General features: G+C 62.6%; 44 protein-coding genes, 1 tRNA gene and 1 pseudogene. 28 read left to right on the forward strand and 18 right to left on the reverse strand.

All coding sequences use genetic code 11. The annotated features are described in order from the left end of the window. Positions 1–50: 50 nt before the first annotated feature. Positions 51–127 (forward strand) — tRNA-Met (locus FOY91_RS05610). Here the strand turns inward: FOY91_RS05610 and FOY91_RS22780 are convergent. Both FOY91_RS22780 and FOY91_RS05625 read right to left on the reverse strand, forming a co-directional pair. Continuing rightward, positions 84–1,754, reverse strand: coding sequence for a recombinase family protein (locus tag FOY91_RS22780; RefSeq protein ID WP_420822860.1), 1,671 nt, complete (start codon positions 1,752–1,754; stop codon positions 84–86). The genes FOY91_RS05610 and FOY91_RS22780 overlap by 44 nt on opposite strands. 362 nt (positions 1,755–2,116) lie before the next feature. Then, positions 2,117–2,914 (reverse strand): hypothetical protein, encoded by a 798-nt coding sequence (locus FOY91_RS05625; RefSeq protein WP_145148996.1) that lies wholly within the window; start codon positions 2,912–2,914, stop codon positions 2,117–2,119. A 120-nt stretch (positions 2,915–3,034) separates the two neighbouring features. Between FOY91_RS05625 and FOY91_RS05630 the strand changes: the two genes are divergently transcribed. The 7 genes from FOY91_RS05630 (at position 3,035) to FOY91_RS05660 (ending at position 7,796) form a co-directional block, all read left to right on the forward strand. Continuing rightward, complete coding sequence (locus FOY91_RS05630; RefSeq protein WP_145148998.1) at positions 3,035–3,736, forward strand: hypothetical protein; 702 nt, start codon at positions 3,035–3,037, stop codon at positions 3,734–3,736. Between the two features lies 1 nt (position 3,737). Further along, complete coding sequence (locus tag FOY91_RS05635) at positions 3,738–4,556, forward strand: DUF5677 domain-containing protein (RefSeq protein ID WP_145149000.1); 819 nt, start codon at positions 3,738–3,740, stop codon at positions 4,554–4,556. 178 nt (positions 4,557–4,734) lie between these two features. Continuing rightward, complete coding sequence (locus FOY91_RS05640; protein ID WP_145149002.1) at positions 4,735–5,091, forward strand: hypothetical protein; 357 nt, start codon at positions 4,735–4,737, stop codon at positions 5,089–5,091. 133 nt (positions 5,092–5,224) lie between these two features. Next, positions 5,225–5,905 carry a MerR family transcriptional regulator gene (locus FOY91_RS05645; RefSeq protein ID WP_145149004.1) on the forward strand — a complete coding sequence of 227 codons (681 nt, stop codon included), beginning with the start codon at positions 5,225–5,227 and terminating at the stop codon, positions 5,903–5,905. Then, positions 5,898–6,287 (forward strand): hypothetical protein, encoded by a 390-nt coding sequence (locus tag FOY91_RS05650; protein ID WP_145149006.1) that lies wholly within the window; start codon positions 5,898–5,900, stop codon positions 6,285–6,287. The genes FOY91_RS05645 and FOY91_RS05650 overlap by 8 nt, the downstream gene beginning before the upstream one ends. A 4-nt stretch (positions 6,288–6,291) precedes the next feature. Continuing rightward, complete coding sequence (locus FOY91_RS05655; RefSeq protein WP_145149008.1) at positions 6,292–7,299, forward strand: restriction endonuclease; 1,008 nt, start codon at positions 6,292–6,294, stop codon at positions 7,297–7,299. A gap of 29 nt (positions 7,300–7,328) precedes the next feature. After that, positions 7,329–7,796: a hypothetical protein gene (locus FOY91_RS05660; RefSeq protein WP_145149010.1), complete on the forward strand. Its 468-nt coding sequence runs from the start codon at positions 7,329–7,331 to the stop codon at positions 7,794–7,796. 63 nt (positions 7,797–7,859) lie between these two features. On the opposite strand, the gene FOY91_RS05665 is transcribed toward FOY91_RS05660, so the two are convergent. The 3 genes from FOY91_RS05665 to FOY91_RS05675 form a co-directional block, all read right to left on the reverse strand. Beyond that, positions 7,860–9,518 (reverse strand): VRR-NUC domain-containing protein, encoded by a 1,659-nt coding sequence (locus FOY91_RS05665; RefSeq protein ID WP_145149011.1) that lies wholly within the window; start codon positions 9,516–9,518, stop codon positions 7,860–7,862. A 135-nt stretch (positions 9,519–9,653) separates the two neighbouring features. Further along, entirely contained in the window at positions 9,654–13,565 is a 3,912-nt protein-coding gene (locus FOY91_RS05670) for an ATP-binding protein (protein WP_145149013.1), read from the reverse strand. A 366-nt stretch (positions 13,566–13,931) separates the two neighbouring features. Then, positions 13,932–14,168: a hypothetical protein gene (locus FOY91_RS05675; protein ID WP_145149015.1), complete on the reverse strand. Its 237-nt coding sequence runs from the start codon at positions 14,166–14,168 to the stop codon at positions 13,932–13,934. A 277-nt stretch (positions 14,169–14,445) separates the two neighbouring features. Between FOY91_RS05675 and FOY91_RS05680 the strand changes: the two genes are divergently transcribed. The 5 genes from FOY91_RS05680 to FOY91_RS05700 all read left to right on the forward strand — a co-directional run bounded on the left by FOY91_RS05680 (position 14,446) and on the right by FOY91_RS05700 (position 23,505). Continuing rightward, entirely contained in the window at positions 14,446–18,087 is a 3,642-nt protein-coding gene (locus FOY91_RS05680; protein ID WP_145149017.1) for a DEAD/DEAH box helicase family protein, read from the forward strand. A gap of 131 nt (positions 18,088–18,218) precedes the next feature. Beyond that, positions 18,219–18,800 (forward strand): hypothetical protein, encoded by a 582-nt coding sequence (locus FOY91_RS05685; RefSeq protein ID WP_145149019.1) that lies wholly within the window; start codon positions 18,219–18,221, stop codon positions 18,798–18,800. A 307-nt stretch (positions 18,801–19,107) separates the two neighbouring features. Then, entirely contained in the window at positions 19,108–19,620 is a 513-nt protein-coding gene (locus FOY91_RS05690) for a hypothetical protein (protein ID WP_203234500.1), read from the forward strand. Beyond that, complete coding sequence (locus FOY91_RS05695) at positions 19,617–21,605, forward strand: ATP-binding protein (protein WP_145149021.1); 1,989 nt, start codon at positions 19,617–19,619, stop codon at positions 21,603–21,605. Before FOY91_RS05690 ends, FOY91_RS05695 begins: the two co-directional genes overlap by 4 nt. An 88-nt stretch (positions 21,606–21,693) precedes the next feature. Next, positions 21,694–23,505, forward strand: a complete 1,812-nt coding sequence (locus FOY91_RS05700) for a hypothetical protein (protein ID WP_203234501.1) — start codon at positions 21,694–21,696, stop codon at positions 23,503–23,505. A gap of 247 nt (positions 23,506–23,752) precedes the next feature. On the opposite strand, the gene FOY91_RS05705 is transcribed toward FOY91_RS05700, so the two are convergent. The 8 genes from FOY91_RS05705 to FOY91_RS05740 form a co-directional block, all read right to left on the reverse strand. Continuing rightward, positions 23,753–24,217 carry a VOC family protein gene (locus FOY91_RS05705; protein ID WP_145149023.1) on the reverse strand — a complete coding sequence of 155 codons (465 nt, stop codon included), beginning with the start codon at positions 24,215–24,217 and terminating at the stop codon, positions 23,753–23,755. 10 nt (positions 24,218–24,227) lie between these two features. Then, a complete protein-coding gene (locus FOY91_RS05710; RefSeq protein WP_145149025.1) occupies positions 24,228–25,295 on the reverse strand; it encodes an MBL fold metallo-hydrolase in 1,068 nt (355 codons plus the stop codon). Between the two features lie 255 nt (positions 25,296–25,550). Further along, positions 25,551–26,384 (reverse strand): SDR family NAD(P)-dependent oxidoreductase, encoded by an 834-nt coding sequence (locus FOY91_RS05715; protein WP_145149027.1) that lies wholly within the window; start codon positions 26,382–26,384, stop codon positions 25,551–25,553. Beyond that, positions 26,381–27,367, reverse strand: a complete 987-nt coding sequence (locus FOY91_RS05720) for an aldo/keto reductase (RefSeq protein WP_145149029.1) — start codon at positions 27,365–27,367, stop codon at positions 26,381–26,383. Before FOY91_RS05720 ends, FOY91_RS05715 begins: the two co-directional genes overlap by 4 nt. 76 nt (positions 27,368–27,443) lie before the next feature. Then, complete coding sequence (locus FOY91_RS05725) at positions 27,444–28,424, reverse strand: aldo/keto reductase (protein WP_145149031.1); 981 nt, start codon at positions 28,422–28,424, stop codon at positions 27,444–27,446. A gap of 108 nt (positions 28,425–28,532) precedes the next feature. Beyond that, on the reverse strand, positions 28,533–28,928 hold the full coding sequence (locus tag FOY91_RS05730; RefSeq protein WP_203234502.1) for a catalase family protein: 396 nt from the start codon (positions 28,926–28,928) through the stop codon (positions 28,533–28,535). A 5-nt stretch (positions 28,929–28,933) separates the two neighbouring features. After that, positions 28,934–30,958, reverse strand: a complete 2,025-nt coding sequence (locus tag FOY91_RS05735) for an L-dopachrome tautomerase-related protein (protein WP_145149033.1) — start codon at positions 30,956–30,958, stop codon at positions 28,934–28,936. 524 nt (positions 30,959–31,482) lie between these two features. Further along, the gene (locus FOY91_RS05740) at positions 31,483–32,055 is read right to left on the reverse strand and encodes a TetR/AcrR family transcriptional regulator (RefSeq protein WP_203234503.1); all 573 of its coding nucleotides are present in this window, start codon (positions 32,053–32,055) and stop codon (positions 31,483–31,485) included. A 70-nt stretch (positions 32,056–32,125) separates the two neighbouring features. Between FOY91_RS05740 and FOY91_RS05745 the strand changes: the two genes are divergently transcribed. The 3 genes and pseudogenes from FOY91_RS05745 to FOY91_RS05755 form a co-directional block, all read left to right on the forward strand. Further along, positions 32,126–34,723 (forward strand): NAD(P)/FAD-dependent oxidoreductase, encoded by a 2,598-nt coding sequence (locus FOY91_RS05745; protein WP_145149037.1) that lies wholly within the window; start codon positions 32,126–32,128, stop codon positions 34,721–34,723. 72 nt (positions 34,724–34,795) lie between these two features. After that, complete coding sequence (locus FOY91_RS05750; protein WP_203234504.1) at positions 34,796–35,230, forward strand: cupin domain-containing protein; 435 nt, start codon at positions 34,796–34,798, stop codon at positions 35,228–35,230. A 124-nt stretch (positions 35,231–35,354) separates the two neighbouring features. Then, a pseudogene (locus FOY91_RS05755) lies at positions 35,355–35,788 on the forward strand (transposase); the annotation flags it as partial. 10 nt (positions 35,789–35,798) lie between these two features. Here FOY91_RS05755 and FOY91_RS05760 read toward each other — a convergent pair. The 4 genes from FOY91_RS05760 to FOY91_RS05775 all read right to left on the reverse strand — a co-directional run bounded on the left by FOY91_RS05760 (position 35,799) and on the right by FOY91_RS05775 (position 41,318). After that, entirely contained in the window at positions 35,799–36,770 is a 972-nt protein-coding gene (locus FOY91_RS05760) for an alpha/beta hydrolase (protein WP_238995270.1), read from the reverse strand. A gap of 81 nt (positions 36,771–36,851) precedes the next feature. Beyond that, complete coding sequence (locus FOY91_RS05765; protein ID WP_162527146.1) at positions 36,852–37,673, reverse strand: SDR family NAD(P)-dependent oxidoreductase; 822 nt, start codon at positions 37,671–37,673, stop codon at positions 36,852–36,854. Between the two features lie 7 nt (positions 37,674–37,680). After that, on the reverse strand, positions 37,681–38,568 hold the full coding sequence (locus FOY91_RS05770) for an SGNH/GDSL hydrolase family protein (protein WP_145149043.1): 888 nt from the start codon (positions 38,566–38,568) through the stop codon (positions 37,681–37,683). Between the two features lie 155 nt (positions 38,569–38,723). Then, the gene (locus FOY91_RS05775) at positions 38,724–41,318 is read right to left on the reverse strand and encodes a TonB-dependent receptor (RefSeq protein ID WP_145149045.1); all 2,595 of its coding nucleotides are present in this window, start codon (positions 41,316–41,318) and stop codon (positions 38,724–38,726) included. A 354-nt stretch (positions 41,319–41,672) separates the two neighbouring features. Between FOY91_RS05775 and FOY91_RS05780 the strand changes: the two genes are divergently transcribed. From FOY91_RS05780 to FOY91_RS05825, 10 genes are all read left to right on the forward strand, one after another. Continuing rightward, positions 41,673–42,362 (forward strand): TetR/AcrR family transcriptional regulator, encoded by a 690-nt coding sequence (locus tag FOY91_RS05780; protein ID WP_145149047.1) that lies wholly within the window; start codon positions 41,673–41,675, stop codon positions 42,360–42,362. A 177-nt stretch (positions 42,363–42,539) separates the two neighbouring features. Continuing rightward, complete coding sequence (locus tag FOY91_RS05785; RefSeq protein ID WP_145149049.1) at positions 42,540–44,267, forward strand: N-acyl-D-amino-acid deacylase family protein; 1,728 nt, start codon at positions 42,540–42,542, stop codon at positions 44,265–44,267. A gap of 37 nt (positions 44,268–44,304) precedes the next feature. Then, positions 44,305–45,000: a TetR/AcrR family transcriptional regulator gene (locus tag FOY91_RS05790; protein WP_145149051.1), complete on the forward strand. Its 696-nt coding sequence runs from the start codon at positions 44,305–44,307 to the stop codon at positions 44,998–45,000. Continuing rightward, positions 44,997–45,767, forward strand: coding sequence for an HpcH/HpaI aldolase family protein (locus tag FOY91_RS05795; protein WP_145149053.1), 771 nt, complete (start codon positions 44,997–44,999; stop codon positions 45,765–45,767). The genes FOY91_RS05790 and FOY91_RS05795 overlap by 4 nt, the downstream gene beginning before the upstream one ends. Positions 45,768–45,978: 211 nt before the next feature. Then, on the forward strand, positions 45,979–46,725 hold the full coding sequence (locus FOY91_RS05800) for a hypothetical protein (RefSeq protein WP_145149056.1): 747 nt from the start codon (positions 45,979–45,981) through the stop codon (positions 46,723–46,725). 101 nt (positions 46,726–46,826) lie between these two features. Then, the gene (locus tag FOY91_RS05805; protein ID WP_145149058.1) at positions 46,827–47,822 is read left to right on the forward strand and encodes a thiamine pyrophosphate-dependent dehydrogenase E1 component subunit alpha; all 996 of its coding nucleotides are present in this window, start codon (positions 46,827–46,829) and stop codon (positions 47,820–47,822) included. Between the two features lie 11 nt (positions 47,823–47,833). After that, complete coding sequence (locus FOY91_RS05810) at positions 47,834–48,838, forward strand: alpha-ketoacid dehydrogenase subunit beta (protein ID WP_145149060.1); 1,005 nt, start codon at positions 47,834–47,836, stop codon at positions 48,836–48,838. Further along, a complete protein-coding gene (locus FOY91_RS05815; RefSeq protein WP_145149062.1) occupies positions 48,838–49,077 on the forward strand; it encodes a biotin/lipoyl-containing protein in 240 nt (79 codons plus the stop codon). The genes FOY91_RS05810 and FOY91_RS05815 overlap by 1 nt, the downstream gene beginning before the upstream one ends. A 173-nt stretch (positions 49,078–49,250) precedes the next feature. Then, positions 49,251–50,135, forward strand: coding sequence for an SMP-30/gluconolactonase/LRE family protein (locus tag FOY91_RS05820; protein WP_145149064.1), 885 nt, complete (start codon positions 49,251–49,253; stop codon positions 50,133–50,135). Positions 50,136–50,235: 100 nt separating this feature from the next. Next, positions 50,236–51,312, forward strand: coding sequence for a Gfo/Idh/MocA family protein (locus FOY91_RS05825; RefSeq protein ID WP_145149066.1), 1,077 nt, complete (start codon positions 50,236–50,238; stop codon positions 51,310–51,312). A 706-nt stretch (positions 51,313–52,018) separates the two neighbouring features. Here FOY91_RS05825 and FOY91_RS05830 read toward each other — a convergent pair. Continuing rightward, positions 52,019–54,370 carry a TonB-dependent receptor gene (locus FOY91_RS05830; protein ID WP_162527147.1) on the reverse strand — a complete coding sequence of 784 codons (2,352 nt, stop codon included), beginning with the start codon at positions 54,368–54,370 and terminating at the stop codon, positions 52,019–52,021. A 278-nt stretch (positions 54,371–54,648) separates the two neighbouring features. On the opposite strand from FOY91_RS05830, the gene FOY91_RS05835 reads away from it, so the two are divergent. Continuing rightward, a complete protein-coding gene (locus tag FOY91_RS05835; RefSeq protein ID WP_145149070.1) occupies positions 54,649–55,878 on the forward strand; it encodes an MFS transporter in 1,230 nt (409 codons plus the stop codon). A gap of 36 nt (positions 55,879–55,914) precedes the next feature. Next, on the forward strand, positions 55,915–57,633 hold the full coding sequence (locus FOY91_RS05840; protein WP_145149072.1) for an N-acyl-D-amino-acid deacylase family protein: 1,719 nt from the start codon (positions 55,915–55,917) through the stop codon (positions 57,631–57,633). Positions 57,634–57,671 lie beyond the last annotated feature (38 nt).

Here is a 57,671-nt window from a genome sequence, read left to right on the forward strand (position 1 = left end):
AGAACCCGTTCACATACCTCACACCGGAAATATCCCGGTCATAACCTCGGCGCGGGGTGGAGCAGCCCGGTAGCTCGTCAGGCTCATAACCTGAAGGTCACAGGTTCAAATCCTGTCCCCGCAACCACCGCCATAGAACAGCCCCCCGCGCCTCCGCGCGGGGGGCTGTTGCCGTTTATGGCGAACGACATCAGCGCACCGATCGAGGCTACCACCTCGGCCTCGGGTCCATCTGGAGCGTTGGGGTAGATCGTGACGCTCTCGATGAGTCGCTCGAGGATCGCAGCGGCTTCCGTCCGGATCGTGTCGTCATCAAGCGTGGCGCGCAGCGCTTCGACCTTCTGATGAAACTGGTCCAGCAGGACCGGGTGGGGGAGAATTTCACCAAGCGGGTTCGCAGCGGCAGCCTGGCTTAAGCGCGCTTCCAGCGTCGCCTTCTCGGCCTCACGATCAAAGATCATCGTCATCATCATCGGGCTGACCTTCCCCTCGACCAGGTTCCTGGCCAGGTTCGCCAGCTCGACCTCGAGCTGCTTCAGGCGAACAGCGCCCGCGACGTCGCGGCGCTCATCCCCTTGGGCGAGACGTGCCGCCTCGCGGCGATATTCCTCGACGAAGAGCTTGGCATGGCTCTCGGTGAGCAACCCCTCCTGAAGGATGGCGAGCGTCGCCGTCTCCAGGGGCGCCTTGCGCACCGACACCTTGTTGCCGCACGTGCCGCGTTCCTTCTCGCCCGCGCAGCGATAATAATCCTTGCCCGAGATCGTATAATTGGACCCGCAGCAGCTGCACTTGATAAGACCTGACAGGAGGTGCTTCTTGCGCGGTGCGCCAGCAGGAGAGGCGGCACCGGGCTTGCGCTGACGCCGTACCATTTCCGCCTGGACCGCCTCCCAAAGCTCATCGTCGATGATGCGCAGATCCGGCACCTCCACCTCGATCCACTCGGAACGATCGCGAAGCCGGTAGCGGCGCTCGCGCTTCTCGCTGTCCGGGTTCTTGCGCCACTGGCGCCGGCCCCATACGAGGCGGCCGACGTATAGCGGGTTGTTGAGGATGCCGACCAGCTTCTTCGGATCGCCGCGGATCGTCGAGGCATTCCACTCACCGCCCCTCGGGCCAGGTATCCGCTCCTCGTTCAGGGCGGTCGCGATGTCGATCGATGAAATGCCGCTCGCGAACTTGCGGTAGATCTCATTGACGACCGGGACGTTGATCGGATCAGGCTCCAGCAGCCCCTTGACCAACTCGCCCTTGGCATCGAGCTGGAATACTTTCTTGTATCCGTAGGCGCGACCGCCGGCGAACTTGCCGGCCAGTACGGACGCCTGCATGCCGCGCAAGGTCTGGTCGACGAGATGCTTCAGAAAGATTGCTCCGAGCAGCCCGGCCACGGCGAACTTGATCTCGTCGACGTGGCCCTCGGAAACGGTGTGGAGCTGCACCCGGTGGTAGGCAAGCTTCTTGCCCAGCCAGGCCACATCTTCCGCATCTCGAGCCAGGCGATCCAGCGCCTCGCAGACGATGATGTCCACCCGCCCGCAGGCGACATCGTCGAGCAGGCGCTTCAGACCGGGGCGGTCGCGGCGGTAGCCGGACACCTCGGGGTCAAGGTAAGTGGCGACCACGGTACCGCCGAGATAGATTACGAGCGGCATGCACGCCGTCGCCTGATCGGCGCTGGAACTGCTGTTCTGCAGCGCGCTGCTATGCCGACCGTAGAGTACGATACGCGGGCTCGTCATCATCGCCATTGTAATTCTCCTGTGAGTTCTGTGCGAACGCTGGTTCTCCACCGCGTCGCGACATTCTCCTCGCCGCGCAGGTCTGCGACATGATTTCCTCCCTGATCACCGCATCGATCCCACCGGAGACGCAGACTGTAGGGTCACTCAATACTCGCACCGCCCGGCGGCCCAAGTCCCGTCCTGGCGCGATGGGCCTCGCTCGCCGCCTGTCTGGCGAGCAAACGCACCATATCCGCCAAGGCGCGCGCGAACACGTCGTCGGCGGGGTCCGGCGCCTGGGCTGGCAGAGGAGTGGCGGGCTTCATCCGCCATGACGTGCCTGCTCTGTTTCATGCGGAATTGGGTATGCTGGAAATTCCAGCGCCGTCTCATGCGAAGATGTCGGCGGGATCGATCATCAGCGCCCTGACGGCCGGGCCGGGGCAGGACACGGCAAACGCATCGAGCGTTCTCTGCACCAACTGAAAACTCGAACGCTTTTCGACATCCAGATCCCCCGCCGTGCGTTCGCTATTATTGTCAGGTTTGCCCATCCGGCGAAGCCCTTCGGTCACCCATTTCGGCGCCATGGGTTTGTAGACGCCGTCGATACTCCTGGCGAAACTTGGCAGTGCGTCGGTAGCCGAGGGAAGCGTCGAACCGGTTTCGACCGCCTGCATGCATGCCTCGATCCGGGTTCGTGCTTCCACCAGCCACACCGCGACGATCACGCTCCCCTGACTGGCGGAGACGCCGATTCGATCCTCTACGAAGCTCCGCCGTCCCAGCCCCTGGGCCGCGAGGTCGGCGTTGCTCGTTGCGGCCAGGGGCTCGAGCCTGGCTGTCAGCCATTGATCGATGGAATATCGCGCCTTGCGCAGCGCCTCGGCGCCGATCATTGGGCCGAACGCCTGATGTGCCGCCGCGCCGGCGACCCTTGAAAGGAAGGCGCTGTTGAGCAACGAGGGTGGCGCGTTCGGTCCCACCCACCGGGCATTGGGATATGCCCCTTCGGGTACGTCGATCTGGAGCAGGGCGATGACGTCTCGTGACGGCATGACGAACTGGTCCATCAGAACTCGTTTCTGATACACGGTTTCCACCTCGAAGTGGAAATGGTCGCCCATCGGCAGGGTACGCCAGCGTCGTATCAGGGCGATCCGCAGGCGCGCGCGCAGCGCGCACATAAGCAGCGCGTGGGTGAGCGACGTATCTCTTATGAAGACGGAACGCCATCGCGGGAGCGAGTTGGCGCCGTTCTTACGGCGCGGATGTCGACCTCGATGAGTGCAGGTAAGCGAACGCCGGTGCTCGGCGATCACAAGCGCGTCAAATCGAAGCTCGTGACGCCGTTGAACGATATGTTCGGACCCATGTACGAGGTGTCGTGGATCAATATGATGATCCCGGAGCTGCTCTGGGTTGCGCTCGTGCAGGACGCTTGGGGTCCGCGTCGAGGCGTCGAGATCATAACCGCCTTCACGCGCGATGTCCGCGCTAGCGAGGCGACGCGCGGCCGTACGATCTGGGCGGCAGCGGGCAAGTTCGGCGCGCTGCCGACCGGTGCTCTGGCAAACATCGTGAAGGATCGGCCCTACCGGAATGATTTGTGCGCTCCCCTGGAGCCGCTCCACGCGCACTATCCCGACCATCCGATGCGCGAGCTGGTCGCCGCCGACGGAACGTCGACGTCTCGGGACTTGGAAGGGCTCAAGGGTATGGTCAGCGATCTCTTCGATCGTGCATCAACCAGCGCGACGTTAACTCAGGCGACTGCGACATGGCTCGCGTTCGATGCTGGCCGACTCAAGGTCTCCACGGGCCTGGCGCTCGCCGACTTTCCGCGAATCGAGGATTATCCCGCCACGGAGCAGTCGCAGCGTATCGCGGCGTCGATCCGGGCGACGCTCAACAAGATGTTCGGTGACGTCGACCTGATGGCGTCTGGAACCGACTGGCCGGTCGCCTTCTGGAACCGGGGACTGCAGCTCGAGCCGTGCGAGGATTGAAGTGACGGAAGAGCTACCGAAGGACGACGACAGCGAGCGCGGCATCGAGCTGTGGCCACTGATCGAGCGCTACTGCACGGACGTGGACCGTGAGCTTGCGGCACGCTTGGAAGCATGGCCGCCCAATTTTGCTGACATTCATGTTCACGAGGTGATCGGCGGTATGCTCGCGCGGCAGGCGACGCTCGCCCAAGATGTCGCGCGCGCACCTGCCCTATGGACCGGACACAGCGCGCCAATTCTGCTGCGCGCGATGGCTGATGCTTACATCAACATCGCATGGCTGCTGCTTGATCCGGTAGAGCGCTGCCGCAAGTTCATTTTGTTCGGGCTGGGCCAGGCTAAGCTCGAGCTCGAGCATCGCCGGGGGCAGATCGGTGCGCGGGAGCCGACGCCGGAGGAGACCGCCATACTCGAGGCGGGGCAGAGATGGATCGACGGCCAGCGCATCGGCTGGCTGCTCGACGTCGATCTCGGCAAATGGTCGAGCCTCTCAGTTCGTCAAATGGCCGAAGAGGCCGGCTGCATCGATTTCTACAATTATGTCTACACCCCGTTCAGCGCCTGTGCGCACTCGATGTGGCACCACGTCGCGCGATACAATCTGGTGAAATGCGGAAACCCGCTGCATCGCCATCACCGCCGACCGGTCAGCAAGGCAGCGACCCCGGACGTCCATTATCTGACCCTCGCGGCTAAATATTGGCGCAAGACGCTCGACACCTTCGATCGAACGTACGCGCTCACGATCTTAGGATCGTCATCTTACGAGACGCTGGTCGATGCCGTCACCGACTGCGTCGATCCCCAGCCGGACTGACGTGCGAGCCCAGCGTCTTTACGGTCCCCCGCGCTCTCCAGAAATCCTGGTCACGATATAGCAGATCGATCTCACCTCTCGCGCCTCCCCAGCCGGAAAGCCGCCAGTCCGCTACCGGTCCAATCTCGGCCGTAGCATCCAGTCTTGAGGAACGTCCGCTTCCGAGAATGCGGCGCAGTTGAGCTTCGTGGTCGTCACCGTCAATAACCGTGTCGTCTCTGCCAAGATCGGCAAGCCGGGCGGCCCGGACATGATTGGTCGCGACTGCGGCTCTACGGTCGGACTCGGCGTGTTGCCGCCAGCTGCGGCCATGTCCAACACGCCCGTTGAAGCAGGTTTGGGGGCGAGGATCGTGGTCTGGGTAATACGCGGACAGCGGTGGTCGCTTGTGACCAGCGTCGCCTTGGATACGCCAACCGAGAAAAGCAGCGCGCTGATCTCCTGGATCACCCCCGTCGCATATCGCCAGTCGATCGTGACCGAACGGCCGCGGCGCCGCAGGCGGCGCGGAACCGAACGAATAGCGGTACGCTGATCGTGGGCGTTGAGCGCCGGTTCCGCGCAGCGGAAGCGGTCAAGCTGCGCGCAAAACCGCTACAAAGTAGCATTGTCACTTTGGTCTTGCGCGAACCAAAGTAGCAATGCTATTTTTAGCTATGGCGTGCGACTTGACAGAACAGAAATACACACAAGGGGACGTCCTCGCCATCACGCGGCTGCGCAAGGATCTGCTGCAAACCTGGATCAACCGAAAGGTCGTGGCGCTCGGCGAACAGCATCCCGGCAGCGGGCGGCGGCGGCTCTATTCCGCGATCGATATCGTCAAGCTTGCGCTGATGCGGCGGATCGCCGATTTCGGGCTCGACCTGTCGATCGGGCGCGATCTCGCCAGCGAAGCCGAGCGGCTGCTGCTCAACGATCGCGGTGTCGAATGGGAACTGCACCTCTCGATCAAGAAGCGCGAAGCGACTCATGAGGAGATCAAGGTCGAAATGATCTCGGCCGGGTATTCCACGCTCTCGCTCCATTATATCGCCACGGTCGGTGACTCCCGCGACATGCGCGTGTCCAACTTCACCGAAACCTTCGAGTCGATGTTCAGCCGCCGAACCAGGGAGTTTCTCGTCGAGGAACGGCCGATCGATCCCGATAAGCGCGACGCACTCGCCCGCGCAGGCGTTCACGCCGAGCCGGCGCTGATCTTCCCGTTCGGCGAGATCGTCAACGGCGCGCTGGTCCAGATCGAAGCGCTCGAACAGGGTCCGCTGCCCGGCGTGATGGATGCGATGATCGAGATCGAGCTCGGCAAACGCACCAAGGCGACACAAGCATCAAGCGATCATGGCTGACGCGCGCGCCCGCGAGCAGCTGCGCCAGGAGCGCGAGGCGTTCGACCGGTCGTGCCGACATAGCGAAGCGTGGTTCAGGTTGCGGCTGGCACTCGGCTATCTGGGGTTCGGCATCATGCTTGCGATCACGGGCACCGCGGCGTGGGTGCTGTTCCACCCGGAGGCCTATGGGCCGCTGCCGGTCGGCGCGTCGGCGATCGCGGTCATGACCCAGACACTCGGACTCGGCTTTGCGATTGTGCGGATGGTCCTCCTCCAGCCGCAGGTCGCGAGCCTTACGCCGGCGACGGTTGCCAGCCGCACGACTCCAACGACGTGCCGCAAGTCCTTCACCGCTGCGATCGCCGCCGCGCCCACGACGATCACGGCTAACGAGGGCTGATCCGATGGGCCATATCATCATGCCGGCCTTCGCGTTTCGTAGTGCGCTCAGCGAGGACAGCGGCGTGCGCTCGGGGTTCGCGCTGAGCGAGGCGGACATGCTCGGGCATCTTCCGGCCGACCATCACCTGCGCGAATGCCTGATCACCGACGAGGTGCTGCGGCTCGGGTCGGAAGACTATGCTGAAGCGGTCGGCGATCTCCTATTTGCGCTGGGGGCGACGGCGGAACCTGGCATGCCGACGCTCGGCATGCGCATGATGGCGCTGCTCCAACGCGACTGGCGCTCGCTGTTCCGGCTCGATGAGATGATGACCGTCGAGGCGGTCGCGAGCCATTATCTGCGCCTGCGCAACCAGAATGATAGCGAGCAGGCGGCGATCTTCGCCGAGCTCAAGGCCATGGTCGATGACAAGCCGGGCGTGCTCGAAGCGCTGGTCGAGGCGATGACCCAGCATTTGGCGTTCAACCCCCATTTCACGCGTGACGTTGCCAAGGCCGATATGGTCGCGCTCAGCGCGCTGTTCGCCAGTGAGCAACTGCCGGCCGACGGCGCGCAGTATTTCGACCAGCGCTTCATCAACTATCTGGGCAGCCAGCCCGAGAAGCTCGGTGATATCCATTGGCGTCAATTCGAGGGGCTGACCGCCGAGTGGTTCCAGCGCAGCGGCTATGATGTTGAGCTGGGTCCAGGCCGGAATGATGGCAGTGTCGATCTGCGGCTGTGGCATCGCGGCGCGCAGCCGGGCGCACCGCCCGCGGTCATCGTCCAGTGCAAGCGGCAGAAGCAGAAGGTCGAACGCGTGGTGGTGAAAGCGCTCTATGCTGACATGCTCGAAGAGCGCGCAACTGCCGGGCTGGTCGTCACGACGAGCGAAATCAGCCCAGGCGCCGCCAAGGATGTCAGTGCGCGCGCCTATCCGATCACTACGGCGAACCGCAAACAGGTGCAGGACTGGATCCAGGCCATGCGCAAACCCCATGCCGGAATCGTCAGCGACCTGACTGGCTAAGCGCCAACGCAAACCAAGGACAGGCTAGGATGCGTCACGACGAAATATCCCAAGAACTGCGCGATCTCGCGTTCGACTTCTTCTACTGGTTTTCGCGCTTCGAGTTCGCGTTGAAGGAGGCGCCCTATCTCGAGGACGATAAGGTCGATGCACGCGCCATGCCCGGCTGGGGGAAGTTTATCGTCGATTGGCAGGACCGATATACGCTGACTCCTGCAGGCCAGAAGCTGATCGACGCGAAACCGCAGCGGCAGATCGTCGGCCAGAATGGCCTCGACTTCGCCGAAGTTCGCTTCGACGACAAACCCAGCGACCTTGTAAAGGTGATCCGGCTCGCCAAGACCGTCCGCAACAACCTGTTCCACGGCGGCAAGCATGGCAGTGCCTATTGGGACGATCCCGACCGGATGCGCGCGCTGATCCCGATCACCAAAGCCGCGCTCGACGATATCGCGCAGCAGACTTGCCTTGGCGCGGACTACAGCCGCTACTACTGACGCAGCCCGCAGAGCGCCGCGCCGACCCAGCACCAAAAATGGCACTCGAATTGCGCGCCGCCGTCAGGCGGGCCGCGCCTCGGCGAGCGTCACTTGATAGCCAAGCGGCTTGAGGATGGTCGCAATCAGCCGCGTCTGGCTGGCGTGCATCGAGTCCGAAGGCGCCTTCACCTCGACGAACCGAACCTCCCTGTCGCGCCAGAGCGTCAGATCAGGCCAGCCGGCGCGCAGATCATAGGGCGCGTCGGCGAAGAGCCGCGCGATCGCTGCCAGCCGCTCGGTGCCGAGCGCGTCGAACAGGCCGCTGACATGATGCCAGCGGACTCGCGGATAGAAGGCGGGGGTCTCGCCTGCGGTGGCGGCGATCAGCGCCCAGTTGCGGTTGATTCGTGCGGTCGTTGCTCGTCCGCAGGCGTCAATCAGCGCGCCGCGGGTGAAGCGATCCTCGTCGAAGGCAACGTTCTGCGCATAGAGCGCTTCGATATAGGTGTCGGCATTGCGCGGCTGGAGCCGCGCGAAGGACGCGGCCTTGATCAGGGTGAGCATCAGCCCGCCTTCGGCCGCCGCACCCGACCAGCCCTGTGCCACATAGTGGGCAAGTGCTGCTTCCTCGACGCTCGCCCATGTGTCCTCGGGACCATGCCGCCATAGTTTGGACTCGCCGCAGCGGAGAGCGATCACCTCATGCGCGATCCCGACGCGACCGGCCTGCCGCTCAAACTTGCTGAGCTTGCGATCCGGCACAGATCCTGGCGACAGTGCCTTGCGCAATTTGTCCGCCCGCCGTGTCACGCCAACCTGTGGGTCGAGCGCGAGCGCCTGGTCGTAGGCGATGAGCGCCGCTGCCCGGTCCCCGGTTTCCTCGAGCAATTCACCGCGAACGCGCAAAGCGCGAGCGCGGACATGGATGTCGTTATCCTGGGCGGCGCGATCGAGCCCCGCGAGGATCCGCGCAACGAAATCGGCAACGCGCACCTGGCTGGCATCCGCGAGCAGCGATCGGATGACGATGAGGTCGCCGGCGGCAACGCGACGTGCCTGCCAGCCTTCGCGGTCGATCATCGTGCCGTCAAAGTGATAGCCCACCCGCTCGACATCGCGTCGGATCAGATAAACCTGCCGCGCAACCGTGTCGAACTCATAGCCATCAGCCCAGCCGGTCTCAGGCTCCCACCGCGCGATTTCGGCCGCGGTCGTCAGGTCGAACAGCATGTAGAGGGAGCTATCCGCGCTGCTAGGCGCGTTCGCGGTTTGGCAGATGGCGAACTGGCCGTCGTTCGACAAGCCATTGCTCATCAGGTTGGCGGCGATGTCGCGCGCCAGGATCGCAGTCCCGTCGCGCCGGAAGGCGACGAACCGCCCCTTGAGTCCTTCGCCCAACATCCAATCGTTGAGGATGAAGGTGCCGTCGTTCGCGACCTTCCCGTCCTGCGGACGCTCCAACCGGCCTTCACAGATCAAGCGGTCGTGTTCGAGCAAGGCCCAGCGCCCATGCCCCTTGGCGCGATAGCCCCCAATGGTCCCTTCCGGATTACGATCGGACCAGATCAGCCGAAATTGGCCGTTCGGTGACTTGGCGAACTGTCCAACGAAGTCGATCGCATCGATCGTGATCAGCCGTTCGGAGAATTCGTGAACCTGAAGGCGCTCCGGCAAGGCCATCGGCTCTGGCGCAACTTCAGCCTTAGGTGCGCCGAACAGCCGGTCGAGCAGGCCCTTCATAAAGCAACTCTCCCGCTTCCATTACATACTCTAGCATTGCACCATGCTGCAGTATCGCCAGCCTTGATGCCTGGTATATTGAGTACCCATTGAGGTGCTGGTTGCCGCGCCGCCGCACGGCCTGCTACGGAGCCCTTACTCGTACAGCACTCCCAACACGCGGCGCGCTGATGCCATGACAGGGGTGCTTGCCACGTCGTCGATTGTCTCGGTCGCGATTACGATCGAAGAACCCAACCCGCCAATAGTTTCGAACTGACGAAGGTGAGCGAGGCCGCCACCAAGGCGGGCACCAACCCGTTTGAATACGCTGGTTCCGTCGCTGAGCGTAACCGCTGCGAGCTTGCCCTCCCAGGCGCTGAGGTCGCTAGGGCTCAGCTCGGCGCCGCCCAGAATGACTTGGCCCGGTAATGCCAGTGGGATCGCGCTGTCTTCGCGGACACGATAGGCGACCTCGATCCGCGTCAACTCGGGCGCGGCATCGACCGGCGTCGCCTCGCCGCCGCCGACCGGCGGGGGCATGTCGGTGAAGATCGCGCCGACGATCCGGTACAGGCGCACTTTGCTCTCGTCATAGGTCATCGTCGGCCGCGGGGTTCGCGGATCGGGCGTCTGCGCCGCGAGCGAGATGCCGAGCGAGCCGGGCGCCTTGACCAGCCGCCGCGCCAACACGTTACCTTGGTGCCGGGCGATCACCAGGTTGCGATCGCGACCGGGATAGGGTTCGGCATCAACAACGGCGATCGCGCCCGACGGGATGGAGAAGCCCAGCGTCTCGCCGCGGACGTAGAACAATGCTTTGCCGTCGAACCAGTCACCATCGAGTTGTTCGCTGGCGGCATCCTGCGAACCGCCCGCCGGCATCGCGCCGGCGAAGGCGGCAATGTCGGGGCAGATTGGCACCGAGAAGCTCGGTCGAGCCATGACCGGCAGCAGCACCACGTTGGTGTCGGCTGGGTCGGTCGCCGCGAGTGGTTCGCGCCAGCGATGGAGGCGGAATTGCTCGTGGACCTTCTCGACGCCGGTGCGCAGACGCACGAACGCCGGCTCGACGTCTTTCACGTCCATATAGGTGATAGACGCCCGGTCCTGATGATGCGCCTTGTTGAGGATACGGCGCGGGGCCGCGCCATCGGCGAGCCCGGGATCGTCGACGAAGCGCTTGAGGACGGGGCTGTTGAACAGCTCGCCGCTGCCGGCGGCGATCAGCGCGCGCAGCCGGTCGAGCAGCGGGAACAGCGTCAGCGCCTGGGTCGAGGTGGCGTGCGCGGGCTCCGCCAGATCGTCGAACAGGTCGCCCAGGCGTCCCTCGACGAACACGCGCAGGTCGGAGGCGTAGTTCTGCGCGTCGACTTCCGAATCGAGATTGGCGACGAATGCCTGCCGACGCCGATCGACTTCCTCGATAGTCGGCGATAGGCTCAGCGTCGGATGCACGAAGTTCACCGCATGGACTGACAGGTGCTGGACCCGCTCGTCGGCGCGGTTCTCGGCGACGAGTGACCGGGCGAACCGGCGATCATGGGTGGTGACTAAGAGCTGCGCGCCCGCCGCGGCGACGGCGGCCAACCCGTGCGCGAGCCGCTGGCGGTTATCGTGATCGAGCAGTTCCTGCGGATCATCGAGCACGAGCAATTCCAGTCCGCCGCGGGTGGCTAGAACGTGCTCGCGGAAGGCGAGAAAGAAGCCAAGCAGCGCGCCGCGCAGCGCCGAAGCGTTGGAGATGTGCTGCGCCGGCGCGGTCACGCCGTCCCGACCGACCTTAAGGTCGAGCACACCGCGCGCATTCATACCAGTGCCCGCCAGGTCGGGCGCGAAGGTCGTGGCGTTGCGATAGATCGCACGGCGCCAGTGCTCGGACCGGTTGTGCAGCTTGCGACGGAGCGTATCGACTTGTTTTTGCGCGAGTCGACCGAGGGGGACGAGCACGTCAAGCGCGGCAGAGGCACGCCCACAGGCCGCGATCCGCTCCTTCTTCGCGGCATGAGCCACGCGCGCAGCTTCTAGTCGCCGCACCTGCTCGATCGCGGAGTTGAGCGGGGCGACGCCCTCGACGATCTGCAGCAGTGACGTCAGCCGCCGTCCGATCGCGCGCGGCGCATTGGCGTCGCCATCATCACCACGCCGGACCGTCTGCAGAAATGCCTTGAGCGGTTCTCTACCTATTTCGCGCCACTCCGCGAACGCCAGCGCGCGGTAGATGCGCTCGATCATCTGCTGAAGGCCGGCGACCGACTTCCCCAGGGCGACAGGCATAGGGCGATCTGCGGGCTCGGTGAATCCGGGCAGGGCGGCGAGCCGTTCGTCGATCAGCTTCTCGGCATCGGGTCGAAGGGCGCCAAGCGGGCCCTGAAACGGTTCGCTGGCGAACAGCTCATCGGCGAGCCCTGTTCGAAGCAGCGCGGCGGGGCCGGCGGGCAGGTCGCCGCGTGCTTCCCTCGCGATTGCCGGCGGCAGCGCCTGCAGCAGATGTCCGACCCAATGCCCCGCCCAGTCAGCGATAGTCCTGGCGATCACCTGACGGTCACGGGCCGCCTCGGTGAGGTGATCGACGACGGGTTCCCCCGTGACCGGATCGCATGCGCCATGCAACTGGCCGACGCAGACCGGACAGGTGCCGTCATCGACATGCGCGTGATCGTGCATCCATGCTGAAACCTTGGCGTATAGCTGAGCACGGCGGGCGCGGTCGGGATTGGTGGCCAACTGCGCGAGTGTAGCGGCCTCCGCCTCCACCTGCGTCAGCAAGGCAACGACGTCGGCCACCTCGGCGGCGTCCACCTTCAGGGCGGACAGGCGAGCAATCGACGGCAGTTCACCCGCCGTCCGCAACCGCTCGATCGCCGGAGCGATGCTGGCCTCGAGGTCGTCGCGCGCTTGCTTGTTCTCGGGATCGAATGCTTCGCCTAGCACGCCCTGTGCCTCGCTCAACGCCGTTGCCTTCATGTCGGCGAAATGGGCGGAGAGCTCGGCAATACTTTCCGCAGCCCTCTCTCCATCGACAGCAGGCACGTCGTCCTTGAACGAGATCGCCGGGGTCTCGACAATGATACCGGCGAGGTCATCGGCCGCCTGCTGATATCGCCCGGCGATCTCAAGCCGCTGCTTCTCGATCTCGGGCGTCGCGGTCTTGGTAATCCGCGTCGACATCTTTTCGGCGTGCCGGGCAAGATCCACCAGGTCGGCAAGTCCCGTCAGCCGTGCAACCGCCTCGCCGAGCTGTGACGCCGAGCCGACCGAGAGGAACGGGAGCAAGGCCGGCATCGTGGTCGCGATCCGCCAAGCGATGGGGTCGATGCCAACTGCTTCGAGGTCTGGCGCGGCCTCGGTGAGCCTCCCGCGCGGAGACCGGCTCTGGCTGCGACGCAGCGGAGGCAGCATCGCGCCGTCCGCGTCAGCAAACGTCAGCTCCACCCAGCTGTCGGCGGGGATCGCCTCGCCATCCGGCGGCAGCTCTGCGGACTTCGGCGGCAAGGGCGTGATCGCCGACATCGGATGGGTAGTGGTCGTGCCGTCGTCGCGTGCGATCTCGCACGCGAAATCCAGCGGTCCTTCCTCAGGTGGACGCTGCGACCGGATCAGGTGACCGGACAGGCACCAGATGATCGCATTGACGATCGAGGTCTTGCCCGAGCCGTTCACACCTTCCAACAGGATGACCGGCTTGCCCGGCTCGAACACGAAGGACGCAGGCGGCGCGCTCGCCCGGCCATAGGCGTGGAGGCCGGCGAAGCGGTGCGCCTCGGCCTTGACCAGCCGCAGCAGCTTGTTCGTTCGCGCGGTGCCATTCTCGGCTTCCGCCTCGGTAGTCGGGGGCGGCGTGCCGATCACGTCGATGATTGCATCCGTGTCGGCCGCAGACAGGTTGGCGGCAGACTTCCCGCGGTTAAGGCGATACCAGTCGAGCACCGCGCGCGCATCGTCGGATGCCAATGCCAACTGCTCGCCGCCGCCGAGCGCCACCGGGCGCCCGCCGATCAGGTCGGCGAGCAAGGCGTCGGTAGTCAGCAGATGGATGTCGCGCGGTGCGCCGGTATCGTCGGCCATGATTCCCCTCAATGCGGAGCATTCTCGACCCTAAATTACCGCCCGTCCAGCAGATCAGACCAGACCGGCTCGCACGTGCTTCTGCCTGAGAGTAGACCTGTGCTTGGGTCGAGCGAAATGGCAGCGAAGTGCCAATCCTAGCGGCCCAGCGCGGTCGTTGGTGCCCCCGGAGACGCTTCCAAACGTAATGTGAACAGACGACCGCTTTCGGAAAACGTGAATTCTGCTGTGAGCGACCGGACGTGGGTCGTCGCTGGTGCAGCGGGAGTCGCCCAGAGCCGGTCATTCAGATCAACCGCCGCGAACGTTTGGTTTGGACAGGAGCTGCCGATGGAACATTCCGAAACAGACTTGCAGGAGAGCGCCCTACTTCGATGGTTCGGCGAATTGAATGAACTTCCCAATAGCTGCCATTGAGAGCAGATTAGAGGTGACGCATGCCGATGGCTCCAGATGGCTGAAGGTTAGACGTGGATGGCAGCTTGCAGATATGGTCGGCAGGATCAGCACGACATTGCCGTTCGGCAGCATGCCTAACATCGTCGGGGTGATCCTCTCGACGGGGACCTCGACGAGCAGTGGATCAGGTTCGGTGGCCAGCATTCGCGTGCGCTGACAGGACAACAGAGCCAGCTCGAAATTGGGTCTTGGCAAGGCCGATCCTGCATGCCCATCCCCCCACGCCGAGCCCGAGGAGATCGAGCGGCCGCGCCCAGGCATCGATCGCGGCCCGAGCATGGGGACGTCCAGCCTACAATTTGCCGTGCTGGGAAACGTAAGGCCTCCAGACTATGCTACGGTAAATTCGATACCGAAATGACTCCCAAATTGGCTAGTCTAAACGCAGCTACGAGGGTGTAAATTCCGAGAAGAGAGGCGCATGGGGGATAAGTCGAAGAAGAGCCCCGCACCGTCGCAGGGTGATGTGTCGAGCGTCGCGTTTTTGCGTTCGACAGATGTCGGCGGCACCGTTTCGGTTGAGGTAGACCAAAGCGCGCTTCCCAACATCGAGACGCTGTACAGCCGCTGGATGAGCGGGCTGGATGCCCTGGAATTCTGGCGCGCCGCGGCCAGCGGCACATATCGACCAGTCAAGGGGCTGTGGCTCCCGCAACGGCGCGCGGTCGCTTTTGCGCACGCCTATCTCGCGGCCTGGGACATTGGCGTTGCCGATGGACAGGCCGCCCTGGTCAAGATGCCGACAGGAACCGGGAAGTCGGCCGTGATCGCGACTTTGGCTTGCGTTTCACCACGGGTGAAGAAGGTTCTCATCCTCACGCCGCGCGAGGGATTGGTCAGCCAGATGCGCTTCGATCTCTCGTTCCGTTTCTGGGGCAAGGCCTTCGGCGCCGTCTATGACGGCGACCGATTACGCGAAGACGTCGATCAGGTTGAGATCGAGCGCATCGAGAAGGCGGTGACCAGCGGCAGGATCGCTCCGGCGCGCACCCTCGAGGCGGCCCAATATGCGAAGATCGTCGATGACGCGGATGCAGGCAAGGACCGGCAAATCCTCGTTGGCACCTTCAACGCACTGCACCGTGTGCTCGGTCTTGAACCCCCGCCGCACCGCGACTTCCAAGGCCGCAACGCCCCCGAACCGGCGGCAAGCCTCAGCAGCCTGCCGGGAGGTGCCGAACGTCTGCGAACGCTGCTGCGCGATGTGGATCTCGTACTTGTTGACGAGGGCCATTATGAGCCGGCCTACGCATGGTCCCAAGCCGTGCGCGCCCTTGGCCGCCCGACAATCATCTTCTCCGCGACGCCCTATCGGAACGACTACAAATATTTCAAAATCGACGGAAGTTTCGTCTTCAATCTGCCGTGGGACGAGGCTGTCGGCCAACGCCTGATCCGCGATGTTCGAGTGGAGCCGCCGCTCGCTGTGACCGGCGCACCGCCAACCAATCCGACACGGGAGGAGCTGTTCGTCCACCAGTTTCGCACGACGTTCGCCGCGCTGCCTGCGGACAAGAAGGTGATCGTGCATGCGGCGACGTTCCGCTCGCTCGCCGCCCTCCAGGCTGCCATTCATGATATGCTGAAGCAGCCGGCGGTGCTGATCCATGATGTCGCCACCAAGGGCGGCAATGCCAAGCTAGGACTCGATGGCCTTTCAGAGACTTCCATCGAGCAGCTCAAATCGCTCCGCTTCGAAAAGGTGCGCGCCGCGGTCAAGGACGACCAGGCCAAGGTTGCTCGGATTTGGCTCCACCAATATAAGCTGCTGGAAGGGATCGACGATCCTAGCGTCGTCGAGATCTGGCTCCTCGATTCTTTCGGATCCGCGCGGCAACTCGTCCAGCAGATCGGTCGCGCCACCCGCTTGCCCGACCTGCACGACGCAGCAGGTCAGCAAGCGACCGTCCGCGGCAGCAGCGGCCGGATCGACCGCTATGTCGGCGCGCCGACTGTGCATGAACAGATCGACGAACGTTGGCAGAATTACCTCGCTTATGAGCGATATGCGGCAAGCGAGGTCGAAATGGCCTTCCGGGCCGAGACCCAGTTGCTGGCAAGTGTCAAGCGCGCGGCACCGGCCGTCCAGTATATTGCGCGCGAGTTCCGGGGCGGGCATTTGCTCGACGAGACCCCAACCATGGCCGCCTTCATCCTGCCGCGTCGTGCGAGTGTGCATGTTCTCGAGGGCTCGCCGAAGAGCGTAAAGACTGAGACGCTGGACGAGCTGGCCAGGGCGTTCTGTGAAGCGATGCTGCTCGAGGAGCGCTTTGATATTTCAGAGGTCTCGCCACCGGCCGGCCTCGAGGGCGACTATGCCGATGTGCGGATGATCCGGTATCTGCTTTGGAGCAATTCGCGCTATCTCGCACACCACCACATTCCCGAATGGCGGCTTGGCGTGGCGGTCATCGCGCGAGCGGGACCCCACATCTTCCTCCTCGATACCGAGGGCGTGCCGATCGACAGATCAAGACTCAAGCTGCTAGCGCCGCCGACCGAGGACCTCCGCCGGCTCTTCCCTGACACCAAGAGTGACGCCGCGCTCCGCACGCGGATCGTGGAGACTGCGGCGGCGGGCCTAGACCTGGGCGAGCGCGGCCTCCGGTCGCTGCGCGTGCGGCGGCATGCGATGGAAACCGGCTATTTCGATCTGGCCGAAGCCAGCCAGGTACCGACGTCGATTAGCGGGATCGCACCGCATGACGGCGGAACCGCGCGCCGGCGCCTATCGCTGGGGACCTCGAGCGTGGCTGACAGCAGCTACGCCTTTCTGGCCGTAGACAAATGGCTCGCATGGGTGCGCCTGATCTCGGCGGCGATGACCGCTGACGCGACGAGGCCGCACCAATATTTCAGCCGTTTTGCGCGCGAGGTGCCGCCGCCGGCATCCGGGAACGGCAAGGCCAAATCGATCTTGCTCGATCTGTGGGGGGTAGTCGACGAGGTGGCCAGCGAAGAGGCTGATGCCAAGGGCTGGGACGAGAGCAAGCTCAAGGCCCTGCTTGATTACGACACCTGCTGCGAGATCAAGGACGCCGTCGATGATGACGGCAAGGTGATCGGGCAGGCCTTTGAATTCGGACCATATCAGCTTTCGATCGAATATATCTACCGCGGCACCACGCCACCGCGGGGCCGCTACAAGATCGAGGGAGAGAAGCTCGACCAAGCGGTGACCGGGGTCGAGGCGGCCGAGAATGCCGGCGTCGAACTGCACGAGTATAATCGCGAGTTCGGACGCAAGCTGCCAAGCTCCCTGATCCGGATCATCAACCAGCAGCAGTCGTTTCGTGTCATCCCGGCGAGCGGTGACTGCGTTTACTCGACAGGTCATTTCTACAAGCCCGAGCTCAACCCCTCGATGCTTGAGATCCTAGAAGGGTCGGCGCACACCAAGGCCGTCCTTAGCGAGAAGGGGGACACGCGCGTCAAGGATGCGGCGAAATGGAATACGCAGACGCTATTCGGCTTGGTTTTTGGGTGGCTCGACGGAAGCCTTCCCAAGCCGAATGAGCAGTTCGGAATCGATCTGATCGCATCGCAGGTGATCATCTGCGACGACAGCACTGTCGAGACTGCCGATTTCTATGCGGTCGACCCGGTCGCCCGGCGCGTGATGCTCATCCATGCCAAAGCGTCGGAAACCCGTAATCCCGAAGCTGCCGCAGGCAAGTTGCAGGATGTCACCCGCCAAGCCCAGGCGAGCCTTGCCTTCGCGGGTTCTGCGGGGGTGGGCCTCGCCAAGCCGCCAGGCTGGGATAACGACTGGTCCGTCAAGTTGAAGGACGCCGCAGGCAAGCCTGTGGTGAAACAATCCCGTCTCCTCATAGGGCCGCCGACGATCGACGAAGCCCATCAGGCACTGGCAGCCGCGCTGGCGGACCCATCCTATCGCAAGGAGGTAGTCATGATGACCAGCGGCCTCCTGAGCTCCGCGGCGGCCAAGAAGGCCTTCACCCGACGGAACACACAAGATCTCCAATTCCTCTATTTCCTAGCCAGTGCCCGGACCGCCTTCGATCGCGCCGGGGTGCGTTATCGCATCATCTGCAATCCCTGAAGAGCGGGTGTCCTGCGGGCAAATTTCGACGTGCGCTCGGGATAGAGATACAGTAACATATGACGGCGTGTCGGTCGAAAGCCGGGACGCAGCGGCCGAAAGCCGCGATGCCTCTTGGCCAGGAGCAAGCCATGACCACGCCACCCTCATATTCGCAAATGTTTGCGTGCCTGTACGATCAGGCCACGCCTGTTGGCGATCTCGGCCGGGGCAGCCACTATTCGGTTTTTCGAAGCGTCCAGTGGCGCGATCTGGACGGAGACTTTCGAGACAGCGGGCGATTGCACGACTTTGCGGTGATTTGGGATGAGGATCACGACACGCGGGTGATCGGCTTCATCGAGCAGTTGCACATGCACGGTCTCCTGTGGCCGGTGGTGTTCGTCGGGGAGCGCAAGGGCATGCTGACCGTGCTGCTTTGGCACGATGTCGATCCGGTCCGCGAACGCTCCGACTGGTACGATGTCGTGAAGGAACTCGCCGAAAACGCCGTCGAATGCGATGTCTGGTCCGCCGATTTCGGGCGCTTCTATCGCGACCCAGCGAATAGCCAAGGTCGCACCAACGCGGAAACGATCATCAACGATAGCGACGATCTGGTGGTCAGCTATCTCCAGTCCATCGACGTACTGTGGCAACTGGGGGAAAAATCTCGATCGGTCTTCAAGCAGATCATGCCGGTGCTGGATCGCAAAGATGAGGCTCGGCAATGATCGCACTTTATCGGTCGTGGCGGGGTGCGGAACTGCGGTGGATAGGCTTGCCACGATCCGATCGTGGCCACTGTGCGCCGTGACGTGATAGGATCCGTGAAGGGCAGGGGGCAGGGCTGATATGGAGCTAGGAGGCGGGGATCATCTAGACGGGGGGAGCGGCGCAATCCCACTAATCGGCCAGCGTGAGCCTGGTTCGCGCTATCGCGACGCGCTGAGACTCCTGTTCATCCTCGCTCAGGGAAGTGAGCCGACCGAAAATCCTGCTGACGACGCGGTCCGCATCTTTAGGGCCGAGAAACGCCTGATGGCGATGGATTTCCTCGTTCGGTATCCTGACTATCTCGCCGATGCACTGCTGGATTTGTACGAGCAAACCGGCGAACAGGAGTTGCTCGGACAAGTTCGGCAAATATTTCTCAAGGAAGAGCCATCCGTCCGACTGGTGCGCATGGTCCGATGGCGACACGGCGCCTATCAAAACGTCGACGATGCGCTGTCGACGTTGAGCTATTACGGCTTGGTCAGACCGATGCAATTATCAGATGGCGACGGAAAGGTCAGGCGGTATGAGTATCTGATTTCCGCCAAGGCGCTCGCGTTTCTGGAGGATACCGTGCGACAGCATCCTGAATTGGCGTGGTACAAGGATCGCTTGGAGCTGGTCATGCGCATCGCGCACGGGAAGAGCGGCTCCGCGCTCAAAGAGTGGCAATACGAACATCCCGAATATGGAAACACGATGCACGGCGACATCATCGCGAGTATCAGCTCGCAGGTCGAGAAGCGGCTCGCCAAGATCGATGAGGCGAACGAATGAAAAAGACAGCCGCCGTTGAAATGACCGAGCTTGGCTGGGTCAAGGCGATAGCTGAGCAGTGCAACTTCGATATCGGCGACGTTCGTCAGGTTCTGCTCAAATATGGCATCCGCGCGCAGACGACCCCACCGCGCTCGAAGAGCCTGCGCTTTGAAAGCATAAAATTCAGCGGGGTGCGGTCTGAATCGACGCCCGCCGGACCGTTCAGCCTCTCATGGCTGGATCTTGATGCCGGCATCTACGCGGTGATGTCCGAGCGTAATCTCCGTGGTAAATCCTCGATCCTGAATATGTTGAACGCCGCAATCCGCGGTGATTTTCCCGGCCGGATCAAGTCCGATATCTGGAAATGGCTGCAAGCGCTCGAGGTGCGGTTTCGCATCGATAACGTGCTCCACCGTCTGGAGCTTGAAAAGGACGCTGGCCAGGAGAAGGCCGCGCAGGGCCGCGCACGCCTCAGCCGCAGCGATGACGGCCATCAATGGGTGACCCTTTACAGCGGTGACGCTGCAGAGGGTTTGAAGGCGCAAACCGAACAGTTGATGATGGAGGAACTCGATTTCCCCGTTATCTATGCCCACAACAAAAATACCGGTGGCCATGCGCATGGATGGCCGCTGATATCGTCCGCCTTCTATCTGTCGAGTTCGGTCGAACCGAAGGCGCTGTTCGGTGATCTGCCGGTCGACGGCATTCCTCTGCGTCTTCTTCAACTCTTCATCGGCCTTCCCTGGGTCTCGACGTACAGCGCAGCGTTGAGCGCGCAAAAGCAGATTGAGCAGGGGATTGCCAACCGCCCGAGCCAGGCCGGGACGGTGACGGTTCTCAAGACCAAGCTGCTCGACGTAGAAGAACAGCTGGCGGAAGCCAAAAAGGCGCGCGGTCCCGACAATCGAAGTGCCTTGAGGCTTCAGCTGGCGCGGCTTGACGAGACCATCGCTGCGGATCGCAGACAGGCCCGTGACGCCAATACCGTGATGGAGGCAGATGAGACCAGCCTCGGTGCCATATCGGAGAGCTTCGAAACCGCCAGGCGGCGGCTCAAGCTACTTGAGGAAGAGCGATCCGCAGGATATTCGTTTCGGCAATTGAGCCCGTCCTGCTGCCCTGCCTGCGAGGGCCGGTTCGAGATTTCATCAACGGCGGAATCCTCGCCGGACGCCAGTTGCGCATTGTGCAAGAACGCGCTTCCCGACGAAGACGCCGAAGCAGATGGTGATCGCATCACCGATGCGACACATCTGGTCGCCGAGCTCAAAGAATCCGTCGAACAGGCGAAAGCCAAGCAGAAGCGATCCGAAACCGATGCGCTCGCAAAGAGCGAGCGGCTTCGTCTCAACATGGCTGAAGCACGTCGGGTGCAGGACGAGTTGTCGGCCTTGCCCGTCGATCCCGACAACCGCGTGATAGAGCTCGAAGCACAGGCCAAACAGTTGCAGGAGCTGCTCACCGCGCTGCAACTGCCGTCGGCCGAAGACGGCGAGGCGCAAGTCGAGCTTCAAATCCTGCGAGCCGCCAGTGAGATTAGCAAATTATCGATGACCGCCATGCAGGAGGACATTCTGGGTGAGATCACAGACGCGGTGATGAGCCTCGCAACAAAGTTCGGGGTGTCGCATCTGACCAGCATGCATCTCGACAATGGCGGCAGATTGAAAGTATGCCAGGGCGGCGCCAATCCGTTTTTCAGCGCCCTGACCATGGGTGAGAGGCTGCGCATCAAGATCGCGATTGCGTTGGCCGCCGTCGAGGTTGCCAGGCGTCGCGGGCATGGGCGTCACCCCGGACTGCTGATCATCGATTCACCGGCTTCAGAAGAGGTGGTGAGCAAGGACTTTGAGCAGATGCTTGATAGTGTCGCGGCGGCAGCGCGAAACATCGGCGGAATTCAGATCATCATCGGCACGATTGCGCGCGAGGCGGTGGAAGCCGTGGTGCCCGACACGCACCGGCTACACGCCAAGGGAGAGGCCTATCTCTTCTGACCCATCGCCCATCGACGACGTCGTCATCCTGCGCACTCCAATTGGAGATCGCATTCTCGATCCAGGCACCACGTCGGAACCGACCCTGTTGCAGGCGATCGATGAGCTGCCCGACAACATAGCGCGCGTCGATGCATTTCTGTGGCTCGCTCGGTGGGTGGACGCATCGTCCGTCCAGGCGGCGCTTGTTCGCCTGCTTGAGCGCGAAGACGATGCGACGTCGCTGGCCGAGATGATCGATGGCCTGGAGAGCCTCGCAGCCATTCCGCCGACATTGGCCCAACCGATATGGGATGCGCTGCGACCGCGCTTCGAGGCACGGTCGGAACATAGCTGGATGCGGTGCCATGCGCTGCGTGGCGGCCTTCTCGTGGTACAGAACAGCCCCAGCCTGATCCGCCGCTTGCAGGCCTATATCCTTGACGTGGATGCGCAGGACGACGGCGCGTACCTGCGCCATGTGGCTAAAGTCGCCGGCGTTATTCTGCGGCGATATCCGGACGACGATTTCAGGGCGGTCCTTCATACTCTGGCGGGCGTCGAGGCCTCGGCGGATGAGGCGGCGCTAGAACTGGGCCTCGACCAGCTCCGGCAGAGCTTGGTGGCGCAGACCCAAACAGGCGTGTCGTTGGCTCTGGCCAGTGCGCGTGAATGGTTCGAACGCTCGCTCACGTCCAGCGAGAACCGGCCGGATGCTCGGCTCTATGAAATCTGTGCGTCTGTTCTTATCGCGACACAGGCTACCGGCTTGGACGGTGCGCTGGATCGGCGATTACCCGAATTGCGCCGATGGGCTTTCGAATTCTCCGCTTACGCTGCGGCGTCGCATTGCGCGACATCCTGGCTCTCGGGGATACCGCAGGAGCGGTTCCACTGGCTATCGATGGCTTCGAAACTGGCGACACTCGGCCGGTCCTTCACGAAGGACATCTGGCTCCATGCCAATTTGGTGATCGAGGAAGAGCTGCTGGCGATCTTCTTTGTTGGCGAGCGCATCTTTGGCCGGTCGGATGCCAGTGGCATGAACCTCCTAGCGCGCAATGCCATTGTCACCGCGTTGCGCCGTCGAAGCTTCTACGTTGAAGCGATTGACCAATGGCTGGTGGAGAATGGCGACAGCACTCTCGCGCCGTCAGTAAGGCAGGTGCGGGACGCGGTCCGTCAGACTGTCGTCGATGGAATCCATCGGCACCCTTTTGACGAAGCGGCAGAAGTCCGCATCGCCGATCTGCTGAGAAAATCCGGAGTCGACGCGGCGACTGCCGCGATGACGGCCGCACAAATCGAAGTAGCGGTCGATCGTAACCAGCCGGTGGCGCCCGTTTGGCAACGGATGATGGACGACTTGTCCGAATGTGCCGACATCGATCGCTGTCCGGCGAAGGCGTTGTTGGAGACGATGTGTACGCTGATGTTGCGTTTCCTCGAGTTCCGCGCCAGCGTCGGCACTGCGACCGACCCATCCAGCGAGTATGTCTTCCGCCGCGGTAGCAATCTGCCGGTCGAGCACGATCTTCATCTGGATTTTCTGAAGTTCCTGTCATCGACCGACACTCCGTCCATACAGGCGGAGGCCCGCGACACAGGTGGCGGGCGATCGGACATCGCCATCGCATTTCGCGGCCTCAAGACGATCGTCGAGGTCAAAAAAGACGACAATGTTCCTGACAACAAGACGCTGGCACAGCGTTATGCAGGACAAGCGACCGGCTATCTCACGACCGGTGTCCGTTTCGGCTTTCTACTCGTCCTCGACCTCACCGATCGTGCGGGACATCAGCCACATATTTCCGAGCAGATCAGCGTCGAGCGCAAGAAGCCCACTGGATCCGACGTAGAATATCATGTGATCACAGCACGGATTCAGGGGAAACGGAAAACGCCACATCAGCTTCGTTAGCGCGCCGTCTGCAGAGGGGATGTGCGAACGACCGCTGCCCCTGGTCGGGTTTATGACGGCAAGAAAAATTCAATCTCGAACGTCGGGTTCTGGCAACGGCTGACGTTCGAGCAACCTCGCCGGAACGTCGGGAATGTCCCACTTCCAGCCCTCGATGCAGCATCTGGAGGCTCGACCATCTCACATTAACGAGCGTCCGAAGCTGGACACCTCACTGAGGCTGCTGAACGGCCGCAATTGGGTCTTCTTACCTCGCCGATCGCGTCGAGTCGTTTATCTCGATGACGTAGCCGTCGGGATCACGCACGAAGATCTGGCGCACGCGATCCGGACGGCTCTGGATCGCGTGGTGGCCCTCCATGTCCGTCCAAGCGATATGTTGCGCGTCGAGGCGTACGACCATCGCGTCGAGGTCCGCGCAGGCCAGTGCGAAATGGTTCCAGCGATTGTGCGTGGCGCCTGGCGTGTCGTGAGCGACGATGTGCAGCATCCGGTCGCCGTCGAGTGCGATCCAGCGGGCGGCGTTGGTCGGGAATGGCGCCGGCACCTCGCGCAGACCTAGCACCCCCGTGTAGAAGGCGACGCTCCGGTCGAGGTCCGCCGCCTGGATGCCGACATGGTCGAGCGATAGCGCCGGTGCCGCCGTAGCCGGTTGAGCGCGGACGGGCGCTCCTGGCGCGGCGAGGAGGAAGGCGGCAAGGGCGTGACGCATCGATCTCTCCTCAGGCGCGGAACAGGTAGCGGGTGCCGACGATCGAGCGGATCACCTTGCCTGGCATCGCCGCCTGCGCCGCCGCAATGAAGGTCTCGCCGGAGCAGTGGCCGGGGATGATGACGTCGGGATCGATCGCCTGCATGAGCGCGACCGTCTCCCTCGCCTGCGCGGCCGTCTGCGGCGGCACGAGGTGAAAGCCGCCGACGATGGCATGCACCTTGTCGATACCCGACACTGCTTGCGCCTGTCGCACGGTGTTGATGATCCCACGATGGCTGCACGAACCGATCACGACCAGCCCTCGACCAGCGACGTTGTATGCCGTGCCGAGTTCGTGGACGGCGTCATCGATCAGGAAGCTCCCTTCACGCTTTGCCGGATCGAGCAGCGCGCGATCGCAACCCTGACCGGGCAGCATCGCGGTCGGCACCCGCGGTCGCTCGGGCGAGACGAATGGGATGCGGCCCGTGGTAAAGCCCTGGCCCGCCACGACCCTTGGCTCGCCCGAGATCACCGGCACCACCCCCGCGCGGAGCAGCGCCGGGCGGTCGATTGCGCCGAAGGGCGGCCCGTCGGGATCGGTGCCGCGGACGCGCGCACAGAACGCTTCCTCGCCGCCCACGAACAGCGGCGTGCCGCGCCGAATACGGCCGGTCGCGAGCAGTCCATCGAGGCCGCCGAAATGATCGTAATGGCCGTGGCTCAGCACCATCGCGTCGACCGTGCCGGAATCGATGCCGAGCAGCGCCATGTTGTTCAGCAGCGCCTCTGGTGTGTAGCCGAAATCGACGAGGGTGGTGCGCGCCGCAGCTCCGATGCTGGAGCGCGCGAGTAGCGAGTAGCCCCACTGACCGGCGAACGCCCGATGGTAGTCACGCGCGATCGGCGGCGGTGTCACCTTGATCAGCGGCGTGTCGGTCGGCGTACCGAAGACCGCCGTCGTGCTGTCGACCAGGACGGTCAGTTCGAGACGATCGACGGCGGGGATGGCCAGTGTTGCTGCCGGGGCCCGGCATGGCCACGCCACCGTCGATGCTGCGGCAAACGCCAGAATGTTTCTGCGGTCGATCTGCACGGCGCGTCCCCTTCGGCCGCTGGCATAGGGCGCCTAATCGGCGCCGCGATCAAGCCGCTGCTAGCATGGGTGGAAGCTGTTTGACGCGCCGGGGATCGCGCACGTGCTTACAGGCTGCCGTGACTGCAGAGTATGAACCGGAAACCGAACCCTGAACCAATGTCCAGAGGTGGGCGGCCGGTTGGCATCCGTGAGCGGCCGTAACTTGGGTCATTTTATCTTTCAAATCCGGCCGACTGCCGTCAGCAGCGGTGATCAGTCCTGCACGAAGCGCGCGAACGCATCCTTCCAGGCAGGATGCCACCTCGACAGGGCCGGGCGGTTCTCGATCAAATCGCCCGCCGCCCAGGCGATGCGCTTCGCGTCCTGTTCGAGCGTCGTCTCATTGTCTGGGCACAGGATGTAGAAGTCGCCGCGGGCAAGACGCTCCATCATCAGCGTCACGACCTGTTCCGGCGTCCACGCGGCGGCGGGCTTCTCGGACAGGCGGGACGCGGTCATGCCGGTCCAAGTGAAACCGGGGACGAGCAGGTGAGCGCTGACCCGATCACCGGTACGTTCGCGCAAGGTGTAGGCGAGCCCTTCGGTTAGCGCCTTCACGCTCGCCTTGCTGACGTTGTAGGCGGTGTTGCCCGGCGGTTGGGTGATACCCTGCTTGGAGCCGGTGTTGATGATCAGCGCCGGCGCATCGGCGTCGATCATCGCGGGAACGAACGCCTGCACGCCGTTGAGCACGCCGAAGAGATTGACGCCGAGCACCTCGTCCCACGCTGCGGCGTCCTCGAAGACGTCCCCGCCTGCACCGATGCCGGCATTGTTCATCAGCACCGATACCGGACCGTGATGCTCCGCCACCGTCCGGGCCAGCGCGTCCATAGTGGCGCGATCGGCGACGTCGGCGGGCAGCGCGGTCGCACCGTGGATCGACGCGATCGCTTCGTCCAGCGCCTCGCCGGGGCGATCGACGAGCACGACACGCATGCCCACCTCGGCGAAGGTGCGCGCCGCCGCCAGCCCGATGCCGCCAGCGGCTCCGGTCACGACCGCGAGCCTGTCAGGCGCGACGGCAGCGAAAGATGCCACGCTCACCGGTTCACACTCGCCATTGAGGCCTGCGGGTAGCGGGTGCCCTCGGCGGCTCCGGGCGGCAGCACCTCGTCGATGCGGGTGAGGTCGGCGTCACTCAGCCGCACGTTGAGCGCGCCTAGATTGTCCTCGAGATACGTCCGCCGCTTGGTGCCGGGGATCGGCACGATGTCCTCGCCTTGATGCAGCACCCAGGCGAGCGCCAGCTGCGCGGGCGTGCAGCACTTGTCACGTGCCATGGCGCCGATCGCGGCGGCCAGGTCGAGGTTTTTGCCGAACGCCTCGCCCTGGAAGCGAGGATGGTTGCGGCGGGTATCGCTTGCGTCGAGATCGTCGAGCGACGTGATCTGGCCGGTCAGAAAACCGCGTCCCAGCGGGCTGTAGGGCACGAAGCCGATGCCGAGTTCCCGGCAGGTCGGCAGGATCTCGGCCTCTACGTCGCGGCTCCATAGCGAATATTCGGTCTGGAGCGCGGTGATCGGGTGCACCGCATGCGCACGGCGGATCGTCTCGGGCGCGGCTTCGGACAGGCCAAGGTACTTCACCTTGCCCGCCGTCACGAGCTCGGCCATCGCGCCCACCGTTTCCTCGATCGCCACCTGCGGGTCGACCCGGTGCTGATAGTAGAGGTCGATGACGTCGAGGCCGGTGCGCCTCAGGCTCGCGTCGCAGGCGGCGCGCACATAGTCGGGGCGGCCATTGACGCCCTTGAAGCTGCCGTCCTCGCCGCGGACGTTGCCGAACTTGGTGGCGACGGCGACCCACTCGCGCCGCTCGCGAACCACGCGGCCGACCAGTTCCTCGTTGGTGCCGACACCGTACATGTCGGCAGTGTCGAGGAAATTCACGCCAAGATCGATCGCGCGGTTGATCGTGGCGATCGACTCCTTCTCGTCGCGGACGCCGTAGAAGTCGGACATGCCCATGCAGCCGAGGCCGAGGGCGGATATATGGAGGCCTTGTTGGCCGAGCGTGCGGGTCTGCATCGGGTTATTCCTTGTCAGCTGGGATAGCGGGATCGGGGTGCGACAATCGCAGCCGCGTAGCCAAGCGCCTCAACCGCTATGAGAAGCCGACGATCGCGTGGGGGACGTAGGGCGCCTCCATGCGTGCGATCTCGCTCTCGCTCAGTCCGAGCTCCAACGCGGCGATCGCATCGTCGAGGTGGGCAGCTTTCGAGGCGCCGATGATGGGTGCCGAGACCTCGGGCTTCGCCAGCACCCAAGCGAGCGCCACCTGCGCGCGCGGGACGCCGCGCTCGGCGGCGATCGCGGCCACCGCCTCCACGACCTTGCGGTCCGCGTCTGCGGTGTGCGCGTATAGCGTGCTGCCAAACTCGTCGGTCTGCGAGCGCTCGGTCGTTTCGTCCCAGTCCCGGGTGAGGCGGCCGCGCGCCAGCGGGCTCCAAGGGATTACGCCGATCCCCTCGGCCGCGCAGAGCGGCAGCATCTCGCGCTCCTCCTCGCGGTAGAGCAGATTGAGATAGTCCTGCATCGTCGCGAAGCGTGTCCAGCCGTTCGCCTCCGACACGTGGAGCATGGTCGCGAACTGCCAGGCGGACATCGACGACGCGCCGATGTAGCGCGCCTTGCCTGCCCTCACGACGTCGTGCAGCGCCTCCAGCGTTTCCTCGACAGGCACCTCATGGTCGAAGCGATGGATCTGGTAAAGATCAACATGATCGGTACCAAGCCGCGCAAGGCTCGCATCGATCTCGGTCATGATCGCCTTACGGCTAAGACCTGCGCCGTTCGGACCGGGCCGCATCCGGCCGTGGACCTTGGTGGCGATCACCACCTCGTCGCGGCGGGTGTATTCCTTAAGCGCGCGGCCGACGATCTCCTCCGACGTGCCATCCGAATAGACATTGGCGGTATCGAAGAAGTTGATGCCGGCTTCCACCGCCTTTCGCAGGATAGGCCGGCTAGCCTCCTCGTCGAGCGTCCAGGCGTGGTTACCGCGGTTGGGCGTACCGTATGTCATGCAGCCGAGGCACAGCCGTGATACGTCGAGGCCAGTGCTGCCGAGCTTGATATAGTCCATCGATGTTCTCGCATTTTGGCTTGCAGGTCAAACGAACGGCTTGGTGCGAAGTCGCCTTAGCACGCCGGGCCTCAGCGCGATCAGTTCACCATTCGGCGCCAATCTTGCCTAGGTACGTTGCATCCATCTCGAGGCGGAGCGCGTCGGCCAGCTGCTCGAGCGGGAGGCGCCGAGCCACGATGGCCGGATGATCGACATGCCACGAAGCGTTGAAACGCGGTCGCCAAGCATTTCTCCAAGTCTTTGCGCCAAGCGAACCGCTACTGGATAGGTGCCGGGACGTGCGAACAATCCTTGCGCGAGTTCGTGCGGCAGGTCGGCCGTGACAGTGATCTCGCCGGTAACGCATGCGCTGCTCTTGGCACGCCTGACGCGTACCACATGATGTTCGCGGTCCTCCACCGTCTTCGACTGCTGCATCATGCCCTCGATGATGCCATCGATCGTCGCCTGTTTATCGGCTTCGGGGATTTCGATGCCGGGGCTGTAGCGGAGATAGGTCATGGCAGTCACCGTGCGGGCGCGAAGGAGAACAGCTGGGTCCGGATCGACGGCGGCGCGCCGGGGGTGAACCAGCTCGTGTCCTGAATGTGGCTTGCGGTGACATACAACCGCCCGTCCGGCCCTTCTGAAAAGGTGTCGGGCCAGCGCAGCCGTCGGTCGGTCAGCACCGTTTCTACCCGCGTGCCGTTGAGCCGCTTGATCGAATAGTCGGTCGGCGAAGTCAGGTAGAGCGTCCCCGCCTTGCTCATCCACAGGCCATCAGCGACGTGGGTCTGGGCGACCACCTTGAGTGCGCGGGCGCGATCTGCCTCGCCGACGTTCTTGCGCAGCTGCGCGGTCGGTATTGCATACAAGGTCCTGCCGGTCAGTGCTTGATAATAGAGCGTCTGCCCATCACCGGAAATCGCGATGCCGTCAGCGGCGAAAGCGGGCTGGCGACCATCGGGGCGGCGCAACGACTTGCCGTCGAGCGTGACGGTCACCGTCTTGTCGACCTGGGTCGACGGGTGTCCGTCGAGCGCCCGCCAGCTCTCGCCGCTGTCGAGGTCGACGACGATGATCGCGCCCCGGGTGCCGCTGTCGGTAATGTAGCCGAGGCGGCCGTCAGGTGAAAAGCGGATGTCATTGAGGTAGGTGCCCTGCAACGCGACATCCCCCGGCACCGCGATCGTTTTGGTCACTCGGTTGGTGGCGAGATTGATCTTGACCAGCTTCGGGGCGCCGGGGAGGATCTTCTCGTTACCCGGCGCGCCGGGATCCAGCACCCATAGATTGCCCTGATGATCGGGGACGATCGACTGCACGCAGACGAAATGCTGCTCGACAGGCAGGTCGTTGGCGCGGGCATTGCGCCAGCTGTTCCATCGCGCATCGGGATAGGGACGGAGCGAGCCGTCCTTCATGACCTCGGCGACCGAGATTGGCGCATCGTCGGTCCAACGGGGAAAGTTGACGAAACGGCGTCCGTCGGCAGTGACAGCGACGCCAGTAACCTGGTGGTCGAACTGGGCCTCCTGCGTCAACGCGCCACCACGCGATCCTTGCGCGAATGCGACGCCACCCATTACCAGTGTGGCGGCGACCGCTGCGACGGCGATGCCCAAACCGATCTTCCTTGCCATTGAAGTTCCTTCCTGTGGTGTCTGGTCAGATGCGGCCGGGTCGCCGCCGAAATGGGTAACGAGTAACTTCGCGACGTCGTCGGGCGCTTCGCGCTGGGGGAAGTGGCCCACGCCAGACAGCAGGACGTACTTGAACGGGCCTTCGAATTTGGCCGGTACCTGTTCCGAGGCGGCGGGTGGATTCACTCCATCGACCTCGCCTTGAATGTAGATCGCGGACAGCGCGAGCGTCTTCGTGGCCTTGACCTTGTCTTCGAGCCAGGCGCTACGTGGATCGGGCGCGGCTTCGTCCCAGCGGGATCGATAGCTGTGAAGTGTCACGTCGACCCAGTCGGGATTGTCCCACGCCATCGCGACGCGTTCGAACGTCGCTTCGTCGTACCAGCCGGGCGGGCTCCAGTTGTCCCAATGCGTGCGCGCAAAGCCGCGGCGGTCATCGCGGATTGCCTGCGCGCCACGACCAGTCGCCATGAACCAGTGATACCACTGGCGTTGTGCATGCCAGAAAGGCGGCGTCTTCATGCCACCGAGGCGCGGCGGGGTGGACAGCATCGCGATCCGTTCGACCCGGTCAGGCCAGCCGACCGCGAGTGCCTCGGCGATGTTCGATCCCCAGTCGTGACCCGCGACCATGAATCGCTCGATGCCGAGCGCGTCCATGAGCGCAATCTGGTCGAGCGCGTGGATCGCGCTGTTGCCCGTCCGGGGCATGTCGTCATGGCGGAACCGCGTCCTGCCGAACCCGCGTAGCGTGGGAACGATCGTCCGCAGACCGGCTGCGCGAAGTTGCGCTGCGACACCGTCCCATGTCGACGCGTCGTCGGGCCAGCCGTGGAGCAGAAGGACGACTGGACCGTCGCCTTCGTCCCGGTAATCTATCGCGAGGTCATTGGTGTCGAGACGCGCCATGGTCGAATAACGGCGCACACGCGGGGTGGTTCATCGTCGCTGGTCAAGTTTTCTGGCTAAACATACACTTAGCCAACGTTGAAAAACGCTCGACCGATGCGATCGGGGGCCATCGGCCACGGTGCGGGCTGGCGGTTGCGGCCGCCTCTATGTCAGAATGGCGACTGTGTGGATCGGCATGCAACGCGGGCCCCTCCCCGATCCACTTAAACGCTGAAAAAACAGAGCGAAAGTCATCTGGGCGTGGGGCTCCCATGCGCTGATTTCTAACGCTAATTCTACACGTTTCCGTTCTGTTACAGGAAGTTAGTCGGTACTTGGAGGGCCCCGCCGTTGAACGCCCGTTAACACGTCGACCATTGCTGCGATGCTTGAAGCAAGCTCGTCGAGCAAACTTGGTGCATCATGTCACTCGGTCTATGCAATTGAACCCACGGGTTCTGACCAGTAAATCGGGTCTAGTCGTGCATCGCGTCGGCGACCGAAACGACCCCATGGCTGTGGCGGTACGGCCGCAAAGATCTTCAATTTTCGTCGGCAATAGCTTGCGTCACACGCTCGAGCCACTGGCGCGTAGACGCAATGCGATCATCGTTCAGCGGTTCGACCGGCAGTAGATACCGGGCGGTGATAAAGCCTGTCCATATTGTGTTCAGGCGCGCGGCTCGGGCGAGGGCGTCATTACCTCCTAGCCATTCGGACATTGGAATTATCACATTGTGATGAAGTAAGTCGATGCACAGCTTGCGCGCAGATGCATCGGACATTGCCAGCGCCATGATCGCAACCGGATTGGGCACTGCACCCGCTGCGAGTAGTATCGAGACGGCGCGTTTACCGAACTGCGTACGATCTCCTGCCGTTATAGCGTCTACCTTTAGCAGATCTTCCAGTGTGGCGCGCAGCAAGCCCTCCTTGGAACCAAAATACCGCTGTATGAGAGCGGAGTTGACGCTTGCCGCCGCCGCGACGTCCCGGATGCCGGTCGTGGGGTATCCCTGCTCTGCAAACAGTTTTTGCCCTGCGCGGAGGATGCTCTCTCTTGTGCGTGCGGCGTCGCGGTATCGCGCCACCGGCGTTTCGGCGTCTTTGCTCATGGGCATTGCACGTAGGAGATTTAGCGTGCTAATGCCAATATGTAATCAGTTGAATACAAAGGAGCGGATAATGAGCGCGGTGCATGTTTCCGTTGAAGCTCTTCAGGCACGATATAATGCGGAGCGCGACAAGCGGCTGCGCGCGGATACGGTTTCACAATATCGGGATCTTGGAGAGGTTTTCGCAGACATCGATCGCGATCCTTATACGCCCCGATCAGAGCGCGACCCGATCAAACAGCAGGTAGAGGTTGCGGTCATCGGCGCCGGGCTTGGCGGTCTCAGCGCGGCCGCAAGGCTCGTCGAACAAGGCATCACCGATATCCGCATCATCGACAAGGCCGGAGATTTCGGGGGGACGTGGTACTGGAACCGTTATCCGGGCGCGGCCTGCGACACCGAGTCTTATATTTACCTGCCGTTGCTGGAAGAGACCGGCTACGTTCCGACCGAGAAATACGCGAAAGCGCCGGAGATATTCGCACACTGCCAGCGTATTGGACGGCATTTCGACCTTTATTCCAAAGCGCTGTTCCAGACCGAGGTCTCTGATCTCTCGTGGTCGGATGCGACGAGCCGCTGGACGGTGACCACGGATCGGGGCGATACTCTGTCTGCGCGTTTTGTTGTCATCGCCGGCGGTATTCTGCATGTCGCGAAACTACCGGGCATTCCCGGTATCGACACGTTCAAGGGGCACGCGTTTCATTCGAGCCGGTGGGACTATACCTACACCGGCGGTAGCCCCACCACGCCGATGGACAAGCTGGCCGGCAAGCGGGTCGCCCTGGTCGGCACAGGCGCCACGTCGATCCAGATCCTGCCCCGATTGGCCGAGGCTGCCGGGGATGTCGTCGTCATCCAGCGGACGCCTTCGGGGGTCGGCGTGCGGGCGAACCGTGCGACCGATCCCGAATGGGCGGGAACGTTGCAACCCGGCTGGCAAAGGGAAAGGATCGAGAATTTCACCCGTGTTGTCTCCAGCAAGCCGGTCGAGCAGGATCTGGTAGCCGACGGCTGGACAGAGATCTTCCTTCGAAACCCCGCGGCGATGAGCGTGATGGACGAGGAGCAGTTACGCCTAGACGCGATCGGCATGGAGGCCATCCGCGATCGAATCGACACTATCATCGGGGACCAGGCGACGGCAGAAGCACTGAAGCCCTGGTATAACCAGTTGTGCAAGCGTCCTTGTTTTCACGACGAGTATCTGGCGGCATACAATCGCCCAAACGTGCACCTTGTCGACACCGCTGGTCGTGGCGTCGATCGCATTACCGAAACGGGTCTGGTGGTGGACGGCGTCGAATATGAGGTCGACTGTATCATTTATGCATCGGGTTTCGAGACCTCATCGACACATCTGCGACAGCTGGGTTTCGAGATTCACGGTCGGAATGGCGTCAGCCTGACCCACGCCTGGGCTGAGGGTGCGGCGACGTTGCACGGCGTCCACGCTCACGGATTTCCAAACCTCTTCCGATTCAGCATGCTGCAGGGTGGGATCGCAATCAATTTCGCGCACATTCTCGGTGAACTCGCCGAGCACGCTGCCTGGATCATCCGGCACTGCCACGACGAGGGGATCGTTGAAATCGAGGCGACGGAGCAGGGGCAGAGTGCCTGGTTCCAAACGTTGCTGGCGAACATGAGTTCGCTTGGCATGTTCTATGCGCAGTGTACGCCGAGCTACATGAATGGCGAAGGCTCGAAGGCAGCCAGTGCTGCAGCAATGCGGTCTATCCCGTTCTTCGGCGGCACCTTGGAGTATATCGAGATCTTGCGCGCCTGGCGCGCGGCGGGCGCGCTCGACGGGCTTGAAGCCAAGCGGGAAACGTCCGCTGGCGGATCCGAGGGGGCGGTCACGCGCGGCGGGTCAGCCGACGTCGGCCGGCCCGATGGGATGTCGACGGTATTCGGAAGCCTCGCCGGACGCGTCGTCGTCGTGACGGGCGCGGCCGGAGGCATCGGTGCCGGAATCGCCAAAGCGATCGCCGAGGCAGGTGGCACGGTCGTCGTGGTCGACATCGATGATGCGGGTGCCGCGCGACACGCTGCCTCGCTGACGGATGCAGGCTATGCGGGCGGCTCGATCCGGATCGATGTCGGCGACGAGGCCTCGATTGTTGAGGGCTGCCGCCGAATCGTGGAAGAGTATGGCGCACCTTGGGCATTGATCAACAACGCAGGGGTGCAGGATCGCCAGCTCCTGTTGGAAGCTGAAGCGGGCGAATGGGATCGCGTGCTTCGTATCAACAGCCGCGGCCCGTTCCTCATGACGCGTGAGATTGCCAAGGCGATGGTGATCAGTCGTATGGGCGGTCGCATCGTCAATATTGCCTCGTCCGGCGTGAAGGGCCAACTCGTGCGCGGTCATGCGGCGTATGCATCTTCCAAGACGGCGCTACTTGGACTGACCCGGGTCAGCGCGATGGAGCTTGCCGAGCATGGCATCACCGTCAACACATTGCTCCCGGGCGGAGTCATCACCACCGGTGCGGTTAGTTCCAAGGGCCCGCCATTCGACGGGCCAGCGCTTCGGCCGCCACCCCTCGGCATGTGCGAGCCGCGCGACATCGCGGCAGCTGCCGTTTTCCTGAGTTCACCGGCGGCGCGATTCATCACGAACCAGACGCTGTCCGTCGATGCTGGCTGGGGGATCAGCTAAAGCATTCGTGTGATCCACGCAGTCCTGCCGGGTCGCGCCAATCGTCCGAAATCCAAGGCCAGAAAGGTTTGAATGATGCCGCATTCCCGACTTGAAGACCTGCCGAACGGCAATCTGCGCTGGCCCGCCATTGGCGATTCCGGGTTCCGGAGCGTACAGTGGGGCGACATGGAGGTGGGTTACACCACCGTTCACGAGCCGCTGGATTGCACGCAGCAATATAAGTGGGGCGGCCTGCCGGGCGGTGTCTGCCCATGCCCGCATTACGGCTATATCTTCGAAGGGCGCATGCGCGCGCAATATCCGGGCTCCGACTGGCCTGAGGAGGTAATCGAGGGCGGGGAAGCCTTCTTCATACCATCGGGCCATGTGCTGATCTACGACGAGCCGACGAAGGTGCTGGAACTGAATCCGGCGCATGCGCTGCAGATGTGCATGGATGCGATCGCGCTTGCGATCGAACGGATGCCGGCGGCGCTCAGCCCGGAGGAACCGAAACCGGAATAGGGCAGACGTTCGTCGGACCCACCCAAGCGCTTTTTGTGTCGTGACGGATATCTACCGCGACGTTGAAAAGGCCAAGCGGCCGTTTCCGTCGCGGCCCCAGCGGCGCCGTTAATAGCTACATGCGCGGTTGCGCTCGGCGATCCCGCACGGTCACTGGAAGACGACTACCTCGTCGGCGCGCTCAGGCTGAGCGCATGACCGCGCCGATGGTGCTCGACGGGCCGATGACCGGCAAGTGGTTCCTCGCCTACACTGAGCAGTTTCTCGTACATACGCTGCGCCGAGGCGACGTCGTGATCCTCGACAACCTGCCCGCCCACAAGGGCGCCGCGGCACGCGAGACCATCGAGGCGGCTGGCGCGCAGCTTCTGTTCCTGCCGCCCTACAGTCCCTACTTCAACCCAATCGAGATCGCCTTCGCCAAGCTCAAGACGCTGCTGCGCAAAGCCGCCGCCCGCACCGTCGATCAGCTGGCGCGTCATGGGTGACAGCATCGACGCCTTCACGTCAACCGAATGCGCAAACTACTTCGCCGCCGCCGGTTATGATGCATACTGATCAAAATGCTCTAGATATCGCCCAGCGCCGCGGCAATGAACCGGTTTATCTCTTTGTCGATCTCGGCGCCCTCCGGGCTTCCTGGGAAGCCGGTGTGCGGGCCGGCCTCGGTCAGGTGCAGTTCGGCGGCGACATTCGCCGCCCGCAGCTTGCGATGCATGCGAACGGTATTGGAGAGATAAAGATCGCGCGTTCCAGTCGTCAGAATCGTCGGGGGAAACCCCGTCACGTCGCCGAACAACGGCGAAAGATAGGGATGCGTCAGATCCGCGCCGTTGGCATATAGAAGATTGACCGGCATCAGGCTGCGCAAGCCGGGATCCACACCGTCGTTCGTGTGAAAGCTGTCACCGGATTCTGTCAGGTCGATCTCGGGTGTACCCAGGATGAGGCCGGCTGGCAGGGGCAGGCCTTCGTCGCGCGCACGCAGCATCAGGGCGGCGGCGAGATTGCCACCGGCCGACCCACCACTGACGATGATCTCCGACGGCCCATGGTCCTCGAGCAAGGCTCGGTATGCAGCGATGCAATCGTCCAGCGCCGCAGGATAAGGATGTTCCGGAGGCATCCGGTAATCGACTGACCATACCCGGCGTCCCGTCCGCGCCGCAGTGCCCATGCCCATGATCCTGCAAAGCTCCCCGCCGCACAGGATCAGCGCGCCCCCATGGATATCGAGGATGATTCCTTTTCTGTCGGCTGCCGCGCCCGCCGGCACGATATCGAAGACCCGAGCGCTTCCGGCGTCGAGTTCCTGCACCGTCGCGTCGAGTTGCGCACTGATCTGATGCATCATCGGCGTGATCGCCGCATCGACGGTGTCAGCATAGGCGCGCCAGCCGGCCGTATCGTCGACCGTGGGATAGGGAAGGGAGAAAGGCTGCGGCTGCAGGTATTTGCGAGCGACGTCGCTCAAATAGGCGGGTATCGGTATCTCCCGGGCAGGAATGTGGGTTCCGGCGCCAATATTATTGTTGCTCACTATTTGCCTCCTTGGTCGTCCGGTCAAACGCGCGATAGCGTGGCAGCTTTCGGCGAGACGCAGCCGCCCCGCTCGCAGCCATCAGATTTTCATCGGTCCGCCCGCCGCATCGATGCCGGCGACGGTTCCTCCGTCCACGAGGATATCCGTGCCGCTGATGTAGCTGGCTGCCGGGGACGCCAGAAAGGCAACTACCGAGGCGATCTCGTCCGCGTGGCCTGATCGGCCGAGCGGCGTCACGTCGATCATCTTCTGCATCTCGGGCCCGGCCTTATACTCAAGGCGCCCCATCTCCGTATCGATGATCCCCGGCGACAGGGATACGATCCGCGCGCCGACGCTGCCGTATGCGGGAGACATTGCCTGAGCATAGAGCTGCACTGCCCGCTTCGAGATCGGGTAGGCGGTGCGCGGGCTCCGTAGCATCAGGCGAACGAGCACCGACTCCTTGCCCCGCAGCAGTTTCCTGATCGCCCGGTCGAACATAGGGCGCGCGATGATCTGGCCAGAGTTGGAGGCGATCAATATCGCGACTCCTTCCTTGGCCATGCTCGGAAGGAGATATTCTACGAGGCGCTTCGTCGCCAGGAAGTTGATCTCGAGGACGCGCCGGCCGTCTGCCATTGACGGCGAGACGCCGGCCGCATGGACCAGGGCATCGATCCGGCGCTCTTTCGCGGCCGTCGCGATGCGTGCGGGAAAGTCGGTCGCCGAGATGTCACCGGCCACTAATTTGACGGGTGCGCTCGCGTCGATTTCCGCCGCCAGGCGATCGAGCGATTCCTGACGAAGGTCGCACAGGATCAGCGACCTACCTTCCCGCGCGAAGGCGAAGGCCGTTGCCCGCCCCATCCCGCCAGCCGCGCCAGTGATCACGGATACCCCGTTTTTCGCCGCATTCATGTTTCGCTCACTTCGATAAAAGATTGGGAGCGTGTGAACGGATCGCCTGCACGACCGCGTCCGCAGTTGCCCGGGTACCAAGGCGAGTGGGATGGAACTGGGCTCCCTGCGCATTGCGCCATCCATTGACCCACGGCTCTTGCGAGCACGCATGATGGTCCGCGCCAAGCTTCTGCATATCGACGAGAACGGCCCCACTTTGCCTTGCCGCCGCGCGCGTCGCCCCGGCAAGTTGCTCCCCGACGAATCGCATCATGTCCGCCTCGTCCTGCGTGATGTTCAGCAAGGGGCATCGGCCCGACGCCGGGAGTATCGTTGGATAGGTGACAAAGATCAGCAGCGCTTTTGGCGAACGCCTGCTCACCTCTCGCGCCACCGAGACGAGGTCGCGCCGAACTGCGGCGTAATCGCGCTGATCCGCGCGGAGAGGCCCACCCCAGAAACGCTTCATCAGCCAGCCGGAAACAGAGGCGGTATTGCGCGCCGCGATAAACGAAAGGTCGCCGACATAGCGGATATCGTTGCCGCCGGTGGTGACCGTCACGAGCTTCGTCTCGGGCTTCAGCGCATTGATCTGAGCCCGCTGAAAATATTGTCCACCACGCAGGATGTGATCCGTCGTGGCAGCCGAACATGTGACGTCCATGATTGGCAGGTTCAATGACCGGGAAATCTGCTGCGGGTAGCTGCCTATCGTGCGCATGCACGCGATCGGACTGCCGGGCGCGCGCTGGCCCAGACCGATGCCCGCCGCAAACGAGCTTCCCATCGCGACATAAGCCGGATCACCGCCGGGTTTCCGCTTGCCCTGATAAAGAACCAGCAGGAACGCCACGACCACCAGTACCGCTGCGGTCCCGACGACGATCAGCGCGCCCATAGCGATTTTCGTCATTCAGCACTCCGGCCTACTTGATTCAGTAACTGGTCTGGCGTGGGCGCAAGCCGAATGCCGCTGATCACGACTAAAGCCGGGAAATGCGGTCGAAGAGACGACGGCTCCATTCGCGTTATCGCGAGCACGCCGTCTCCCACGTCACAAGTCCCGCGCTAGAACTTCACGCCCACGTCCAGCCCATAGGTTCGCGCCTGCTGGAAGTTTGTCGACACGGCATACGTAGCCAGCGCCAGAGGAAACGAAGGGTCCTTATTGTTCGTCAGATTGCGGGTCCAGAATGCGACGGTCAGATGCGCCGGACCCAGATCCTCCAGACCGACACGCGTGTTGACCAGCCAGCGGGCGGGGCCTTTGGCGATCGACTGGAATTCGGCGATCCCCGCGTAGTTCGAGCCGGAGAGGAAGCGTTGGCTCGACCGCCAATCGCCGTCCACGCGAGCAAGGATCTTGGCATCGCCGATGACCGGCTCCGACAAATATTGGGCATAGACCCGCGACGTCCATTTCGGCGAAAGTGTCGGCTTATAGCCTGTGCCGTAAACCGCGAGAGCCACTGCCGACAGCCGGGTGTACTTTGCATCCGTGAAGCCCAGATTGCCTCCGAGCGTAAGATTATCGATCGGCAGGACGGTAACCTCCAGCTCTACGCCCTGTGCACGCTCGTCACCCAGATCAATGATCGCGGTGCCGATTTCCGGTCGACCGATATTGGTGCCGCCCTGTGCCGACTGGATGTTTTTGTACTTTGCATGAAACAGAGCCAGATTGGTGCGAAGGCGCCGATCGAACAGGTCCGCCTTGATGCCTGCCTCGGCGGAGGCGACCGTTTCCGGCTTCCACGCAATGCCTGCAATCGAACCGCCGGAAACGAATCCGGTAGAATATTTGCCATAGAAGAGCAGGTCGTTCGTTGGCTTGTAGTTCACGCCCGCCGAGTATGTGAACTTCGTGCCGCGATAGGTGAACGGCTCGCTCCTGATGCCCGTGAATGTGCCCGCGGTATAATAGGACGGATCGGTGATCGCGACGCCGGCGGGCGGAACATAGGTTCCGCCAAACTGGAAGCTGCCCGATTTCCTATCATGGGTAACCCGTCCGCCGAGGAGGACGTCCAGTTCGGGGGTGACGTGCACTTCGGCTTGCGCATACCCGGCAACCGACGTGCCCTTGTTGAAGGAATTGCTCTGATTGCCCAGCGGAACGCGGCCATTGGCAGGGAAGACGGCAAAAGCAGGCGTGTTGGTGATGCCGAAAGGCCCCCCCGAACGATCCTTTTGGTGGAACCAGAGTCCGCCAACGGTCAGCGTCAGAAGACGGGAGTCGTAATTGGCCTGGAGTTCGTCGCTCCACTGCTTATTCACCGCCTGAGAGTTGTTATCGGTCAGCAGGAAGCGGCTGCCTACACCGGCCGCCTGCGCGGCAACCGCCTGCCGGGCGGCTGCGGGGAGACTGTTGAACGGGACATTGCCGAGACCTGGGATCGGAATTGGCTGGTTGATCGCCGAAAGGAAGGCGGCATAGGGAGCGGCAGCTGCCGCCGGAACGACCAGACCACCCAGTCCGGACAGTTGAGAGGTTGAATTGACATAACCGTAACGATAGGATGCGATGTTCTTGATCGAGATGTCATCGCTGACACGCAGGTTGCTCGTCAGATTGTGGCCGTAGACCTTTTGATAGGCGGGCACGACGTAAGAGTTATTCACTTGCTTGGGACGTCTTGCCGTAGAATCTAAAACGTTGGGGCCAGCGGCCACGATCGAGCTGTAATATGCGGAAAACAGCGGGGCGAGCGGTCCGAGCGCGGGCGTAAGGGTCTGGGTGACACCGCTTGGCCGGAAGGAGACTGCCGCGACACCATCGGCGGTATAGTGATTGTTTCCGTAATCGAACTTGTAGATCGTGCTGAAGTCGTCGCTTGGCGCAAACTTTACGGCAGCAAAAAACTGATCGCTGTTCTTGTCACCAAGATATGACGGCGATCGCTGCACCCCCAGCCGCGTATTCGGGCCTGACCGGTCCCACATGGTGCCGGCTCCAGTGTTGCGAATATCGCCACGACGTTCGTCATGCACATAGCTCACATACGCGCTGAATGCGCCGAACAACGGCAGGTCGACGCTGGTCCGGGTACGGAACTGGTCGTAATTACCCATCGTGAAATCTTGCTGGACCCCAAAGTCTCCGGTGGGATCGCGCGTGACAACGCTTACAGCACCTGTCGTGGAGTTACGCCCGAAGAGCGTTCCCTGCGGGCCGCGCAGGACCTCGAGACGTGCGATATCGGGCAATTCAAACAACGAGCGGGACGCGCCGAGATAGACGCCGTCGAGATAGATCGAAAACTCCTTATCAGACCCCGGCACGACACCGTAGCTTGTGATCCCGCGCGAGGTGAAAGACGGAATTTGCGTCGACCCGCCCGAGGCACGAACGGTTACGTTGGGCGCGAGACCGCTAAGATCGTTCACGCTCGTCACCCGATTGGCCTGCAGGGTCTCCTGAGTGACCGCCGTAATCGCGATCGGCACGTCCTGGAGGCGCTGCTCGCGCCTCTGAGCGGTGACAACGATTTCCTGAAGCCCCTGGGCGCTCGATTGGTCGGCGGGGGGCGTGGCTTGCGCGGCTGATGGCGAGGCGGAGGTCTGCGATTGTGCCATTCCAGCGTTCAGCGCGCATGAGACTACTGCTGTCCCGGAAAGAAAACAGCGATAAAGCGCGCGGTGCTGCCGGGTCCTAATGGTCATGAATATACCCCTCCAGGTTTTCTTTGTATTGTAGGCAAGTATGGCACCCAACCCTGATCACTGGGTGATATTGTTATTCTATAACAAGACGCAAAAACGACCGGCCGAGTTCATCTCGGCGAATCAACCGTATTTATCTTGTGCAGATGCAACACGTTCTATCGAAACTCTAAAATCGCAGTCTCGGCATTAAGCGAGAGGCGATCTGTAATGCACTGATGTGTTTATAGTCAAGGGGATTAAAATGCAGCCCGTAGATGGTGCCGCTGGGACGGTTGGGATATCGGCCGGGGTGCGGCGGGCTTGCAAGCGCCTTGCGGTTTGCTCGCCTCCTTGCAATGAACCAAAATCGGAATGTGGAAGGCGAACGTGGCGAGGCCTAAAAATACCCAAATCGTCGATCGAATGATCGATCTGGCAGAGCAGCTTTTCGGTGAACGAGGCATAGACGCGGTGCCGTTACAGCAAATCAGCTTGCGCGCAGGCAGCCGAAACAGGACCGCGATCCAGTATCACTTCGGCGATGCAGATGGTTTGATTCGGGAGATACTGCAGCGAAGGATGCCGATCATTGACCGGGTTCGTGGACGCCTTCTGGATACGATCGGATCGGGGAAGGAGTTTAGCGCCAGCGCCTTGATGCACGTTCTTTATGTTCCGATGATAGACTTTCTGGACAAGCAAGGGGTCAGAACACATGCTCGCTTCATGCTGGCGCTGCTTAACTCTTCGAGAGCATATCTCTCACATGACTTGTTCCAGAACCTGCAGCCTAATGCGTTCAAAGCCATAACGCTTCTTGTTGAGGCCACTGGAATTCCCGAGCCTCTATTGCTTGAACGTCAGCGTCTCGTAGCAATCATGGTCCTGACAAGCGTGTTCAATCGACTGCCGCATCTGTCATCGACAGAGTGGGATAGTGCCCTGATCGAAAATGCCCTTGCCATGGCGACCGCGGCAATCGGGGCTCCCACCGATCCAGACGTGATCACAAAACTGTCAGTTGATCCACCGGAAACACCGGGGGCCTCCACCCATCAATGACACCGCGATCGGAGGGTCTTGTACGGCGAGCTGGCTAACTCGAGCACGGGCGAAGCAACACCGGCAGGATGCTTGGACACGTCTAATCGCTCGAACGATCACTCCAGCCCCTTGCGCTTCCATTAAACATTCTCCATGAATGTTTCGAGACGCTAAACTGAGCGGCAGGAGAGAGATGTGGCGAAGTTCGATTTGCTGATAAAAGGCGGGACCATCATCGATGGCTTGCAGACGCCGCGTTATCGTAGCGACATCGCCGTCAAGGACGGCATCATCGTCGAGATTGGTGGGAACATCGCAGCGGAGCAGGCCGACGAGGTTGTCGATGGCCATGGCAAGATCGTCGCGCCAGGCGTTGTCGATCTCCACACGCATTATGACAGCCAGTTGTTTTGGGACCCGTGGTGCACAATGTCGGGCTGGCATGGTGTCACCAGCGTTGTCATCGGCAATTGCGGTTTTGGTTTTGCGCCCTGCAAGCCTGAAGATCGCGAGCGGGCGATGCTGTCACTCGTCCGCAACGAGGCTGTGCCGTTGGAGACGATGCGGCAGGGCATGCCATTCGATTGGGTGACCTACCGGGACTATCTGGACAGCGTCGAACGTGCGCCCAAGGGCGTCAACATCATGTCGTTCGTTCCGCTCGCGCCAATCTATGGCTACGTGATTGGCATCGACGAGGCCAAGACGCGTCAGGCGACCGACGATGAACTCCAGCAGATGTGCGATTTGGTGATAGAGGGCATGGAGGCCGGCGGCTGCGGCATCAGCGTCCAGATACTTGGCGAGGAGGGCAATCTCCAGCTCGACCATGACGGCACGCCGATGGTGACCGACCTTATCAGCAAGCGCGATCTGGGTGCTTTTGCGCGCGCGATGGGCAGCACCGGCCGTGGCATCTCCCAAATGACAGGCAAGCTCGAAGATGCCGAATTCATGGCGCGCGAGAGCGGCAGGCCGGCAATCTGGAACGCGCTCCTGGCAGAGGGTGCGCTCAACCAGCATGGCGGCTCGCAGCGCACGCCAGGCGAAGCCATCGCGCATCTGAGAATCCTTAACGAATATGAGGGGGTGCGCGTCTACGCGCAGGCTCAAACCGTAAACTTCGCTTCGCAGTTTACCTTCGAGGACTATAACCTTGCGGACGCGATCCCCGCCTGGAAAGAGATTTGCACCGGCTCCGTTTCCGAGAAGATCGAGAAGTTTAAGGATCCGGAGCGGCGCAGGATCCTGAAGCAGATCCATGAGGAACGTGGCGGCCTGTTTGCGTCCGGTTACATGCTGACCAGGATCAAGGTTGCCTGGATTCCTCTCGACGTGCCGAAGGGCCTCGAACTTCAAGAAAAGTACGAAGGGTTCACGCTCGGCGAGCTGGCCGAACGCGAGAACCGGCATCCGCTCGACATCATGCTAGATCTCTCGGTGTGGGGCGAGCTGAAGAATGGTTTCGAAACCGAGATGATCGTCACGACGCCGGAAAACATGCGCGAGATCATCAAGGCGCCGACGGGGCTTCCCGGCATCAGCGATGGTGGAGCGCACACAAAGTTCGTTACCACCGGGCGCTTCCCGACCGATCTTCTCGGCCTCTGGTCGCGCGATCACGATCTCCTGTCGCTCGAGGAAGCGCATTGGCGCCTGTCGGCTTATCCGGCACAGGCGGCGGGGCTCAGCGGCCGCGGCCATCTGGCGGTGGGAATGGCCGCAGACATCATTGTCTATGACCTGGCGGAACTGGAATCGCTGCCTCAGGAAAGGTTGTGGGACTACCCTGCAGGCGAGTGGCGTCTGGTGCAGAAGGCCAAGGGTTACGATCGCATCATCGTGAACGGCCAGACTACCTTCATCAACGGCGAATGCACCGCCGCGACTCCCGGCAAGTTGCTGCGCCACGGTGCAGCATAGTCCTCCAACTGCCAGCAGATCCCAGCGAGATGCGCCGATGACCGAAACGAAATCATCCGAGCCTGACTTGCTGGAGGCGCCGCTCGCGTCCAGGCGACGCCTCCAGCAGCGATCGACGACGACGCGTGCGAAGCTGCTCGTGGCTGCGCGCGCCGTATTCGTCGAGAGGGGCTATTTCGGGGCGGAGGTTTCGGACATCGTGCTGCGCGTACCAATCACCAAGGGTGCCCTATACCACCATTTCGGCAGCAAGGAGGCGTTGTTCGAAGAAGCGTGCGATCAGATCGCGCGCGAGGTTCACAGGGCGTCGTCCGACGTGGTCCGGCAATATTCCGGCGACGCCTGGAAACAGTTGATCGTCTCGATCCAGGCGCGCTTCGATATCATCGCCTCGAGTCCCGAAGCGCAGAAGATCCTGCTGATAGATGGGCCCGCAGTTCTCGGATGGCGTCGCTGGCGCGAGATTCAGGCGGACGTAGCGCTGGAGCCTCTCCAGCGGACACTGGATATCCTGATTGAGCAAGGAAGAATCCCAGATCAGCCAACCCGACCGTTTGCACAGCTCCTGCTGGCGGCGCTGAACGACGCGGCGCTGGCCGTCGCCAGCTCGGAGAACCCCAAGAGCGAGAGCGTGACGCTTTTCGCCGCGCTCTTGACGATGATCAACGGCCTGCGCGTGCCGGCTGACGAGGTTTCCTGCGCGACCGATCAAACGGAAGAGGCAACTGTATGAACGCGGTATCCAAAGCACTCGAAGGCGGCCGGGTCACCCTCGGCAGCTGGTACGGCATTCGCGATACGTTGATGGCCGAACGCTTCGGCGCGGTCGGTTTCGACTGGGTCATCGTCGACCTTCAGCATGGCACCGCCAGCTGGGATGGTCTCGCCTCCATCCTGCAGGGCTCCCAGCTTGGTGGGACGTATGCCTTGGTCCGCGTAACCGGCCACGATCCGGCGGAAATCGGTCGCGCGCTCGACATCGGTGCGATTGGTGTCGTTGTTCCTCTCGTCTCGACCCCGGAGCAGGCACATCTGGTCGCGAACGCGATGCGCTATCCGCCGAATGGGACGCGGTCGTTCGGGCTCGCGCGGAACACGCTCGGCGCTGCCCCCATGCGGCACGATCCATTCTGTGTCGTCATGATCGAGACGGTCGAGGGCCTGGCCAATCTCGATGCGATCGCAGCGACGCCGGGGGTCGATTGCCTGCTCATGGGCGCAGTCGATCTCGCCATCAGCATGGGGCTGCCCGGAGAAGAGATCTTCGCAGCCAGCCCGCCGCCCCCGATCCTGAAAGCACTCGACGAAATCGTCGCCGCCTGTGCACGACACGGCAAAGTCGCGGGCAACGCGACGATGGACGCCGCCGGTGTGCAGCAACAGATCGAACATGGTGTCCGGTTCATTCCGGTGAGCGCCGCCAACGCGTTCCTGATCGCCGGCGCCAAGAGCATGCTCGCCGAATGTCGAGGCGTCGCAAAAGATCGGAGAGAGGCTTAGTAGCTATCTAAGAAATGATGAAATGCAGTTTGTCGACAGTCTGTTTTAAGCTATCAGACCACCGATCCCAGCAGTCCAATCCCTAGCTTAAGCGAATTTCCGTCATACTGATCCTAGTCCCGACAAGTGAAACCAGAATCTGCGATACAGCGTATCGTATCGCATACTCTGAGTATTTGAGCCGTTTCCTGCCTATACCAAGGAGAGGTAGATGCATCTTGAAGGAACACCATCCGATCAGTTGCCGGGGGTATTGGCGACCGGAACCACGGCCGTTCGTTATGGCTTCTTCTCCTTCTCCGGGCGGGAGCCTGCGGGACGAGACGCGGAGTATATCGCGTGGCACTCGCTAGATCATCGCCCAGAGCAATACCGCCTGGCGGGGCTGCGCGCCTCGTTGAGACTGGTTTCGACTCCCGCATGTCGCGCGGCACGCGCGGCAAACGAGGCACCGTTCGATGCGGTCGATCACATCATGACCTACTTGTTCACCAACGCTGCCGAGCTGTCCGGGTTTTTCGAACTGGGCGACGCGCTCGACCAGGGCGGCCGCATGCCGCTACGGCTGCCTAGCATCGGCTACATGACAGGTGACCTTTCGGGTAAAACTGCGGCCGCAACTGCAGCGGCGGGGGCTGACGTGATCCCCTGGCGGCCCGCGCTGGGCGTCTACGTGATCGTCGAGGAGGGGCAGCTATCGCCTGAGGCGCTGACCAACATTGCCGGAGTGGCCGGCGTGTGGTGGTTCGATGGCGCGGTGACGCCACCGCCGTATGACAACGATTCGTGCGGCAAGCGAATTATCTACTGCTATCTCGAGGGCGATCCGATCGAGACTGCCACGTTGCTTGGCGAGGCCGTACGCAGCCGTTGGGCCTCGACCAAGGTTAAAGGACTTTTGGCGGCGCCCTTCTACTCGATCGTGCCGTTCGAATGGGACCGTCACCTACCGGCGTAACGCCGCGACGACATTTCTCAAGACTGCCGCGCGGCGGCGCTTGCGCAGTGGCAGGCCGTAATGGCGCAATTTCCGCAGCCGCGCATAATCGAGGGTTAGAAATGACTTACCTAGGCAACGACCGCAGTCTTGAGAAATACCGACGGATGGTCCGCATCCGCGAGTTTGAGGCGGTCGCGGAGGCGATCCACGCGGCGGGCGAGGTGCCCGGCTCGCTCCATACCTATACGGGCCAGGAGGCAACGGGCGTGGGCGCTTGCATCGCGTTGCGTAACGACGACTACATGGTGGGCAACCACCGTAGCCACGGCCATCCAATCGCTAAAGGCGCGAAACTCGGGCCGCTTATGGCCGAACTTCTCGGGAAGGTCACTGGGGTGTGCAAGGGGAAGGGTGGCTCGATGCATCTGTCAGACTTCTCCGTGGGCAGCCTTGGCGAAACGAGCATCGTGGGATCGGGTATTCCGGTTGCGGCCGGCGCGGCGCTTGGTGCCAAGCTTCAGGGCACTGATCGCGTTGCGCTCTGCTTTTTTGGCGATGGCGCGACCAATGAGGGGGCGTTTCACGAAGGCTTGAACCTCGCAGCCGTATGGAAATTGCCCGCGATCTTTCTGTGCGAGAATAACGGCTATGCCGTATCGACACCAACCAGCGAGGCCGTGTCGGTGCCGGACATCGCCGATCGGGGCAAGGCCTACGGCATGCCTTCGGCGATAGTCGACGGACAGGACATCGACGCGGTGGAAGCCGCCGTCACCGAAGCCGTCGAGCGTGCCCGTACCGGTGGCGGCCCAACCCTGATTGAGGCAAAGACCTATCGGTTCGCCGAGCATGCCGTGAACATGGGCCGGGTGCTGCGCGATCGAGGCGTTGAGGTCGATACTTGGCGCGAGCGCGATCCTATCCACCTCTACCGCGCGAAACTGATCGGCGACGGCGTCGCGGTCGGGACACTCGATGGCATCGAGCAGGAGGCGAAGGACGCCGTACAGAGCGCTCTGAGTTTCGCCCGCGAGAGCGACTATCCAGAGCAGCTTGCCGCGTTCGACGATGTGTTCGTCGATCGTCTGCCGATCCCCGCCTATCTAACGAACTGAGGAAACCAAGCATGGCCAGGGCCACCTACATCGAGGCGATCCGCCAGGCGCAGATGGAGGAGATGCAGCGCGATGCGCGCGTCTTCATCATGGGTGAGGACATCGTCTGCAACGTCTTTGGAACGACTACCGGCTTCACCGAGATGTTCGGCAAGGAGCGCGTGCGGGATACGCCTATCTCGGAGAACGGCTTCATCGGCGCGTCCGCAGGTGCGGCAATGGTCGGCATGCGGCCTATCGTCGACGTGACCATCTCGTCCTTCCTGTATCCGGCAATGGATCAGATCATGAGCATCATCGCGAAGTCACGCTACATCTACGGCGGGCAGGCGATGCTGCCGCTGGTGATCCGGAGCTGCCTGTTCTACGGCAACTCCAACGCCGCGCAGCACAGTGACCGGCCCTACTCCATGTTCATGAATGTGCCTGGTTTGAAGATCATCGTCCCGTCCGACGCGCGCGACATGAAGGGCCTTCTCAAGGCTGCGATCCGCGACGACGATCCCGTGCTCTGCTTCGAAGACAGCACCTGCTGGTCGAGCAAGGCCGATCTGCCCGATGATCCAGATTTTCTTATTCCGCTCGGCCAAGGTGAGGTGAAGCGAGAGGGCACAGATCTGTCGATCATTGCGGTCGCAGGTGGCGTTCCCATCGCGCTCAAGGCGGCGCAGCGACTAGCCAAGGAGGGCATCTCCGTCGAGGTGATCGATCCGCGCACGCTGGTACCGTTCGATCGAGAGATCATCCTGAAGTCGGTGCGAAAGACGGGGCGTGCCATCACGGTCGATCCCGCCCACGAGTCATGCAGCGTCGCCAGCGAAATCTCCGCTACCATTGTCGAGAATGCCTTCGATGCATTGCGTGGACCGGTACTGCGGGTGACGACGCCCGACACGCACCTGCCCTTCAGCCCCGCAATCGAGAAGGCGCTGTACCCCTCGGTCGAACGGATTGTGGCCGCCGTCTACCGGCTGGTCGGCGCGGATCGTCTCATCGCCGAACAAGGAACGAATTAATGGCCAAGATCAAAGTACTTTTGCCACAGTTCGGCATGGGAATGCAGGATGGCGAGATCGTTCGCTGGGCCAAGGCAGTCGGCGACACGGTGGAAGCCGGCGAGCTCCTCGTCGAGATCGAGGCGGCTAAAAGTGCCGTTGAGGTGCCGTCGCCCGGCAGCGGCACGCTAACCGAGATCCTCGTGGCGGAAGGCGAGACTGCTGACGTACGTAGCCACATCGCCACGATCGAGACCTGATCGGCGTGCTTCCGGGTTTATCCAGCCTCGGCGGCGGCCCTTCGGCGGCTCGATGGTATGACATTTTCGGCGATTGTACCTTCGGAGCGCGACGGCCTAGGCCAAGACAAGTCAATCAACCGCTCGGCGCCGAAGAAGGCCGCCTCGGCTGGCCGATCGGGAGAGGATGAATCATGTCGGATGTGGTGGTGGCGCTTGGCGTGAATAATTACCTTGGTGAGACGCCAATCTGGTCAGCCAGGGAGAAGATGTTGTGGTGGGTCAACTGCGAGCAGCCCTCCGCGCTGCATCGCTGGTCGCCTGCCACCGGGGATCATGACGTTTGGCCGATGCCACAGCGCAGCGGCGGTTTCGTTCCAAAGGCCGGCGGCGGACTGCTGGTGGTGCTCGCCGACGGCCTTTTCGATTTCGATCCCGGCACGGGCTCGCTCGAACTCCGTGTCGCGTCGCCGCTATCGCCTAATGTCAAGCTGCACGAATGCCACTGTGACCGGCAGGGTCGCTTATGGGTAGGCGCTTACGATCACCGCTACCCTGCCGACCGCAGTGCGGCAGGCGGCTGCTTCTACCGCCTCGACGGCGACACCCTCACGCCCGTGATCGATGGATTTGCCATCGCGAACGGGCTTGCGTTCAGCCCGGACGGGCGGACCATCTACGTCACCGGCGCTCCATGGCGAACAGTCGAGGCGTTCGATCTCGATCCCGAAACGGGCGCCGTCTCGCAACGGCGCACCTTCCTCTCCCTTGCGGAAGGCGATCACGGACACATCGACGGGGCTACTGTCGATGCCGAAGGCGGGTACTGGTATGCGGCGGTCGGGGCCGGCGAGCTGCGCCGCCACCGATCCGACGGCAGTTTCGATCGCGCCGTCGCGCTGCCCTTCTCGAACCCGACCAAGGTGGCGTTTGGCGGTGACGATCTCGCCACGCTCTACATCACGTCGACACGCATGAAGATCAATCCCGATCAGGCCGGCTTCAACGCCAATGGCCCGCTCTTCGCGTTCGTGCCGGGTGAGAAGGGCGTGGCGGAGGTGCCGCTGCGTGATGGCTAAGGAAGCTTGGCTGACCTTGTCACATGTTGTGTGCCGCTAGATCGTGTGACACGTCCTACCGTCCTCACTGTATCTATCGGCTCAAACCATTGAGGCCAGAATGACGAACGCACCTCTTCGAATCGGATTTGCCGGTGCGAACGCCGAACGTGGATGGGCACGTGACGCGCATCTTAGAGCCGTGCGCGCGGTTCCGGATCTGACCGTCAAGGCGGTTTCGGCGCGTACGCAGGTGATCGCCGATGCTGCGGCCATATGGTTTGGCGCACAGGTCGCCTATGCCGACAGCCTCGCGATGGTGCGTGACCCGGAAGTCGACATCGTAGCGGTCACCGTGAAGGTTCCTGAACATCGCGGCATCGTGCTTGCCGCGCTGGAGGCAGGCAAGCATGTCTACAGTGAGTGGCCACTTGGACGGGATCTTGCCGAAACTAAAGAACTGGCCGCCGCTGCACAACGCGCCGGTACACATTGTATGGTCGGCACACAGGGGGGATTCGCACCCGCCGTCCGCCATGCCGCCACGCTCGTGCAGGGCGGCTCCTTCGGCAGGCCGCGCAACCTGCGTGTCGTTTCGACAACGCAGGGGTGGGGGAAGCAGGTGCCGCCATTTTACGCCTACCTTCAGGACAAGCGTAACGGCGCCACGCTAGCAACGATTGCGGGTGGGCATACGCTGGCGATGGTAGAGCGCGTAGTCGGCCCTTATGTCGAACTAAGTGCGATGAGCAGCGTCCTCGTCCCCGACGTAGAGATCGTGGAAACCGGCGAGACGATGCGCCGCACTTCTCCCGATCACATGCTTGTGATGGGCCGCCATGCCGGCGGCTGCGTGTCCTTAGTCGAGGTGCTTGGCGGGATTGCGCTGCCCCTCCGTTTCGAGCTGACCTGCACCGGCGGTACGCTTACAATCAACGGCGGGCATGCCGGCGGCTTTCAGGTCGGCGATCTGGTCGTGTCCACCGTGCCGCCTTCCCCCGCCCAGTCCGGCCAAGCGGCACCCGCCGCCACCGGCTCTTCGGCGAATGTGAGCGAACTCTGGGCGGCGTTCGCGCGGGATATCCGCGACGGCACCCGCACAGTGCCCGACTTCGACGATGCGGTGCACCTGACCCTGTTGCTTGATGCGGTTGATGCGGCGTCCGAAGGGGGAGGGCGCGTCACAATCGGCACATAAGCCGGCAGAATGGCCGGTCCGGATTATGGGGACATGAGAATGATGCGTGACCCGGAGATGCCCCGCCCAATCAGGAGAAGTCTGGGAAATGCGCCCGCGCGATGGCCGAGAGGGCGCCGGGCACAGGCGGACCTGCGCGACCACCTGTTCGTCCGCCTTGCCAGCACCGTTCGGGGCATTGCAGCCAACGGCAAGGTGGCGCCGGCGTCGTGGCATCGGGCGTCGCCGAGGTGTGCGATCGTATCTAAATATTGCCTCTCCTCAGCCTCTCTTCAGCCTCGACACGGACGAGTTTCCAGGCTTGAACGCGGCGCTGTTCCGCCAGGTGGGCTTCGGCCGGTGGCAGTCGACCGACACGCTGATCCGGCTCGAAGGTTTTATCAACGGCTGAAACAATGCCGACGGGCAACCGGATGACGACCGGATCATCCGCATGGTGATGGACTCGGCCGTGTCAATGGCCAGATTCGATCTAGCGAACGCCCAGGCAACGACCGGTTCCTGTTCCATATAAACCGTACCTCCCGCCGACAGGGAGTGTTCTGGGCGATCATCGCCATACGCCGAAGGACGCAAGTGCCAATACCGATGACCCGCAGCGCGGCACCGCCGGGTGCCTGCGTGGGTCGGCCATATGGTCGACCACTCCGCGTACCGTAATCGGAGAGCGTGTCGCTCCAAACGCCGCCAAACGTATATAAAACTGCTAGAACTTGTAGCCCGCGCGAACACCATAGGTTACAGGCTCACCATACTGACGGTAGCTGCCGAAGGCGCCGCCCGAACTTACAACCTTGTACTTCGTATTGGTGATATTGTCAGAATATACACCAAAAGAGAGTCCGCTGGCACCGACCCATGTCGCCGACCCGTTCAGTAGGCCATACGCGCCCTGCCTGAAGCGTTGCTTTCCGACCTGCACCGGAGCGGCAAGCGCTCCGAAAAGCGATGGATTGCTGATGACGAACGAACTCGTGTAGGCGGCGTTCGCACTGAACGTCAGACGGCCTTCGGCGACCGGCACCGTATAGTCGCCGCCAAGATTGGCGGTCCACGTCGGCGCGCGGGCCGCCTGCTGGCCGTTCCAGTTCTGTACCTGCCCGGGCACGTTCTGCTGCGTGGTAGCATTCAGCCCCGTCCCCGTCGCGGTGGCGAAATCCGTATAGCGGGCATGGGTATAAGCGACGCTGCCGCGCAAGTTCAGATCCTGCACCGGTGTGACGCTGAGCGACGCTTCGCCGCCATAGCTTTCCGCACGGCGTGCGTTGCCGATCAGGTTGACGATTCCACATGGTGCGCCCGGCGTGCAGGTGGGATCGGGCACCGTCAAGCCGACCTGGAGGTTGCGGTAGTCATAATAGAAAGCGGCGGTTTCGAAGCGTAGCCCCCGATCGGCCGTCTTGAAGCCGATCTCGTAGGCGTCGATTTTCTCGGGGCGAACGGGCAGTGCAAGCGCCGGGCGAACCTGCGCCGTCAAGGGAAAGGTTCCGCTGCGGAAACCCTGCGTGTATGACGCGTACACGTTGGTGCGGTCAGCGAGCTCGTAACGCGCGACGAAGCGCGGGGTGACGCTGGAAAAGCTGGCCGCCGTATCCACCGGCAGCAGCGCGGCCACCGGAATCACATTATAGTCCAGGTGCTTGCGTTCGTAGCTGTAACGGGCACCGCCGGTTAGGAACAGGTTGGGGGTGATATTGTACGTGGCATCGATATAGGCGGCGGCCGCCGTGCCCCGGGTGTTGATGAACTGCTGGACACCCCGCACGCCGTTAGTCGTCGGAACGAAATTGGACCGGAATTTATCGTGATAATAAAGCCCGCCGATGACCAGATCGACGTTGTCGATCGCGTCGATCGAGTAATCAACGGATTGCTGGAAGGTTTTCTGACGGGCATTTTGATCGGTTCGGGAAATCGGCAACTTCGAGGCATCGAAGTCAAACCGGATACCGATCGTTCTGTCCGCATATGAAGTATAGGAACTTAGCTTGCCGATGCCGGTGGTGATTTCCGCCTTCAGTGTTCCTTCGTCAAGCTTCAGCGCGTTCTTCGGTGCGAAGTTCGCTGATGCGGTATTTCGGTCTCGAGCGCGGCCGGGCAATGCATCGATCGAGGCGGGCGAATTGTCGAACACGGTAAAGACAAGACCGCGTGCATCCAGCAGATAGACATGATTATAACCGGCGGTCAGCGTGACCCCGTCGAAGGGCTTCAGCTGCAGCTTTGTGCGGATCGCCGTGTTCTTGACCGGCGCGGCATTGAAATCTTTCTTGCCGGTCGCATCGAGATCCCTGATGTAGCCGTCGCTCTTGCGGGTATAGCCCGCCACGCTGAAGTTCACGCCCTGCGTGATCGGACCGGACAGATACAGCTGAGCCCGTTTGTCGTCGAAGCGGGCGTAGCTGAGGTTGACGCTTCCGGTAAAGGTGTCGGACGGGGCGGCTGTATTGACGAGGATCGCTCCCCCGGTCGCGTTGCGGCCGTACAGCGTACCCTGCGGCCCTTTCAGGATCTGTACGTCCGTCACGTTGACCAGATCGCCGTTGATGCCGACGGTGTCGGGCTGATAGAAACCATCGATATAGACCGCGACGTTATTTTCATAGCCGACGCCCGTGGTGAGCGTCGTGACGCCGCGGATCGAGGGCTGGGTGAAGGCACCGCCACGGGAGACCTGTACCCCGGCGGAGATGTTTCCAAGGTCTTGGAAGCGCGTAATACCGGCCTGGCTCAACGTGGCCGCAGGCAACGCTGTGATCGACAGAGGAACATTTTCCAGGCGCTCGACCCGCCGTTGCGCGGTCACGATGATATCCCCGGCCGTGTCGTTTGCGGCAGCGCTGGCCAGCGGTCCACTGCTAATCACCGCTGGCGGGGCAGGCACACTCCCGACATCGCCGGTGCCGCCGGCGGGCGGCGTCACGGGCGTCTGCGCCGTCGCAAGAGATGCGCCAAACGTTGTGAGTGCGGTGAAAGCCAGCAACGAATGCCGTCGCACGGATCCCGGAAACATCATCAATATCCTCCCAAGCCGCATATGCTCGCGGTCTTTCATCATCATGCTGTCTGTAGGTCAGGCATCATCAGAATGAACGGCTTCTATGATGACCCCATCGGAACAACACAAGTGAAATTTGCAACGGCAGTGTTGCATTGCGAAGAGGGTTCGTAGAGAGATTAAAGGCGGAGGAGCGTTTAATCGAGCCGCCAGCCGCCAGACACTGTCACGAAACCGGATCACCGCGATGTGCATCCGGATCGTTCTTAGGGAGGATGCCACTTTGACTGTATTCAGAGCCGGCATTCCGAAGGGGGAAACGGACAATGAGCAGTTGAATGGATGATCGTATCCTGGCCCGGGCGGAGTGGCGACGGTCCTGGGCCGTCGTTCTGACCGCTGCGATTGGCGTGTCGCTCACCTCCCTGTACGTGTATTCCATCGGCGCCATGCTCGCGCCAATGCAGCATGATCTCGGCTGGACCAGAACCCAGATCACCGGTGGCCTTTCCATGGCTACACTTATCGCCGCGCTGATCGGTCCCTTCGTGGGCGTCGCGATCGATCGGATCGGATCGCGCCGGCTTGCGATACCCGGGATCGTCGCCTTCTGCAGTTCCGTCGCGCTGCTCTCGCTTGCCACGACCCCGTTGATGTGGTGGCTCCTTTGGGCGCTGGTGGGCCTGTGCAGTGCCGGGGTGAAACCGACCGTCTGGGCGGCCGCGGTTTCCAGTATCTTTGATCGTAGCCGGGGCTTCGCTGTCGCGGTGATACTGAGCGGAACCGGCCTGGGCGCCACTTTGGTGCCGGTGGTGGCGAGCGGCCTTATTTCAGCAGTCGGATGGCGACTCGCGTACGTCTGTCTCGGTGGCCTGTGGACAGCGGCGAGCCTGCCGTTGGCGATCCGTTTCTTTTATGGCGCGCGGGAGCGTCCGCTGACCGCAACGCCGGAGCGGACAATCGGATCGTCGCCGGTTGCTCACGCCCCCTTGCGGACTATCATGCTTTCGCCGCGCTATATCCTGCTTGGGCTTGCCGCGATGATCTGCACGCTGGTGACGACCGCCTATACGGTGTCGATCATTTCGCTGCTGTCGGATACGGGCATGAACACCGGCACCGCGGCCACGATCGCGGCGGAGATCGGCCTCGTCTCGATCGCGGGACGGCTAGCCGGCGGCTACCTGCTCGATCGGATCGATGCCCGTTTAGTCATGGCGGCGGCGGCGGCCCTGCCGGCGGGGTCCGGGTTGCTCCTCCTCGCCATGCCGGGCCAGATCCCAGCGGCGATCGTCGCGGCTGGCCTCATCGGCCTTTCGGTAGGAAGCGAACTCAACGCAACATCCTATCTGATCAGCAGATACTTCGGCCAGGCCAATTTCGGCGCCCTGTTCGGAACGCTGGTCAGCGTGATGGCGCTTGCGACAGGCGCGGGGCCGCTGGGCGCCAGCCTGATTTACGATCATACCGGGACGTATCGTCTCATGCTCGGTCTCTCCATACCGCTGAGCCTGCTCGCCGCGGGGATGGTGAGCGCGATAAGGCACGTCAGACGAACCGCCGATTAGGCCGCACTCGCAAGAGAGGGCAGAGGAGAGAAAGAGATGGACATCGTCATTCGCCGCGGGACTGTCTTCGACGGCGTGTCCGCCGACCCAATCGAGGCCGACGTCGGCATCCGTGACGGGCGGATCGCGCAGATCGGCAGCGTTGACGCGCGCGGTACGGAGGAGATCGACGCGAAGGGGCATGTCGTCACCCCCGGTTTCGTCGACATCCACACGCATTACGACGGACAGGCGATCTGGTCCGACCGTCTCTCGCCCTCATCCTCCAACGGGATAACCACGGCTGTGATGGGCAGTTGCGGCGTCGGTTTCGCCCCGTGCCGTCGCGAGGACCGCGACCTGCTGCTGGCCGTCACCGAAGGCGTCGAGGACATACCCGATGCCGTGATGAGTGAAGGCCTCTCGTGGGAATGGGAAACATACCCAGAATATCTGGACGCGCTGGAGTGCCGGCCCCACGATATCGACATCGCCTCACTGCTGCCGCACATGCCGCTGCGCATCTTTGCCATGGGTCAACGTGGCGCGGATCGCGAGCCGGCAACGGCCGCCGATCTCGACGCGATGTACCAGTTAACTCGGGAAGCCGTTGCCGCCGGCGCGCTAGGGGTAAGTACGTCGCAGCTCTTCACCCACCGCACGCGCGATGGCCACGCGGTGCCAACTTTCGGGGTGGCGGAGCAGGAGCTTCACGTCATCGCCTCCGCCTTGCGCGACGGCGGCGGCGGACAGGTTTGGCAGGCATCGGCGATCACCAACATGGAGAATGGCAGTGCGAGCGACGATCTGGCGATGTTTAGCCGCGTCGTCGCGACAGGGCAGGCCAGCGGCTCTTTCTCTCTTGGCCAATCTAACTGGCGCGCGCTGATGGAAGAGGTGTCGCGGGCGAACGCGGCCGGGCAGCGGATCCGCGCGCAGGTCTATCCCCGGCGCTTCGGGCTTTACGTCAATTTTGATCTGACCATTCATCCCTTCTGCCTTTGCCCCAGCTTCCGCGCCATCATGCATCTGCCGATGGAGCAAAAGCTCGTGCGCCTGCGCGATCCCGCGTTTCGGGCTACATTGCTGACCGAGGAGCCGATCGATATCGGCCAGCCGTTCCACGCGATCGGCCGCAATTTCGAGACGATGTATCTGGTTGGGGAGGTGCAGAACTATGAGCCGCCGGCGGACATGAGCATCGCCGCCATCGCTCGCGCCCGCGGCGTAGATCCGCTGGCGTATGTGTACGATCTCCTACTGGAGGACGATGGCGCCACCATGCTGTTCCTCCAATACACTAATTATGCCGACCGAACCTTGGACTCCGTTCTCGACATGTTGCGGCACTCGGACAGTGTACTCGGGCTGGCGGATGCGGGGGCGCATTACGGGATGATCTGCGACGGCGCCTACCCCAGCTTCATGCTGAGTTACTGGGCCCGCGATCGCGCGCGCGGCCGGCTCGGTTTCGGTGAGACGATCAAGATGCTGACGTCAGAACCGGCCGAAGCGATGCGGCTGCTGGACAGGGGGCGACTGGCGGTTGGGGACAAGGCGGATCTGAACGTGATTGATCCTGACCGTATTAATCTCTTCAAGCCCCGGATCGTCCGCGATTTGCCCGCTGGCGGCAAGCGCCTAGCTCAGCGTACCGAAGGCTATGCCGCCACCATCGTCAACGGGCGGACAATCCGGCGTGATGACGCTGACACCTTTGTCCTGCCGGGCAAGCTGATCCGGGGCATCCGTCCCGCGCCGCAGGTTCGATCATGATATGGTGCACGAAGCCCCGGCGCCTACGCAGTGCTTAA

The sequence above is a fragment of the Alterirhizorhabdus solaris genome, from assembly GCF_007785815.1.
Taxonomy (GTDB): domain Bacteria; phylum Pseudomonadota; class Alphaproteobacteria; order Sphingomonadales; family Sphingomonadaceae; genus Alterirhizorhabdus; species Alterirhizorhabdus solaris.

Coding starts and splice junctions, on each gene's coding strand:
- FOY91_RS22780 (WP_420822860.1), bottom strand. CDS start 1,754: ATGGCGATGATGACGAGCCCGCGTATCGTACTCTACGGTCGGCATAGC.
- FOY91_RS05625 (WP_145148996.1), bottom strand. CDS start 2,914: ATGTGCGCGCTGCGCGCGCGCCTGCGGATCGCCCTGATACGACGCTGG.
- FOY91_RS05650 (WP_145149006.1), top strand. CDS start 5,898: ATGGCTGACGCGCGCGCCCGCGAGCAGCTGCGCCAGGAGCGCGAGGCG.
- FOY91_RS05655 (WP_145149008.1), top strand. CDS start 6,292: ATGGGCCATATCATCATGCCGGCCTTCGCGTTTCGTAGTGCGCTCAGC.
- FOY91_RS05660 (WP_145149010.1), top strand. CDS start 7,329: ATGCGTCACGACGAAATATCCCAAGAACTGCGCGATCTCGCGTTCGAC.
- FOY91_RS05665 (WP_145149011.1), bottom strand. CDS start 9,518: ATGAAGGGCCTGCTCGACCGGCTGTTCGGCGCACCTAAGGCTGAAGTT.
- FOY91_RS05670 (WP_145149013.1), bottom strand. CDS start 13,565: ATGGCCGACGATACCGGCGCACCGCGCGACATCCATCTGCTGACTACC.
- FOY91_RS05675 (WP_145149015.1), bottom strand. CDS start 14,168: ATGCTGGCCACCGAACCTGATCCACTGCTCGTCGAGGTCCCCGTCGAG.
- FOY91_RS05680 (WP_145149017.1), top strand. CDS start 14,446: ATGGGGGATAAGTCGAAGAAGAGCCCCGCACCGTCGCAGGGTGATGTG.
- FOY91_RS05685 (WP_145149019.1), top strand. CDS start 18,219: ATGACCACGCCACCCTCATATTCGCAAATGTTTGCGTGCCTGTACGAT.
- FOY91_RS05690 (WP_203234500.1), top strand. CDS start 19,108: ATGGCGATGGATTTCCTCGTTCGGTATCCTGACTATCTCGCCGATGCA.
- FOY91_RS05695 (WP_145149021.1), top strand. CDS start 19,617: ATGAAAAAGACAGCCGCCGTTGAAATGACCGAGCTTGGCTGGGTCAAG.
- FOY91_RS05705 (WP_145149023.1), bottom strand. CDS start 24,217: ATGCGTCACGCCCTTGCCGCCTTCCTCCTCGCCGCGCCAGGAGCGCCC.
- FOY91_RS05720 (WP_145149029.1), bottom strand. CDS start 27,367: ATGCAGACCCGCACGCTCGGCCAACAAGGCCTCCATATATCCGCCCTC.
- FOY91_RS05725 (WP_145149031.1), bottom strand. CDS start 28,424: ATGGACTATATCAAGCTCGGCAGCACTGGCCTCGACGTATCACGGCTG.
- FOY91_RS05730 (WP_203234502.1), bottom strand. CDS start 28,928: ATGACCTATCTCCGCTACAGCCCCGGCATCGAAATCCCCGAAGCCGAT.
- FOY91_RS05735 (WP_145149033.1), bottom strand. CDS start 30,958: ATGGCGCGTCTCGACACCAATGACCTCGCGATAGATTACCGGGACGAA.
- FOY91_RS05740 (WP_203234503.1), bottom strand. CDS start 32,055: ATGAGCAAAGACGCCGAAACGCCGGTGGCGCGATACCGCGACGCCGCA.
- FOY91_RS05745 (WP_145149037.1), top strand. CDS start 32,126: ATGAGCGCGGTGCATGTTTCCGTTGAAGCTCTTCAGGCACGATATAAT.
- FOY91_RS05750 (WP_203234504.1), top strand. CDS start 34,796: ATGATGCCGCATTCCCGACTTGAAGACCTGCCGAACGGCAATCTGCGC.
- FOY91_RS05765 (WP_162527146.1), bottom strand. CDS start 37,673: ATGAATGCGGCGAAAAACGGGGTATCCGTGATCACTGGCGCGGCTGGC.
- FOY91_RS05770 (WP_145149043.1), bottom strand. CDS start 38,568: ATGACGAAAATCGCTATGGGCGCGCTGATCGTCGTCGGGACCGCAGCG.
- FOY91_RS05775 (WP_145149045.1), bottom strand. CDS start 41,318: ATGACCATTAGGACCCGGCAGCACCGCGCGCTTTATCGCTGTTTTCTT.
- FOY91_RS05780 (WP_145149047.1), top strand. CDS start 41,673: ATGTGGAAGGCGAACGTGGCGAGGCCTAAAAATACCCAAATCGTCGAT.
- FOY91_RS05790 (WP_145149051.1), top strand. CDS start 44,305: ATGACCGAAACGAAATCATCCGAGCCTGACTTGCTGGAGGCGCCGCTC.
- FOY91_RS05795 (WP_145149053.1), top strand. CDS start 44,997: ATGAACGCGGTATCCAAAGCACTCGAAGGCGGCCGGGTCACCCTCGGC.
- FOY91_RS05800 (WP_145149056.1), top strand. CDS start 45,979: ATGCATCTTGAAGGAACACCATCCGATCAGTTGCCGGGGGTATTGGCG.
- FOY91_RS05805 (WP_145149058.1), top strand. CDS start 46,827: ATGACTTACCTAGGCAACGACCGCAGTCTTGAGAAATACCGACGGATG.
- FOY91_RS05810 (WP_145149060.1), top strand. CDS start 47,834: ATGGCCAGGGCCACCTACATCGAGGCGATCCGCCAGGCGCAGATGGAG.
- FOY91_RS05815 (WP_145149062.1), top strand. CDS start 48,838: ATGGCCAAGATCAAAGTACTTTTGCCACAGTTCGGCATGGGAATGCAG.
- FOY91_RS05820 (WP_145149064.1), top strand. CDS start 49,251: ATGTCGGATGTGGTGGTGGCGCTTGGCGTGAATAATTACCTTGGTGAG.
- FOY91_RS05825 (WP_145149066.1), top strand. CDS start 50,236: ATGACGAACGCACCTCTTCGAATCGGATTTGCCGGTGCGAACGCCGAA.
- FOY91_RS05830 (WP_162527147.1), bottom strand. CDS start 54,370: ATGATGAAAGACCGCGAGCATATGCGGCTTGGGAGGATATTGATGATG.
- FOY91_RS05835 (WP_145149070.1), top strand. CDS start 54,649: ATGGATGATCGTATCCTGGCCCGGGCGGAGTGGCGACGGTCCTGGGCC.
- FOY91_RS05840 (WP_145149072.1), top strand. CDS start 55,915: ATGGACATCGTCATTCGCCGCGGGACTGTCTTCGACGGCGTGTCCGCC.